General features: G+C 68.8%; 52 protein-coding genes, 5 tRNA genes and 1 pseudogene (2 of these 58 running past the window's edge). 47 read left to right on the forward strand and 11 right to left on the reverse strand.

The window, feature by feature from the left end; all coding sequences use genetic code 11:
* The 3 genes in view from D577_RS0107080 to D577_RS0107090 are tightly spaced (each overlapping or abutting the next) and all read right to left on the reverse strand, a layout consistent with a single transcriptional unit that may run on beyond the window.
* Positions 1-1,151, reverse strand: the 5' end (the start) of a protein-coding gene (locus D577_RS0107080; protein WP_018946824.1) for a TIGR02680 family protein. The gene continues 3,049 nt to the left of window position 1, outside the view; only the first 1,151 of its 4,200 coding nucleotides appear in the window; its start codon is at positions 1,149-1,151; the stop codon falls past the left edge of the window.
* The gene (locus D577_RS0107085; protein ID WP_018946825.1) at positions 1,148-2,401 is read right to left on the reverse strand and encodes a TIGR02678 family protein; all 1,254 of its coding nucleotides are present in this window, start codon (positions 2,399-2,401) and stop codon (positions 1,148-1,150) included. The genes D577_RS0107080 and D577_RS0107085 overlap by 4 nt, the downstream gene beginning before the upstream one ends.
* The gene (locus D577_RS0107090) at positions 2,401-3,954 is read right to left on the reverse strand and encodes a TIGR02677 family protein (protein ID WP_018946826.1); all 1,554 of its coding nucleotides are present in this window, start codon (positions 3,952-3,954) and stop codon (positions 2,401-2,403) included. The genes D577_RS0107085 and D577_RS0107090 overlap by 1 nt, the downstream gene beginning before the upstream one ends.
* A gap of 164 nt (positions 3,955-4,118) precedes the next feature.
* On the opposite strand from D577_RS0107090, the gene sucC reads away from it, so the two are divergent.
* From sucC to D577_RS0107110, 4 genes are all read left to right on the forward strand, one after another.
* The gene (sucC, locus tag D577_RS0107095; protein ID WP_018946827.1) at positions 4,119-5,279 is read left to right on the forward strand and encodes an ADP-forming succinate--CoA ligase subunit beta; all 1,161 of its coding nucleotides are present in this window, start codon (positions 4,119-4,121) and stop codon (positions 5,277-5,279) included.
* Positions 5,276-6,160, forward strand: coding sequence for a succinate--CoA ligase subunit alpha (gene sucD, locus D577_RS0107100; protein ID WP_018946828.1), 885 nt, complete (start codon positions 5,276-5,278; stop codon positions 6,158-6,160). The genes sucC and sucD overlap by 4 nt, the downstream gene beginning before the upstream one ends.
* A gap of 16 nt (positions 6,161-6,176) precedes the next feature.
* The gene (locus D577_RS0107105; RefSeq protein WP_018946829.1) at positions 6,177-7,880 is read left to right on the forward strand and encodes an NAD+ synthase; all 1,704 of its coding nucleotides are present in this window, start codon (positions 6,177-6,179) and stop codon (positions 7,878-7,880) included.
* Positions 7,881-7,950: 70 nt separating this feature from the next.
* On the forward strand, positions 7,951-8,289 hold the full coding sequence (locus D577_RS0107110; protein WP_018870362.1) for a P-II family nitrogen regulator: 339 nt from the start codon (positions 7,951-7,953) through the stop codon (positions 8,287-8,289).
* 28 nt (positions 8,290-8,317) lie between these two features.
* On the opposite strand, the gene D577_RS0107115 is transcribed toward D577_RS0107110, so the two are convergent.
* Positions 8,318-9,220: an outer membrane protein assembly factor BamD gene (locus D577_RS0107115; protein ID WP_018946830.1), complete on the reverse strand. Its 903-nt coding sequence runs from the start codon at positions 9,218-9,220 to the stop codon at positions 8,318-8,320.
* Between the two features lie 30 nt (positions 9,221-9,250).
* On the opposite strand from D577_RS0107115, the gene rluD reads away from it, so the two are divergent.
* Together rluD and pgeF are read left to right on the forward strand one after the other, a co-directional pair.
* Entirely contained in the window at positions 9,251-10,213 is a 963-nt protein-coding gene (gene rluD, locus D577_RS0107120) for a 23S rRNA pseudouridine(1911/1915/1917) synthase RluD (protein WP_018946831.1), read from the forward strand.
* On the forward strand, positions 10,210-11,007 hold the full coding sequence (pgeF, locus tag D577_RS0107125; RefSeq protein ID WP_018946832.1) for a peptidoglycan editing factor PgeF: 798 nt from the start codon (positions 10,210-10,212) through the stop codon (positions 11,005-11,007). Before rluD ends, pgeF begins: the two co-directional genes overlap by 4 nt.
* Here the strand turns inward: pgeF and queG are convergent.
* Positions 11,004-12,254 (reverse strand): tRNA epoxyqueuosine(34) reductase QueG, encoded by a 1,251-nt coding sequence (gene queG / locus D577_RS0107130; RefSeq protein WP_018946833.1) that lies wholly within the window; start codon positions 12,252-12,254, stop codon positions 11,004-11,006. The genes pgeF and queG overlap by 4 nt on opposite strands.
* Here queG and D577_RS0107135 point away from each other — a divergent pair.
* From D577_RS0107135 to D577_RS0107185, 12 genes and pseudogenes are all read left to right on the forward strand, one after another.
* Positions 12,253-13,785, forward strand: coding sequence for a bifunctional ADP-dependent NAD(P)H-hydrate dehydratase/NAD(P)H-hydrate epimerase (locus D577_RS0107135; protein WP_018946834.1), 1,533 nt, complete (start codon positions 12,253-12,255; stop codon positions 13,783-13,785). The genes queG and D577_RS0107135 overlap by 2 nt on opposite strands.
* A complete protein-coding gene (gene tsaE, locus D577_RS0107140) occupies positions 13,775-14,275 on the forward strand; it encodes a tRNA (adenosine(37)-N6)-threonylcarbamoyltransferase complex ATPase subunit type 1 TsaE (RefSeq protein ID WP_051073628.1) in 501 nt (166 codons plus the stop codon). Before D577_RS0107135 ends, tsaE begins: the two co-directional genes overlap by 11 nt.
* Before the next feature lie 194 nt (positions 14,276-14,469).
* Positions 14,470-15,843, forward strand: coding sequence for an N-acetylmuramoyl-L-alanine amidase (locus D577_RS0107145; RefSeq protein WP_051073631.1), 1,374 nt, complete (start codon positions 14,470-14,472; stop codon positions 15,841-15,843).
* A gap of 93 nt (positions 15,844-15,936) precedes the next feature.
* Complete coding sequence (mutL, locus tag D577_RS0107150) at positions 15,937-17,853, forward strand: DNA mismatch repair endonuclease MutL (RefSeq protein WP_018946837.1); 1,917 nt, start codon at positions 15,937-15,939, stop codon at positions 17,851-17,853.
* A complete protein-coding gene (gene miaA, locus D577_RS0107155) occupies positions 17,853-18,788 on the forward strand; it encodes a tRNA (adenosine(37)-N6)-dimethylallyltransferase MiaA (protein ID WP_018946838.1) in 936 nt (311 codons plus the stop codon). Before mutL ends, miaA begins: the two co-directional genes overlap by 1 nt.
* Positions 18,789-18,860: 72 nt before the next feature.
* Complete coding sequence (gene hfq, locus D577_RS0107160; RefSeq protein WP_018870352.1) at positions 18,861-19,124, forward strand: RNA chaperone Hfq; 264 nt, start codon at positions 18,861-18,863, stop codon at positions 19,122-19,124.
* A gap of 53 nt (positions 19,125-19,177) precedes the next feature.
* Complete coding sequence (gene hflX / locus D577_RS0107165; RefSeq protein WP_018946840.1) at positions 19,178-20,551, forward strand: ribosome rescue GTPase HflX; 1,374 nt, start codon at positions 19,178-19,180, stop codon at positions 20,549-20,551.
* Positions 20,552-20,594: 43 nt separating this feature from the next.
* Positions 20,595-20,882, forward strand: a pseudogene (locus D577_RS14030) (rhodanese-like domain-containing protein); the annotation flags it as partial.
* Positions 20,883-20,919: 37 nt separating this feature from the next.
* Positions 20,920-22,116: an FtsH protease activity modulator HflK gene (gene hflK / locus D577_RS0107170; RefSeq protein WP_018946841.1), complete on the forward strand. Its 1,197-nt coding sequence runs from the start codon at positions 20,920-20,922 to the stop codon at positions 22,114-22,116.
* On the forward strand, positions 22,116-23,015 hold the full coding sequence (hflC, locus tag D577_RS0107175) for a protease modulator HflC (protein WP_018946842.1): 900 nt from the start codon (positions 22,116-22,118) through the stop codon (positions 23,013-23,015). The genes hflK and hflC overlap by 1 nt, the downstream gene beginning before the upstream one ends.
* A gap of 129 nt (positions 23,016-23,144) precedes the next feature.
* Positions 23,145-24,335: an ATP phosphoribosyltransferase regulatory subunit gene (locus D577_RS0107180; protein ID WP_018946843.1), complete on the forward strand. Its 1,191-nt coding sequence runs from the start codon at positions 23,145-23,147 to the stop codon at positions 24,333-24,335.
* Positions 24,335-25,630, forward strand: a complete 1,296-nt coding sequence (locus D577_RS0107185) for an adenylosuccinate synthase (protein WP_018946844.1) — start codon at positions 24,335-24,337, stop codon at positions 25,628-25,630. Before D577_RS0107180 ends, D577_RS0107185 begins: the two co-directional genes overlap by 1 nt.
* Before the next feature lie 174 nt (positions 25,631-25,804).
* On the opposite strand, the gene D577_RS0107190 is transcribed toward D577_RS0107185, so the two are convergent.
* Positions 25,805-25,891: transfer RNA gene (locus D577_RS0107190), tRNA-Leu, on the reverse strand.
* 211 nt (positions 25,892-26,102) lie between these two features.
* Between D577_RS0107190 and rnr the strand changes: the two genes are divergently transcribed.
* The 16 genes from rnr to D577_RS0107270 all read left to right on the forward strand — a co-directional run bounded on the left by rnr (position 26,103) and on the right by D577_RS0107270 (position 43,134).
* Positions 26,103-28,859 carry a ribonuclease R gene (gene rnr / locus D577_RS0107195; protein ID WP_018946845.1) on the forward strand — a complete coding sequence of 919 codons (2,757 nt, stop codon included), beginning with the start codon at positions 26,103-26,105 and terminating at the stop codon, positions 28,857-28,859.
* An 82-nt stretch (positions 28,860-28,941) separates the two neighbouring features.
* Positions 28,942-29,724: a 23S rRNA (guanosine(2251)-2'-O)-methyltransferase RlmB gene (rlmB, locus tag D577_RS0107200; RefSeq protein ID WP_018946846.1), complete on the forward strand. Its 783-nt coding sequence runs from the start codon at positions 28,942-28,944 to the stop codon at positions 29,722-29,724.
* An 84-nt stretch (positions 29,725-29,808) separates the two neighbouring features.
* Positions 29,809-30,207 (forward strand): 30S ribosomal protein S6, encoded by a 399-nt coding sequence (gene rpsF, locus D577_RS0107205; RefSeq protein ID WP_018870343.1) that lies wholly within the window; start codon positions 29,809-29,811, stop codon positions 30,205-30,207.
* A 38-nt stretch (positions 30,208-30,245) separates the two neighbouring features.
* Positions 30,246-30,470 (forward strand): 30S ribosomal protein S18, encoded by a 225-nt coding sequence (gene rpsR / locus D577_RS0107210; protein ID WP_018870342.1) that lies wholly within the window; start codon positions 30,246-30,248, stop codon positions 30,468-30,470.
* Between the two features lie 52 nt (positions 30,471-30,522).
* Positions 30,523-31,461, forward strand: a complete 939-nt coding sequence (locus D577_RS0107215) for a hypothetical protein (protein WP_018946847.1) — start codon at positions 30,523-30,525, stop codon at positions 31,459-31,461.
* A 94-nt stretch (positions 31,462-31,555) separates the two neighbouring features.
* Entirely contained in the window at positions 31,556-32,005 is a 450-nt protein-coding gene (rplI, locus tag D577_RS0107220) for a 50S ribosomal protein L9 (protein ID WP_018946848.1), read from the forward strand.
* An 85-nt stretch (positions 32,006-32,090) separates the two neighbouring features.
* Entirely contained in the window at positions 32,091-33,455 is a 1,365-nt protein-coding gene (gene dnaB, locus D577_RS0107225) for a replicative DNA helicase (RefSeq protein WP_024328719.1), read from the forward strand.
* Positions 33,456-33,462: 7 nt separating this feature from the next.
* Positions 33,463-34,569 (forward strand): alanine racemase, encoded by a 1,107-nt coding sequence (gene alr / locus D577_RS0107230; RefSeq protein ID WP_018946850.1) that lies wholly within the window; start codon positions 33,463-33,465, stop codon positions 34,567-34,569.
* Positions 34,570-34,624: 55 nt separating this feature from the next.
* A complete protein-coding gene (locus D577_RS0107235; protein ID WP_018946851.1) occupies positions 34,625-35,818 on the forward strand; it encodes an O-succinylhomoserine sulfhydrylase in 1,194 nt (397 codons plus the stop codon).
* A gap of 27 nt (positions 35,819-35,845) precedes the next feature.
* The gene (gene cls / locus D577_RS0107240) at positions 35,846-37,318 is read left to right on the forward strand and encodes a cardiolipin synthase (RefSeq protein WP_018946852.1); all 1,473 of its coding nucleotides are present in this window, start codon (positions 35,846-35,848) and stop codon (positions 37,316-37,318) included.
* Positions 37,319-37,362: 44 nt separating this feature from the next.
* On the forward strand, positions 37,363-37,728 hold the full coding sequence (locus D577_RS14240) for a hypothetical protein (RefSeq protein ID WP_371180227.1): 366 nt from the start codon (positions 37,363-37,365) through the stop codon (positions 37,726-37,728).
* Positions 37,729-37,838: 110 nt separating this feature from the next.
* Positions 37,839-37,988 (forward strand): hypothetical protein, encoded by a 150-nt coding sequence (locus tag D577_RS14245; protein ID WP_018946854.1) that lies wholly within the window; start codon positions 37,839-37,841, stop codon positions 37,986-37,988.
* Between the two features lie 80 nt (positions 37,989-38,068).
* On the forward strand, positions 38,069-38,200 hold the full coding sequence (locus D577_RS14495) for a hypothetical protein (RefSeq protein ID WP_018946855.1): 132 nt from the start codon (positions 38,069-38,071) through the stop codon (positions 38,198-38,200).
* Between the two features lie 11 nt (positions 38,201-38,211).
* A complete protein-coding gene (locus D577_RS0107260) occupies positions 38,212-40,731 on the forward strand; it encodes a heavy metal translocating P-type ATPase (protein WP_018946856.1) in 2,520 nt (839 codons plus the stop codon).
* Positions 40,728-42,284: a multicopper oxidase family protein gene (locus D577_RS0107265; protein WP_018946857.1), complete on the forward strand. Its 1,557-nt coding sequence runs from the start codon at positions 40,728-40,730 to the stop codon at positions 42,282-42,284. The genes D577_RS0107260 and D577_RS0107265 overlap by 4 nt, the downstream gene beginning before the upstream one ends.
* A 25-nt stretch (positions 42,285-42,309) precedes the next feature.
* Positions 42,310-43,134 (forward strand): ferritin-like domain-containing protein, encoded by an 825-nt coding sequence (locus D577_RS0107270; RefSeq protein WP_018946858.1) that lies wholly within the window; start codon positions 42,310-42,312, stop codon positions 43,132-43,134.
* 29 nt (positions 43,135-43,163) lie between these two features.
* Here the strand turns inward: D577_RS0107270 and D577_RS0107275 are convergent, their stop codons facing one another.
* Positions 43,164-43,919, reverse strand: coding sequence for a UDP-2,3-diacylglucosamine diphosphatase (locus D577_RS0107275; RefSeq protein ID WP_018946859.1), 756 nt, complete (start codon positions 43,917-43,919; stop codon positions 43,164-43,166).
* 4 nt (positions 43,920-43,923) lie between these two features.
* Complete coding sequence (locus D577_RS0107280) at positions 43,924-44,436, reverse strand: peptidylprolyl isomerase (RefSeq protein WP_026288965.1); 513 nt, start codon at positions 44,434-44,436, stop codon at positions 43,924-43,926.
* A gap of 153 nt (positions 44,437-44,589) precedes the next feature.
* Between D577_RS0107280 and gltX the strand changes: the two genes are divergently transcribed.
* Positions 44,590-46,032 (forward strand): glutamate--tRNA ligase, encoded by a 1,443-nt coding sequence (gene gltX / locus D577_RS0107285; RefSeq protein WP_018946861.1) that lies wholly within the window; start codon positions 44,590-44,592, stop codon positions 46,030-46,032.
* A gap of 25 nt (positions 46,033-46,057) precedes the next feature.
* On the opposite strand, the gene folD is transcribed toward gltX, so the two are convergent.
* Positions 46,058-46,921 (reverse strand): bifunctional methylenetetrahydrofolate dehydrogenase/methenyltetrahydrofolate cyclohydrolase FolD, encoded by an 864-nt coding sequence (gene folD / locus D577_RS0107290; RefSeq protein ID WP_018946862.1) that lies wholly within the window; start codon positions 46,919-46,921, stop codon positions 46,058-46,060.
* 174 nt (positions 46,922-47,095) lie between these two features.
* On the opposite strand from folD, the gene D577_RS0107295 reads away from it, so the two are divergent.
* The 6 genes from D577_RS0107295 to D577_RS0107320 all read left to right on the forward strand — a co-directional run bounded on the left by D577_RS0107295 (position 47,096) and on the right by D577_RS0107320 (position 48,511).
* Positions 47,096-47,172: transfer RNA gene (locus D577_RS0107295), tRNA-Pro, on the forward strand.
* A 46-nt stretch (positions 47,173-47,218) separates the two neighbouring features.
* Positions 47,219-47,295, forward strand: a tRNA-Arg gene (locus tag D577_RS0107300).
* A 43-nt stretch (positions 47,296-47,338) separates the two neighbouring features.
* Positions 47,339-47,414: transfer RNA gene (locus tag D577_RS0107305), tRNA-His, on the forward strand.
* A 27-nt stretch (positions 47,415-47,441) separates the two neighbouring features.
* A tRNA-Lys gene (locus D577_RS0107310) sits at positions 47,442-47,517 on the forward strand.
* Positions 47,518-47,691: 174 nt separating this feature from the next.
* Positions 47,692-48,111 (forward strand): nucleotidyltransferase domain-containing protein, encoded by a 420-nt coding sequence (locus D577_RS0107315; protein ID WP_018946863.1) that lies wholly within the window; start codon positions 47,692-47,694, stop codon positions 48,109-48,111.
* Positions 48,098-48,511, forward strand: a complete 414-nt coding sequence (locus D577_RS0107320; protein WP_018946864.1) for a DUF86 domain-containing protein — start codon at positions 48,098-48,100, stop codon at positions 48,509-48,511. Before D577_RS0107315 ends, D577_RS0107320 begins: the two co-directional genes overlap by 14 nt.
* Positions 48,512-48,547: 36 nt before the next feature.
* On the opposite strand, the gene D577_RS0107325 is transcribed toward D577_RS0107320, so the two are convergent.
* Positions 48,548-49,975 (reverse strand): M48 family metalloprotease, encoded by a 1,428-nt coding sequence (locus tag D577_RS0107325; protein ID WP_018946865.1) that lies wholly within the window; start codon positions 49,973-49,975, stop codon positions 48,548-48,550.
* A 55-nt stretch (positions 49,976-50,030) separates the two neighbouring features.
* Positions 50,031-50,342: a hypothetical protein gene (locus D577_RS0107330; RefSeq protein WP_018946866.1), complete on the reverse strand. Its 312-nt coding sequence runs from the start codon at positions 50,340-50,342 to the stop codon at positions 50,031-50,033.
* A 235-nt stretch (positions 50,343-50,577) separates the two neighbouring features.
* On the opposite strand from D577_RS0107330, the gene D577_RS0107335 reads away from it, so the two are divergent.
* From D577_RS0107335 to D577_RS0107360, 6 genes are all read left to right on the forward strand, one after another.
* The gene (locus tag D577_RS0107335) at positions 50,578-50,907 is read left to right on the forward strand and encodes a rhodanese-like domain-containing protein (RefSeq protein ID WP_024328731.1); all 330 of its coding nucleotides are present in this window, start codon (positions 50,578-50,580) and stop codon (positions 50,905-50,907) included.
* A 104-nt stretch (positions 50,908-51,011) separates the two neighbouring features.
* On the forward strand, positions 51,012-51,242 hold the full coding sequence (locus D577_RS0107340) for a sulfurtransferase TusA family protein (protein WP_018870325.1): 231 nt from the start codon (positions 51,012-51,014) through the stop codon (positions 51,240-51,242).
* 182 nt (positions 51,243-51,424) lie between these two features.
* A complete protein-coding gene (locus D577_RS0107345; RefSeq protein WP_018870324.1) occupies positions 51,425-52,099 on the forward strand; it encodes a 4Fe-4S dicluster domain-containing protein in 675 nt (224 codons plus the stop codon).
* Positions 52,100-52,141: 42 nt separating this feature from the next.
* Positions 52,142-53,548, forward strand: a complete 1,407-nt coding sequence (locus D577_RS0107350) for a heterodisulfide reductase-related iron-sulfur binding cluster (protein WP_018946868.1) — start codon at positions 52,142-52,144, stop codon at positions 53,546-53,548.
* Complete coding sequence (locus D577_RS0107355) at positions 53,548-54,597, forward strand: CoB--CoM heterodisulfide reductase iron-sulfur subunit A family protein (RefSeq protein ID WP_018870322.1); 1,050 nt, start codon at positions 53,548-53,550, stop codon at positions 54,595-54,597. The genes D577_RS0107350 and D577_RS0107355 overlap by 1 nt, the downstream gene beginning before the upstream one ends.
* Positions 54,536-55,405, forward strand: partial view of a hypothetical protein gene (locus tag D577_RS0107360; protein WP_018946870.1) — the 5' portion only. The gene runs 3 nt beyond the window's last position; the window shows 870 of its 873 coding nt (coding positions 1-870); it begins with the start codon at positions 54,536-54,538; its stop codon lies off the right edge, out of view. The genes D577_RS0107355 and D577_RS0107360 overlap by 62 nt, the downstream gene beginning before the upstream one ends.

Here is a 55,405-nt window from a genome sequence, read left to right on the forward strand (position 1 = left end):
TCGTCGCGCCGCTGTTCAGTTTCCCGGAGCCGGCTCTCGCTCTCCCGGTGGCGTTCGGCCTGTTGATCGGCGTAGCGCCGCTGCTGCTCGGCGGCCTGCTCGGCGTTGTGCAAGGACTCCGCCGAGCGCATGGCGGGGCTGTCCCGCAGGGTGCGCAGGCGCTGCTCGGCCGCATCCACTTCGGTGCGCAGGGCGCGCTCGCGCTCGCCGGCTTCGACCTCGCGTTCCCGGGTCTGCTCCAGCTCCTCGCGGGCATGGCCCAGCTGCGCCCGGACGTCCTCGTACTCGCTGTGCGCGGTCCGGATCCCGGCGCCCCGACGGCGGGCGGCCACGGCGGCGTAGCGGCGGTAGTGCTGCAGAAACTCGAAGACGGCGTCCCGCGCCTGCTCCAGCGCTTTCGCCTCTTCGACCATGGCGTCGAGGCTGCGGTAGGCGTCGGCCACGTCGTTGATCACCCCCTGATCCAGGGGCGGCAGCGCCTCGGTGAGTGCACGGGAGAGCCGGGACTCATCGGGTGTCTTGGACAGTTGCGGCTGACGGAGCTGCAGCAGCAGGTCGAGGAGGGCCTCGTAGCGCTCGGCCCCGAGCTGGAAGAACTGCTCGTCCACGGCCCGGCGGTAGGCCTGGGCCTGATCGTAGAGGGCGCCGGCATCGTCCAGTGCCTGGGCGAGCCGGTCACGCCCCAGGGTGCGGCCGTCCTCCACCAGGAAGAGCGACTCTCCGGGGCGTTGCGGCGTGATGAAGAACCAGGAGCGTACCCCGCGCTGCGCCACCGCCTTGAGGCCGCAGCCGATGGTCCGGTACTCCGGCCCCGCCTCGCCCATCCGGCCGAACTCGAGCCAGGTGTACCCCTGGCGCTCGCCGGCCTGGCCGAGCAGCAGGTTCCACTCCATGCGCTTGCTCGGATCGCCGTCGGGCTCCACGCGCGCCGGATTCATCTGGCCATCCAGCAGGAAGGGCAGCGTCAGGGCCATGACCTTGGACTTGCCGGTGCCGTTATTGCCACGCAGCAGCAGGCGACCGTCGTGGAAACGGAACTCCTCGTGGTCGTAGTGGAACAGGTCGACCAGGCCCAGGCGCAGAGGCTGCCAGCGCTCCCCGGTGGGCTCCGGCAGGTCGCCGGCGGGTGCGATCGCGGGCGTCGCGCTCATGCGTCGGCCTCCCCGGGCACCAGTTCCACCTGGGCGCCCTCCGGCGTACGCGGCTCGTCCACCGCGAAGCGCGCCAGGGCCGGCCTGGCCGATACCCGCCCCTGGTCGTCGATCCGGATCAGGCGCAGACCGCGCAGCTGCTCCACCGCCTGCCGGGCCAGGGGGCGCTCGGCACCGGGCTCCAGGGCGTTGCGCCGCCAGTAGCCACGATACGACTCGCGCCATTCGGCGATACGCTCGGCCAGGTGTTCCAGGGTCACCGGGACCTCCCCCAGGCCGGCCAGATAGGCGGCGATCAGCAGGGTGGCGTGCCCCTCGGTACCCTCGCTGGGGATCTGCCGGTCGGTGAGCGACTGCTGCGGATCGACCATGGCGATCCCCTCGGCGCGGACCTCCGCCACCAGGCCGGTGGCCTCCTGGATCCGCCGGGTGATGGCGCCACGCTGGCCGGCCAGGTACTGGCGCGCCGCATCGTCGAGATCGTCCCAGTAGACCACCGGATCGTCCAGCAGCCGTGCCGTCAGATCCTGACGCAGGGCGCGGTTGCGCGCCTCGTGGTTGTCCGGGACGAAGGGCTCGACGATGGCGCGCAGGCGCGCCTCGAAGTCATCGGGGTCACCGTCGAGCACCACCAGGGACGGCCCCCGCAGGGTCACGAGCAGGGCGGCCAGGACGCGGCGATGGATGTCGTAGAGGACGTCGCCGTCCCGCCCCCGGCGGACGAAATCGTCCTCGTTGCCGGCCACCCGGGACAGCACCCCCAGCTCCAGCAGCAGCCGCACCGTCGCCACCAGGTCGCGGCGCTCGTCGCGACCCTCCAGGCCGAAGTCCAGACCGGCCGCCTCCAGCGCCGGGTCGGCGGCCTCCTGGATCAGTGCCTCGCCCAGCCGCCCGAGGGTCACCTGATTGTCTCCCCGCTCCAGGTTGGCCAGCGCCAGGCAGAGCAACGCATAGCGCCGCCGGTGGAAGGGCGCGCGCTGGGCGCCGCTGCCGGTGGTAGCCGGCCGGGTGGGGTCGCCGAAATCCGCCGGGCGCTTGTGGAGCCGGGCAAACTCCGACTCCACCTGGAGCTGCCAGCCGGTGTTGGCGGCGAGCCAGTCGCGGAGCTCGGTCTGATGGCGGCGGACCAGCACGAAGGCCGGATGCCGGGCGTCCATCAGCGGATTCAGCAGCAGTGCCCGCAGGGCGCGCTGGCGCTCGTCGGCGCGGTTGCGCTCCAGAACATCGGTGAGTGTGGCGTCGTCGGCCATCAGGGCGCGGACTCCAGCTCGGTGATGCGGATGCGGTAGTCGGGGCCGCTGAGGGTGCCGCCCGGCGTGTGCAACACCGCCTGCGTCTCCGCGCCCAGGGGCTCCATCTCGATGCCCAGGGTGCCGTCGCCGCTGACTGCGGCAATGGGTTGGTCAGGGGCATCGGCGGCCGCCAGCGCATCTCCCAGGAGCTGCAGAAAGAGGCCGAAGGCATCGTGGTCCAGATGGCCCATCTCCGACAGACGCAGCATCTCTCCGGTGGCGAGCCTGGCGCGGGCCGCCCGTGCCTCGGCGGACTCGGCGGAGAGCTGGCGCGCCAGCCAGGCCTTCTCCTGGTCACGGCGGCGCATGCGGGGCGGGGCGCCCCGTTTCTGGTACTGCCCGGTAGCACGCAGACGGGCGCTGATGCGCAGCGGCGGCGCCTCGGACCACGACACGCTGGCCGCAACCCGGCGTTCCTGCCAGTGGGCCAGGGTATCGGCATCGACGCCCAGATGGCGGGCTGGCGTCAGCCCGAAGGCCGCCCGCCACAGGCGGTGGGCGTGATCGTCGTCGGGGCACTCCAGGAACCAGCGGGCCAGGGTGCGGAAATCGGCGGAGCGGTCGCTGCGGCCCAGTCGGCGCTCGTTGAGCCGCTGGATGGCCTCCAGCATCTGCGAGATGGAGCGCCGAGCCTGCGCCCGCAGCAGGCTGGCCTGGGCGCGGCGCTCGGGCTGGTCCAGGAACCACGCCTTCAGCCCTTCCCAGTGGCCTTCCCAGTGCGCCAGGGCACGATCGCGCTCGCTGCGCCGGGCGATCTCGGGGTCGCCACCGCCCGCCAGCTCCGGGGCAATGTCCTCACTGTCGCGCTCGGCGGCCAGGCGCAGCAGCGCCGCGATGGGCCGCTCGCCGCCGGCGTTGTCGTCGAGCCGGCGGATGGCGCCGGCGATCTCCGCCGAGGCGGTGACCAGGTCACCGATGAAGCGCTCGATGTAGTCGATCAGCCGCTCCTTGTAGGCGACCAGGCCCTGCTGATCGTCGCCGCGCAGCTCCAGCGTGCGCGACAGCCCGTTCATGAAGGCGCGGGCGTTCTCCGCCAGATCGCTGAAGACGGCGGTGAGGTCGCGCAGCAACAGATGGGCCTCGTTGGCGTCGGGCACATCCTGGTCGGCCAGCTCCTCCAGCGAGCGCAGCCGCAGGCGCACATCGTCCAGGGCCACCGTCTGCAGCGCGCCGCGCCGGCCCAGTTCGCGGTCGAAGAGCCGCAGCGCGGCCTCGGCGGCCTCGCCGGCGCGGGTGAGCTGGTAGAGATAGCGGGCCCGGTAGAACTCCTCGACACTGGTCACCCGTGAGGTATCGGGATCGGCCTCCAGGTTGCCCCACTGGACCAGCTGGCCCAGGGCACTCTGGACCTCCTCCAGGGCGTCCAGTCCGGCGCGTTGCTGAACGTCCTCCGGGCGGAGATGGACTGTGAAGTGCTCCTTGGCCTCGACGAAGGCGGCCATGATCGCTCGGTAGAGCGGAGCCTTTTCGGCAACGAGGTAGTTGAAGGCGGAGTAGGCTCGTTCGGACATGGGTCGGGGCGCCTTGCTTCGCTTTCGGTGAATGCCCCCTAGGTTACCGCAACCCCGATGATGGTGTCGGGCGGGTCCGCCATCCGCACGAGGACACGCCCGGAGGTCTCGCGCGGCGGGAGCGGCAGTTGTCGCCACGGTGGCGCGCCGCTATCCTCGCCGCCATGAATCTGCACGAATTTCAGGCCAAGGCGGCGTTTCGCGACGCCGGGATCCCGGTGCCCGAGGGCCGGGTCGTCGATCATGCGGACGCCGCGCCGGAGGCCTGGCGCGAGCTGGGCGTCGAACGGGCGCTGGTGAAGGCGCAGGTGCACAGCGGCGGTCGCGGCAAGGCCGGCGGGGTGACCCTTGTCGACAGTGCCGAGGCCGCGCGGGATGCGGCGGCCGGCATGCTCGGCACGCGTCTGGTGACTGACCAGAACGCGCCCGAGGGGCAGCCGGTGGAGCGGGTGCTGCTGGAACCGGCGGCCGACATCGCGCGCGAGTTCTACTTCGCCCTGCTGGTCGACCGTTCTCGCGAGTGCCTGACCTTCGTGGTCTCCGCCGAGGGCGGCATGGACATCGAGACCCTGGCCGCCGAGCGCCCGGAGGCGATCCTGACCCTGCCGGTGCACCCGGCGACCGGGATCATGCCGTTCCACGGCCGGCGCATCGCCGCGGCCCTGGGGCTGGAGGGCGCGGCAGCGAAGGCGGTGGCCCAGCTGGCGACCAACACCCATGCACTGTTCTCCCGCACGGATGCCCAGCTGCTGGAGATCAACCCGCTGGTGCAGACCGGGGACGGCGAGCTGCTGGCGCTGGATGCCAAGCTGAGCCTGGACGACTCCGCCGCCTACCGGCAGGCGGCGCTGGTCGAGCTGCGCGATCCGAACCAGCGCGACCCCTCCGAGGAGCGCGCCCGCGAGCACGACCTCAACTACATCCCGCTGGACGGCTCCATCGGCTGCATGGTCAACGGCGCCGGTCTGGCGATGGCGACCATGGACCTGATCCAGCACCACGGCGGCGAACCGGCGAACTTCCTCGACGTGGGCGGCGGAACCACCGTGGAGCGGGTGACCGCCGCCTTCAAGCTGATCCTGTCCGACGACTCGGTGCAGGCGGTGCTGGTGAACATCTTCGGCGGCATCGTGCGCTGCGACCTGATCGCCGAGGGCATCATCGCCGCGATCCGCGAGGTGCAGGTGGACGTGCCGGTAGTGGTGCGTCTGGAGGGCACCAACGCCGAGCAGGGCCGGGAGGCCCTGGCGAATTCCGGCCTGGACGTGATCCCGGCCGCCGATCTGGACGCGGCCGCGCGCGCCGTGGTGGAGGCCGCCGCATGAGTATCCTCGTTGACCGCGACACCCGGGTGGTCTGCCAGGGCTTCACCGGCAAGCAGGGCAGCTTCCATTCCGAGCAGGCCATCGCCTACGGCACCCGCCTGGTGGGCGGGGTGACCCCGGGCAAGGGCGGGCAGAGCCATCTCGATCGCCCGGTGTTCGACACCGTGGCCGATGCGGTGGCGGCCACCGGCGCCACGGTCAGCATGATCTACGTGCCGGCACCGTTCGCCGCCGATGCCATCTGCGAGGCGGCCGATGCCGGGATCGAACTGGCGGTGTGCATCACCGAGGGCATCCCGGTGCAGGACATGGTGCGGGTCAAGCAGATGCTGGCCGACACCGGCACCCGCCTGATCGGCCCCAACTGCCCGGGGATCATCACCCCGGAGGCCTGCAAGGTGGGGATCATGCCCGGCTACATCCACAGCCGCGGACGCATCGGCATCATCTCGCGCTCGGGCACGCTGACCTACGAGGCCGTGCACCAGACCACCGCGCTGGGGCTGGGGCAGAGTACCTGCGTTGGCATCGGCGGCGATCCCATCCAGGGGCTGGATTTCGTCGACTGCCTGCGGATGTTCCGCGAGGACCCCGAGACCGACGGCGTGCTGATGGTCGGCGAGATCGGAGGCGACGCCGAGGAACGCGCGGCGCGCTACATCCGTGAGGAATTCGACAAGCCGGTGGCCGCCTACATCGCCGGGGCCACGGCCCCGCCGGGACGGCGCATGGGCCACGCCGGGGCGATCATCGCCGGCGGGCAGGGGACCGCCGCGCAGAAGATGGACGCCCTGCGCGGTGCCGGTGCCGTGGTGGCGGAGAGCCCGGCCGAGCTGGGTCAGGCCATGCAGCAGGCCCTGGGCACCGCTTCCGCACGCTGATCCGGCGCCCCCGTTGATGACCGCACAAGCGCCACGCATCGCCCTGGCCCAGTTCAACCCCGTGGTCGGGGCGCTGGAGACGAATGCCCGGCGCATGCGCGAATTCGTCGAGCAGGCACGCGCCGAAGGCGCCCACCTGGTGATGTTCCCCGAGCTGGCACTGACCGGCTATCCGCCCGAGGACCTGCTGCTGCGGCCCGCGTTCCTGGATGCGGTGGACGCGGCGCTGGAGCGCCTGGCGGAGGCCAGTATCGGCATTGACCTGCTGGTGGGCGCGCCACGGCGCGACGGAGAAGGGCTGGCCAACGCCGCAGTGTGGCTGCGCAACGGCGTGATCCACGCGACGTACGCCAAGCACATCCTGCCCAACTACTCGGTGTTCGACGAGGTGCGCTATTTCCACGCCGGCCACGAGCCCTGCGTGGTTCAGCTGGGCGACTGGCGCCTGGGTGTCACGGTCTGCGAGGACATCTGGCAGCCGGCCCCGGCGGCGCATGCCCGCATCGCCGGGGCCGACGTGCTGCTCAACCTCAATGCCTCGCCGTTCCATCGCGGCAAGCCGGCGGAGCGTTCCGCGGTGGTGGCCGCGCGGGTCGCCGAGACCGGGTGCCCGGTGCTCTACGTGAATCAGGTGGGCGGCCAGGACGAACTGGTGTTCGACGGCCGCAGTCTTCTGCATCCCGGCCCCGGGGGCACGCCGCAGGCCCTGCTGGATCCCTGGGAGGAGGGACTGGCGCTGGTCGAGCTGGAGGCCGGTGACGCCGGACGGCCCCGGCCCGTAGTCGTGGCCCCCGAGGCGGCCGCGCCGCTGCCGCCCGCGCCGGCGGCGGTATCCGAGGCCGACAGCTCCGCGCACGCCGCGGATGCGGAAGTCGCGGATCTCTACGCCGCGCTGGTCACCGGCATCCGCGACTACGTCGACAAGAACGGTTTTCCCGGCGTGATCCTGGGTCTGTCCGGCGGCATCGACTCCGGGCTGACGGCGGCCCTGGCCACCGATGCCCTGGGCCCGGAGCGGGTCACCGCGGTGATGATGCCCTATCGCTATACCGCCTCGATGTCGGTCGAGGATGCCCGCGCCCAGGCCGAACACCTGGGGCTGGATTACCACGAGGTGGCGATCGAGCCGATGGTCCAGGCGTTTCTCGGGGGGCTGGAAACCGCGCTGTCGTCGGTTCCGCCGACGCCCGGCGATGTCACCGAGGAAAACCTGCAGTCCCGCTCGCGCGGGGTAGTCCTGATGGGGCTTTCCAACCGCACCGGCCGCATGCTGCTGGCCACCGGCAACAAGAGCGAGCTGGCGGTCGGCTATGCCACGCTGTACGGCGACATGAACGGCGGCTTCGCTCCGCTGAAGGATGTCTCCAAGCAGTGGGTCTGGCGCCTGGCGCGCTGGCGCAATACCTGCGGCGAGGTGATCCCGCCACGGGTGATCGAGCGTCCGCCCAGCGCCGAGCTGGCGCCGGGGCAGGCCGATTCCGATTCCCTGCCGCCGTACCCGGTGCTGGATGCGATCCTGGAGGCCTTCGTGGAAGAGGAGGCCTCGGTGGCGGACATCGTGGCGCGCGGTTTCGAGCGCGAGACCGTGGAGCGGGTCGCGCGCATGGTGCTGCGGGCCGAGTACAAGCGCCGTCAGGGCGCCCCCGGGGTGCGGGTCAGTCCGCGCGCCTTCGGCCGCGATCGCCGCTATCCCATCACCTCCGGCTACCGCCCGGAATGAGGCCGGTGGTCTGGTACACTCAACCGCACACGATTCGCCCGCGGACGCGGGCGCAGACCGGGGGATTCGCATGAAGAAGATCGAGGCGATCATCAAGCCGTTCAAGCTGGAAGACGTCCGCGAGGCCCTGACCGAGATGGGCATCGCCGGGATGACCGCCACCGAGGTCCAGGGCTTCGGCCGGCAGAAGGGCCACACCGAGCTCTATCGCGGGGCCGAGTACGTGGTCGACTTCCTGCCCAAGGTGAAGCTGGAGCTGGTGGTGGACGATGACCGCGTGGATGCCTGCATCGACGCGATCGTGAAGGCGTCGCGCACCGGGAAGATCGGGGACGGCAAGATCTTTGTCTCCGACATGGATCGCGTGGTGCGCATCCGCACCGGCGAGGAGGGCAGCGAAGCCCTCTGACGGGCCGTCTGTCGCGGGGCGCCGCCGTTCAGTTGAAGAACGGCAGGCGCTCGAAGGCGCGCCACAGGCCGCCACGTTCCACTTCCACCGACAGGTGCTCGCCGCCACGCACCGCCACCGCGGCCTCGGCATCGTTCAGTTCCAGCACGCTGAGGGTCGCGTCGGCGTGGTCATCCAGACCCAGCTCGCGATAGGAGTGGTACAGCACCGACAGCGCCTGCGGCATCACGTCGGCGTTGGGGTAGGTCGCCAGCACGTGGCGCGCGCGCTCGGCGGCGGCCACCCAGGCGGTACGCTCCATGTAGAATTCGGCAATGCGCAGCTCGTTCGCGGCCAGGGTGTTGATGATGAACACCATGCGTGGATGCGCATCGGCACTGTACGGGCTGTCCGGGAAGGTGCGGATCAGCCGGTCGAAGTCCTCGTAGGCGTCCATCAGCGGGCCCTGGTCCATCTCGGTGGGATCCATCGGGAACACGTTGCTGAGGAAGCCCTGGTCGCGGTTGAAGTTGATCAGGCCGCGCAGGTAGTAGGCGTAATCGAGGTTCGGATGACGCGGGTTGAGCTGCTCGAAGCGGTCCACCGCGGCGAGCGCCGGTTCCGGTTCGCCGGCCTTGTAATACGCGTAGGGGATCTCGATCTGCGCCTGCTGGGCAAAGCGTCCGAACGGATAGCGGGCCTCCAGCAGCTCGTAGTATTCCACGGCCTGGCTGTAGTTGCCGCTGTCCAGGGCGGATTTGGCCTCGCTGTAGAGCTGGCTGGCCGACCAGCCGGCCGTGGGATCGGCGCGCCAGCTTTCGCAGCCGGCCAGGAGCAGGGCCACAATCAGGATGACGAACAGGCGTGGCAGGGTGGAAGCTGGGAGCACGGAAACCTCGTTGCGAACCGTTGTGCGCGGATGAAATCCGGATTCTACACCATTGACGAACATTGACGCGGCCTGCCTCCGGAGGGTGAGGGCATGAGCGAACCACGCCGGGCAACCCTGCCCGAAGAAGAGGCCGGGCAGCGCCTGGATGCGGCCCTGGCGCGCGCGTTTCCCGAGTATTCGCGCAGCCAGCTGGTGCAGTGGCTGAAGGCCGGTGACCTGCGCGTGGACGGAGCGCAGCCGCGGCCGCGCACGCCGGTGCGCGGTGGCGAGGCGGTGGAACTGATTCCGCCGGAGACCCCGTCGCTGGAGGATGCCCCGGAAGCCATCGAGCTGGACATCCTGTACGAGGATGCCGACGTGCTGGTGATCGACAAGCCCGCGGGACTGGTGGTGCACCCGGCCGCCGGTCACCGTCAGGGAACCCTGGTCAACGCGCTGCTGCACCACGCGCCCGAGGTCGGCGTACTGCCGCGCGCCGGGGTCGTGCACCGGCTGGACAAGGACACCACCGGCCTGATGGTGGTCGCGCGCAACGCGCAGGCGCAGACCGCCCTGGTGCGTCAGCTGCAGGAACGCAGCGTGCACCGCGAATACCGTGCGCTGGTCCACGGCCGGGTGATCGCCGGCGGCACGGTGGACGCGCCCGTGGGCCGCCATCCGGTGGACCGCAAGCGCATGGCGGTGAACCCTGCGGGCAAGCTCGCGACCACGCATTATCGGGTCGCCGAGCGTTTCCGCGGCCACACCCTGTTGAACGCGCGCCTGGAGACCGGGCGTACCCACCAGATCCGCGTGCACATGGCGCATCTGCGTCACCCGCTGGTGGGGGACCCGGTGTACGGCGGCCGGCCACGACCGGTGCGCGGGATGGACGAGTCGGCGCGCGAGGCGGTGAACGGATTCCGGCGTCAGGCGCTGCACGCGGCGCGCCTGGAATTCCGTCATCCCGCCACGGGCGAGCCGCAGGCCTTCGAGGCGCCGCTGCCCGCGGACTTCGCCTCGCTGCTGGAGGTATTGCGCGCGGATGCCGCCCACGCGGAGGCGCAGGCATGAACGCCACTGGCACGCTGCCGGACACGGCCCTGATCACGCCCGACTGGCCCGCTGCCCCCGCAGTCGGGGCTCTGCAGACCACCCGCGTCGGCGGGATCAGCGAGGGCGTATGGGCCAGTCTGAATCTCGCGCTGCATACCGGGGACGATCCGCAGCGAGTGGCCGGGAACCGGCGCCGTCTGGCGCAGGCGGTGGCCGCGCGGGGCGTGCCGGGCGCCGAGCTGCACTGGCCGGCACAGGTGCATGGCACGCGAGTGGTGCGCGCGGAAGAACTGGCCGCCGCCGACGCGCCGGTGGAGGCCGATGCGGTGATGACCACCCGGCCGGGCCGGGTCTGCGCGGTGCAGACGGCGGATTGTCTGCCGGTGCTGTTCGCCGGTACCGGCGGGGAGGCGGTGGCGGCGGCGCATGCCGGCTGGCGCGGGCTGGTGGACGGGGTCCTGGAGGCCACGCTGGCGGCGCTGCGCGAGGCCCGTCCGCAGGCGGACTGGCACGCCTGGCTGGGGCCGGCGATCGGCCCCGACGCCTTCGAGGTGGGCGCGGAGGTGCGCGAGCGGTTCCTGGCGGTGCAGCCGGAGATGGCCGCGGCCTTTCGCCCGGCCGCGCGGGACGGTCACTGGCTGGCGGACCTGGAGGCGCTGGCGCGCGATCGTCTGGCGCAGGCCGGCGTGGTCGTGCATGGCGGTGGCCAATGCACCTTCAGCGCCCCCGACCGGTTCTTCTCGTATCGTCGCGACGGCACCACCGGGCGCCTCGCGAGCCTGGTCTGGATCCGCCCGGAGGCCGGAGCCTAGGAACCGGTCGTCGGGTCCTTGGGCTCCCCGGCGGTTCCGTCTTTCGAGGCGGGGGTGCCCGCGGGCCGTGCGGCCGGATCAACCGGCGCGCGAGTGAGCGCCTTCACCGGGACGGCCGGCGGTTCGGCGAGCCGGCCGGCGGCCCGTTCGTCCAGGCGTGCCCGCGCCCAGGCCACGTGTTCGCGCACCAGCGCCGACGGGTGTCCGGCGCGTGCGGCCAGGGCCTCGCGCGCCGCGTCGGTGGCCGGACCGTTGCCGAGCCCCACGGCGAGGTTGCGCAGCCACTGTTCGTGGCCGATGCGGCGGATCGCCATGCCGGTGGTGTGTTCGAGGAAGCTCGCCTCGTCCCAGCCGAACAGCTCGACCAGCGAGGCGCTGTCGAGGCCATGGCGGGCGATGAAGTCCGGTTCGGCCGCGACCTCGGCGAAGCGGTTCCAGGGGCAGACCAGCTGGCAGTCGTCACAGCCGTAGATGCGGTTGCCGATCAGCGGCCGCAGGTCTTCCGGGATCGAGCCTTTCAGCTCGATGGTGAGATAGGAGATGCAGCGCCGGGCGTCGAGGTCGTGCGGGCCGCGGAAGGCCTGCGTGGGGCACACGTCCAGGCAGGCGCGGCAGCTCCCGCAGTGGTCCTCGGCCGGGCCGGGATCGAGCGGCAGCGGCAGATCGGTGAACAGTTCGCCGAGGAAGAACCACGAGCCGGTACCGCGGGCCAGCAGGTTGGTGTGCTTGCCGATCCAGCCGAGCCCCGCCTGCTGCGCCAGGGCCTTCTCCAGCACCGGCGCGCTGTCGGTGAAGGCGCGGTAGCCGTGCGGTGCCTCGGCCTCGATCCGGCGGCCGAGTTCGGTCAGTCGCTTGCGCAGCAGCTTGTGGTAGTCGCGGCCCAGGGCGTAGCGCGAGACATAGGCGCCCTCGGGATCCGCCAGCTGGGCGGCCGGACGCCGGGTGCGTGGCGGGAAGTAATCCATGCGCACGCTGATGATGCGCTGCACCCCGGGAACCAGGGCGTCGGGGTCGCGGCGCAGCGGCGCGCGCTCGGCCATCCATTGCATGTCGCCGTGGGAGTCGCGCTCCAGCCAGGCGTCCAGGTGCCGGCGATCGGCCTCGGGGACCCGGGGGGGGCCGATACGCAGGTCGGCGAAGCCGAGTTCGCGTCCCCATTGGCGGATGCGATCGGCGAGTTCGGCGCATTGGCGCGGGTCGGGATGCTCAGGCACGATCGACAGGCCAGCAAGGAGAGAAACGGACATGAATGATGCCCCTGCACACCCGTCCCCGGCCAGCCCCGCGCCCGGCGAGCGGTTGTTCGACACCGCGCGCATGCGCGAGCTGGATGCCACCGCCATGGCCCTGCCCGGGATGGCGCCGGGCGAGTTGATGGACCGGGCCGGTGCGGCGCTGCTCGAGCATCTGCAGGAATGCTGGCCGGGGGTGTCCCGGGTCGGGGTGCTCTGCGGGCCCGGCAACAACGGCGGCGACGGTTTCGTGCTGGCCCGCCGCGCGCGGGCGGCCGGGCTGGAGGTGGTGCTGCATGCGGGGTCTTCGCGGGCGCGGGAGGAGTCGGACGGGAAGCGGGCCCGGCGTCTGTGGGAGGAGAGCGGGGGCGAAATCCACCCGCTGGAAACGTTCGATCCCGCCACTGCGGATGTGTGGGTGGACGCGCTGTTCGGTATCGGTCTGCAGCGTCCGCTGACCGATGTCTACGGCGAGGTGATCGAGCGGCTGAACCGTGCGGACCGGGCGGTGCTGGCGGCCGATGCGCCCTCGGGGGTCGATACGGACAATGGCGCGTTGCGCGGGCAGGCGGCGCGGGCGACACGCACCCTGACGTTCATTGCCGACAAGCCCGGACTGCATACCGGGGCTGCGGTGGACTGCGCGGGCACGGTCAGCGTGGCCACACTCGATCTCCCGCATTCGTTGGCGCAGAGCTTCGCACCGGCGGCGTGGCGCATTGGTCCCGGGCACTGGCGGGCGGGTCTGCCGCGGCGGCGGCCCGGGGCCCACAAGGGGGATGCGGGCCACGTGATGATCGTCGGCGGGGCTCCCGGGTTCGCCGGGGCGGGGCGGCTGGCGGCAACCGCGGCGCTGCGTGCCGGGGCCGGGCGCGTGACCCTGCTGACGCATCCCGAACATGCCGCCTTCGTCTGCAGTGACCGCCCCGAGATCATGGTGCGCGGGGTGAGCGAAGGCCCGGAGCTGCTGCGCTGGCTGGAGCGGGCGGACGCGGTGGCCATCGGGCCCGGTCTGGATCAGGGTCCGTGGGGGCGGGATCTGTGGCTGGCGGCGGCCGATTCCGGCCGCCCGCTGGTGGTGGATGCCGATGCCCTCAACCTGCTGGCGCAGACCCCGCGGCGCAGCGACGACTGGGTCCTGACGCCGCATCCCGGCGAGGCCGGGCGTCTGCTGAACCTGGATGCCGCGGCGGTGGAGGCCGACCGACCGGGGCGACTGCGGGAGCTGGTCGTACGGTTTGGTGGAACCGTGCTGCTCAAGGGGGCGGGGACGCTGATCGCCGACACCGATGACGGACCGTACGACTGTGTCACCGACGGCCATCCGGGGATGGCCACCCCCGGTTGTGGCGATGCGCTCACCGGCGTGATCGCGGCGTTGCGCGGACAGGGCCTGGACGCGCGGGGCGCCGCGCGTATCGGGGCGGGCTGGCATGCGGCGGCCGGGCGCGTCGCGGCGCGGCGCCTGGGGGGCACCGTCGGCATGCTGGCGGGGGATCTGATCGCGGCCCTGCCGGCCGCCGCGGGGGGCGACGATGGTTTCTGACCGGCCGGCCTTCGACGGAGCCCCGGTGGAACTGCCGGATGCGGCCGCCACCGAGGCGGCCGGTGCCGCGCTGGCGGCGGTGCCGGGGCTGCGCACGGTCTATCTGGAGGGCGACCTGGGCGCCGGGAAGACCACCTGGGTGCGCGGTCTGCTGCGGGCCCTGGGGCATGCGGGGACGGTGCGCAGCCCGACCTATACCCTGGTCGAGCCGTACGAGCTGGATTCCCGGCGCGTACTGCATTTCGACCTCTACCGCCTGGGGGATCCGGAGGAGCTGGAGTACCTCGGCGTGCGCGAGGCGCACGGGCCCGGGGTGCTGTGGCTGGTCGAGTGGCCGGAGCGCGGTTGCGGCTGGCTGCCGGAGCCGGATCTGCGCATGCACCTCGAGGAACATCCGGACGGGCCGGAGTTCGGGCGCCGGCTGTGGCTGGAAGGGTCGGCCGCCGAGGCCGCTCGCGCCGCGCTGGCAGCAGCGCCGGGACAGGAATAGATCTGGGAGTGGCCGGTTTTGCCGAATACCACATGTAGTGGGTAATGGTTCGCGGGGTCGCGCGGGGAATGACGCGGAAGGTTGTGAGGGCACACGCAGAAACCTTGGTATCTTCCTAAAAATTCGCGACATTCCGGGTTGCTTTTTTAGAGGATCTGTCCACAATAAGAGTGGAGTCCCTGACCAGCCGGGGTGTGTGCGTGGGCCATCACCGTTCCGACATCGATCCGAATCGCCGCCAGATCCTGCGCGCCCTGGGTGCACTGGGTCTGGCGACGCTGCCCCTGCCGGCGGCGGCCGGGGCGCGCGTCGAGCGCCTGCGCATGTCCGTGGACGGAGAAACCACGCGTCTGGTCTTCGACATGGAGGGCGAGGCCGAGTACGAGGTGTTTCGCCTGCAGTCGCCGGAACGGCTGGTGGTGGATCTGACGAACGCCAGCACCGATGCCAGCCTGGAGGTCAATGATCACCCGCGTTCGGTGATCGACGGCGTGCGCCACGCGCCGCGCAACGGTTCCGATCTGCGCGTGGTCCTGGATCTGCGCGAGGCCGTGAGCCCGCGCAGCTTCCAGCTGATGCCGGCTCAGGGCGCCCCGCACCGGCTGGTGCTGGACCTGACGCGCAGCGGCTCGGCGGGCACGCGGGTGGAAGCGGGCGAGGAGCGCGAACCGCGTCGCGGTCGCTCGCAGGAGGATCTGCGTGACGTGATCGTGGCCATCGATGCCGGCCACGGCGGGCATGATCCCGGCGCCATCGGGCCCAACGGCACGCGCGAGAAGGACGTGGCGCTGGAAGTGTCGCAGCGGCTGGCGGACCTGGTCGAGGATGAATGGGGCATGGAGGCGGTGATGATCCGCACCGGCGACTATTTCCTGCCCCTGCGCGAGCGCGTCAAGCGCGCCCGGGAGGCGGAGGCCGACGTGTTCATGTCGATCCACGCGGATGCCTTCCCGGACCCCAGCGTGAACGGGTCCTCGGTGTACATGCTGTCGGAGGGCGGGGCATCCAGCGAGGCCGCACGCTTCCTTGCCGAGCGCGAGAATCAGGCCGACATGCGCCTGGGCGGGGTGCCGATGAACGGCCGTGATGATTCCCTGAGCAACGTGCTGCTGGATCTGGCCCAGAGCGGCAGCCTCGAGGCCAGTTCCACCCTGGCCGAGCGGATGATCGACGAGCTGGACCGGGTGGGCAAGGTGCGTCGGCCGAAGGTCGAGCGGGCCAATTTCGCCGTGCTGCGTTCGCCGGATGTGCCGTCCATCCTGGTCGAGTCCGGCTTCATTTCCAATCCGCAGGACGAACGTCGCCTGCGCAGCTCCAGCTACCAGCAGTCGCTGGCCGAGGCCCTGCTGACCGGCCTGCGGGCGTACTTCTCCACCCATGCGCGTCCGGGTACGCTGATCGCGGATGGCGGGGGCATGGAGCAGCACATCATCCGCCCCGGCGAGACCCTGTCAGGGATCGCGGATCGATACAGCGTTTCCCTGTCCGATCTGCGCGCGGTCAATGGCGTCAACGGCGACACCATCTATACCGGTCAGGTCCTGGAAGTCCCCTCCCGCGGCAGCTGATTTCCGGTCCGAATCCGGGATTCGGCGAGCACGCACGTGCACATTCGCCGGTGTTTCCTTACCCTGCGCTCCAGTGCTTTCCCGGGACGTGACGTGGGCATCCAGAAACTCTCCAATCAGCTGATCAGCCAGATCGCCGCCGGCGAGGTCATCGAGCGCCCGGCCTCGGTGGTCAAGGAGCTGGTCGAAAACGCGCTGGATGCCGGGGCCTCGCGCATCGAGGTGCGTCTGGAGCAGGGCGGGACTCGCCTGATCCGGGTGACCGACGACGGCTGTGGCATCGCGCGGGAAGAACTGCCGCTGGCGCTGTCGCGCCATGCCACCAGCAAGATCCGCAGCATGGATGACCTGGAGGCCCTGCACAGCCTGGGTTTCCGCGGCGAGGCGCTGCCGTCGGTGTCCTCGGTGGCGCGCCTGACCCTGACCTCGGCGGTGCCCGGCGAGCGCAACGCCTGGCAGCTTTCCGGGGACGGTTCCGATGTCTTCGGCGAGGTGATGCCGGCGTCGCATCCGCCGGGCACGACGGTCGAGGTGCGCGATCTGTTCTTCAACGTGCCGGCGCGGCGGCGCTTCGTGCGCACCGAGCGCACCGAGTACGGACACTGCGAATCGGTGTTGCGTACCCTGGCGGCGGCGCACCCCGAGGTGGGCTTCGTGCTGCGCCACAACGACCGCGTGACCCTGGACCTGCCGGCGGCCCCCGGGGATCCGGAGGCGCGCGTGCGGGCCCTGCTGGGCGAGGCGTTTCTGGCGGATGCGCTCCCGGTGGACGAGCAGCGTTCCGGGCTGGTGCTGTCCGGCTGGCTGGGCTCCCCGGCGCGTTCCCGGGCCCAGGCCGATCAGCAGTATTTCTTCGTCAACGGCCGTGCGATCCGCGACCGGGTACTGACCGCGGCCGTGCGCAAGGCCTATCAGGACGTGCTCTACCATGGGCGCCATCCGATGTTCGTGCTCGAGCTGGAGCTGGATCCGGCGCAGGTGGACGTGAACGCGCATCCGACCAAGCAGGAGGTGCGCTTCCGCGAGTCGCGGATGGTCCACGATTTCATCTTCCACGCCCTGCACGCGGCGCTGGGGCGGGCGAAGGCCGGTCACGCCGGTGACGTGGCGGGGGGCGGGGCCGGGCCGGCCGTGCCCGACTCCGGTCCTGCCGCCGGCAAGGGTCCCGGGCCGCATCCGGATGCCGGCCCGCGGTCGGGCCTGCTGGACGGTTCGCCCGGCGGTGCACCGGGCCGTGTCGGGGGCGGGTCCGGGGGTGCGGGTGGCGGACGCGCGGATCCCGGGCGGGGTGACGGGTTTGCCGCGGCCTGGGCCGCATTCCGGCCGCCGGAATCGTCGTCCGCTGCCGGTGTCGGTGAACGTGCCGCGCCGGGTTATGCTGCCGAGGGCGCGGGGCGCACGGACAGCACGGAAAACAACGCTGAGATGCCCCCGCTGGGATTCGCCATCGGCCAGGTCGCGGATACCTTCGTGCTCGCGGAGAACGCCCGCGGGCTGGTGCTGGTGGACATGCATGCCGCACACGAGCGCATCACCTATGAGCGGCTCAAGCGCGAATGGGAGCGTGAACGCGTGACCGCCCAGCCGCTGCTGGTGCCGGAGGAGGTGGAAGTTACCCCGACGGAGGCCGACCGTGCCGAGGAGCAGGCGGATACGCTGGCCGGGCTGGGCTTCGAAGTGGACCGTTGCGGGCGCGAACGGCTGCGGTTGCGTGCGGCGCCGGCGCTGCTGCGGGGCCGCGATGCACCGGCGCTGCTGCGCGACGTGCTGGGGGATCTGGCCGAAAGCGGTCACAGCCAGCGCACCGAGGCGGCGGCCAACGAGGTGCTGAGCACCATGGCCTGTCACGGTTCGGTGCGGTCGGGGCGCCGGCTGACCGTGCCCGAGATGAACCAGCTGCTGCGCGACATGGAGGCCACCGAGCGCAGCGGCCAGTGCAACCATGGCCGGCCGACCTGGGTGGAGCTGGATCACGCTGCCCTCGACGGGCTGTTCATGCGCGGGCGCTGATGGACGTCCCGCAACCGCCGGTGGTGCTGCTCGCCGGGCCCACTGCCACCGGCAAGACCGGGCTGGCGCTGGAACTCGCGCAGCGGCTGGACGCCGAGATCGTGACCGCGGATTCGGCGCAGGTGTACCGCGGCATGGACATCGGTACCGCCAAACCGGATGCGGACGAGCGGGCGCGGGTGCCGCATCATCTGCTGGACATCCGGGATCCGGAGGAGACCTATAACGCGGCGGCCTTCGCCGCGGATGCCCGTGCCTGCATCCGCGCGATCCATGCGCGCGGGCGCGTGGCGCTGCTGGCGGGCGGGACCCTGCTGTACCTGCGGGCGCTGCTGGAGGGGATCGACCCCATGCCGCCGGTGCCGGAAGCGGTGCGCGCCGCGGTGCGCGCCCGGCTGGAGACGGAAGGCGCCCGGGCCCTGCATGAGGCCCTGGAGGCGGTGGACCCGGCGGCCGCCGGGCGTATCCATCCCAACGATCCGCAGCGCATCCTGCGGGCGCTGGAGGTGTTCGAGGCCACGGGGCGCCCGTTGTCGAGTTTCCAGCAGGGGGGCGAGGCGCGGCTGCCGGCGGGCTGGTGCGCACTGGCGTTGTGGCCGGAAGATCGGGAACGTCTGCGCGCGCGGATTGCCGAACGCTTCGATGCCATGCTGGAGGCGGGGTTCGTGGAGGAGTTGCGGGCCCTGCGCGCGCGCCCCGGACTGACCGCGGAACACCCTTCGCAGCGGGCGGTGGGCTACCGCCAGGGCTGGGAATGGCTGGCCGGCGAGGTCGATTTCGCCACGTTCCGCAGCCGGGCGATCGCCGCGACGCGGCAGCTGGCCAAGCGCCAGCTGACCGGCCTGCGGCGCTTCCCGCTGCACGCGCGGCTGCCGGCGGAAACCGTCGACCCGGAGCAGGCCCTGGCAGCCCTGCGCGAGACGGCATCACGCTGACGATATGCTACTCTTTTTACAGGTTTCGGCCCGCGGCGCGGGCCCCGACGAATGCAACCAGGGAATGTACCGATGGCCAAAGGGCAAATGCTGCAGGAACCCTTTCTCAACGCGCTGCGCCGCGACCGGATCCCGGTGTCGATCTACCTCGTGAACGGCATCAAGCTGCAGGGGCAGATCGAGTCGTTCGATCAGTTCGTGGTCCTGCTGCGCTCGACGGTTTCGCAGATGGTCTACAAGCACGCGATCTCCACCATCGTGCCCGCGCGGCAGGTGCGCATGCCGCTGGATGAAGACAGCGCCGCGGCCAGTGGCGGAGAGGCCGCGGATGAATAGGGGCGTCGTACACCTCCGGGATGGTCCGGTCCCGAATCGGGGGTGGTCGCGCGTTGTTTGAGCGTCCGCAGACCGGTGGCGACCGGGCGGTGCTGGTGGCCATGGCCATCGGCGGTGCGACCGATCTCGAGGTCCAGCTGCAGGAATTCGAGGAGCTGGTACGTTCGGCCGGGGCCGAGGTGGTGGCCGTGGAATCCGGTTCGCGCCATCGTCCCGACTCGCGTTTGTTCGTGGGGTCCGGCAAGGCGGACGCCATTCGCGATCAGGTGGCGGCGCACGGGGCCGACCTCGTCATCTTCAACCACGAGCTGTCGCCGAGCCAGGAGCGCAACCTGGAACAGCACCTGCAGTGCCGGGTGCTGGACCGCGCCGGGCTGATCCTCGACATCTTTGCCCAGCGCGCGCGTTCTCACGAGGGCAAGCTGCAGGTGGAGCTGGCGCAGCTGCGTCACATGTCCACCCGGCTGGTGCGTGGCTGGACCCACCTGGAACGGCAGAAGGGCGGGATCGGCCTGCGCGGTCCCGGCGAGACCCAGCTGGAGACCGACCGCCGGCTGCTGGCGGCGCGCATCAAGCATATCGAGCGGCGACTGGAAAAGGTCGAGCGCACGCGCGAGCAGGGGCGCCAGGCGCGCCTGCGCAACGAGGTGCCGACCGTCTCGCTGGTGGGCTACACCAATGCCGGCAAGTCGACCCTGTTCAACCGCCTCACCGATTCCGACGTTTACCAGGCCGACCAGCTGTTCGCGACCCTGGATCCGACCCTGCGCCGGCTGGATCTGGCGCCGCACCAGTCGGTGATCCTCGCGGACACTGTCGGGTTCGTGCGCGACCTGCCGCACGAACTGGTGGCGGCCTTCAAGGCGACCCTGACCGAGACCCGCGAGGCGGCGCTGCTTTTGCACGTGATCGACGCCGCCGACCCGGAGCGCGAGCGGCACATCGCCCAGGTGGAGGACGTGCTCGCGGAGATCGGCGCCGAGGACGTGCCCTGCTGGCGGATCTACAACAAGATCGACACCCTGCCGGAGCGCGACGACGAGGCGGCGGAGCGCTTTGCCGGTGGCGAGGGCGAGGAGGCCTTCTGGCTGTCGGCGCAAACCGGCGAAGGGGTAGAGCGGCTGTACCAGCGCCTGGCCGAGTCCTTCACCGAATCCATGCGCCGTGGCTGGGTCGAGGTGCCGCCGTCCGCCGGGCGGCTGCGCGGTCGGCTGTACGACGAGAACGCCGTGGAGGCCGAGCAGACCGGTGATGAGGGTGCGATCCGCCTGCGGGTGCAGCTGCCGGAGCGGCGCTTTCAGGACCTGTTCCGCGAGGCCGGGCTGGATCCGGAAACGGCCTTCGTGGGGCCGGGCGAGGAACCCGGGGACGCCGAGGACGCGCAAGCCGCCGGTGCGCGCGCCCCGGCACCGGGCTCCGGTGCCTGATCGCACCCCCTGACGGGGTCCCGGGCAGCCACGCGGCACGGGATACGCCGCTGGTCACGACGAGGCGGCGCTGCATCGGCCGGTCGCGGAAACCCGCGACGGTGTCCCGGGTGTGGCGCCCGAAGAACCGGTGGCCGTGGTCTGCGGCAGCGGATACCGTTCCACGGTCGCGGCCTCCATCCTGCAGCGGCTGGGTTATGGCCACGTAATGAACGTCGCCGGTGGCATGGCCGCATGGGAGGCCGCGGGCGCCGGTCACAACCCGACTCCCGCAGGGGTGCGCTTGCCCGCCCCCGGGTGCCCCCCTAGAATGTCCGCTCCCTGTGCCTGATCGGCACATCCCGAGCGATCGACGGAGTCCCTGATTCATGCCCTGGAACGAACCGGGAAACAACAACCGCGACCCCTGGAGCGGGGGAGGCGGTAACCGCGGCGGTGGCGGCGGTGGTGGAGGTGGCCAGCAGCCGCCCGATCTCGAGGAGATGCTGCGCAAACTGTCGCGGCAGCTCAGCGGCATCTTTGGTGGCGGCAACCAGGGCGGAAGCGGCCTGGGCGGCGGCGGCATGGGGCGCGGTTCCCAGGCCCTGATCAGCCTCGGCCTGATCATCGCCCTGGTGGTCTGGATCGCCTCCGGCTTTCATATCATCTCCGAAGGCGAGCGCGGCGTCGTGCTGCGCTTCGGTGCGTTCCAGGAGGTCAAGAGCCCGGGGCCGGGCTGGCACCTGCCGTATCCCATCGAGCGGATCGAGATCGAGAATGTCGACAACGTGCGGACCATCGAGAGCCGCGCGCTGATGCTCACCGGCGACGAGAACATCATCGATGTCGACATCGCGGTGCAGTACCGCATCCTCGATCTGGTCGACTTCCTGTTCAATGTCCGCAATCCGGATGCCACCGTGCATCAGGTCATGGAGTCGGCCATCCGTGAACGGGTCGGCAAGGGCAATCTCGAATTCATCCTCGGCGAGGGCCGTGGCGAGATCGCCCAGTCCACCCGCACGGTGATGCAGGAAAACCTCGATGCCTACGGCGCCGGGATCGTGGTGACCGCGGTCTCCATGCAGCAGGCGCAGCCGCCGGAAGCAGTGCAGGAGGCCTTTGCCGATGCCATCCGTGCACGCGAGGACGAGGTCCGCTTCCGCAACGAGGCCGAGGCTTATGCCAACGGCGTGATCCCGCGGGCGCGTGGTCAGGCGGCCCGCATCATCGAGGAAGCCGAGGGTTATCGCGATCAGGTGGTGGCCCGCGCCGAGGGTGATGCCTCGCGCTTCGACCAGCTGCTGACCGAATACCGGCAGGCCCCCGAAGTCACGCGTGACCGTCTCTACCTCGAGGCGGTGGAAGCCGTGCTCCAGGATTCGCGCAAGCTGATGCTGGACGTGGGCGCCAGCGGCAATCTGATGATGCTGCCGCTGGGCGAGATGTTCTCCGGCCAGTCGGGCACCCGCAATTCGGGTGGCGCGCCGACGCCGCGTCCACTGGACACTGACCGGCGTGCGATTGAGAGGGACACCGGGATGACCCGTGATACCGAGAGCCTGCGCTCGCGGGAGGTTCGCTGATGCTGCGTATTGCCGGAATTGCCGTGGTGGTCATCGGGATCGTCGTGGCCCTGTCGACCTACACCGTTGACGAGCGCGAGCGCGTGATCAAGTTCGCCCTGGGGGAACTGCGCGAGGTGGACCAGGAGCCGGGGCTGCATTTCAAGTTCCCGCTGATCCAGAACGTCGAGAAGTTCGATGCCCGGATCATGACCCTGAACATCCCGCCGGACCGGTTCCTGACCAGCGAGGCGAAGAACATCATCGTGGATTTCTACGCCAAGTGGCGGATCAACGATGTCGGTCAGTTCTACCGCGCCACCCGCGGTGACGAACGACTGGCCGAGGAGCGCCTGTCGCAGATCCTGCGGGACGGCATGCGTAACGAATTCGCCCGCTACGAGCTGCAGGACGTGGTCGCCGGCGAGCGCCTGACCATCATGGGCGCGGTGCGCCAGGCCGCCCTGGAGACGGCGCTGGAGCTGGGGGTCGATCTGGTGGATGTGCGCATCCGTCGCATGGATCTGCCGGACGAGGTCTCCGAGTCGGTGTTCGACCGGATGCGGGCCGAGCGCGAGCGTGTGGCGCAGGACTTCCGCGCCCGGGGGCAGGAGGAGGCCGAGCGGATTCGTTCGCGTGCCGACCGCGATCGCACGGTGATCCTGGCGAACGCGTACCGTGACTCCGAGGTGATCCGCGGGGAGGGTGATGCCCGGGCTACCGAGATCCTGGGTACCTCCTTCGGCGAAGATGAAGAGTTCTTCCGCTTCTATCGCAGCCTGATCGCCTACCGCAACAGCCTGCAGGGCGAGAACAGCACGTTCGTGCTGGAACCGAACTCGGAGTTCTTCCAGTTCTTCAACGCTCCGGGCGGCGAGCGTCCGTCCCGGACTCCGCAGCTGCCGCAGCCCGCCGAGTGATCGTGCGGCCGGCCCTGCTTCGGGGCCGGTGCGGGCAGGTTCTGCCAATCACAAGCCGGGCCCGCACCGCGGGCCCTTCTTCTGGCCAGCCCGCCTGTGGACGGGTCAGGCCGTGCAGGCAAGGATGACATGACGGAAATCAATCGCTGGCTGCTGCCGGACGGACTCGAAGAGGCGCTGCCGGATTCGGCACGGCGCCTGGAGGGCCTGCGGCGGCGTGTGCTCGACCATTTCGATGTCTGGGGCTACGATCATGTGATGCCGCCGCTGGCGGAATACCTGGAGTCGTTGCTGACCGGTGCCGGCCACGAGCTGGATCTGCAGACGTTCAAACTGACCGATCAGCTGACTGGCCGGCTGATGGGAGTGCGAGCGGACCTGACGCCTCAGGTCGCCCGCATCGACGCGCACCGTCAGCATGTGGCGGGTGCCAACCGGCTGTGCTATGTCGGTACGACTTTGCGTGCCCGTGCCGATGAGTGGTCGGGGTCCCGCAGTCCGCTGCAGGCGGGCGCGGAGCTTTTCGGACACGACGGTCTGGATTCCGACGTCGAGGTCATCCGTCTGATGCTGGCTACGCTGGAGGTCTGCGGTGTGCGCCGGCCCAGCATGGATCTGGGGCACGTCGGGATCTTTCGCAGTCTTGCCCGGGCCGCGGGTCTGGAGCCGGAGCAGGAGCGCGCCTTCTTCGATCAGCTGCAGCGCAAGAGCATCCCCGAGATCGAACAGACCCTGGCGCAATGGCGTGCGGCGGGGCTCGACCCCGATCTGGCCGATGCCCTGCGTGCCCTGCCGGACCTGAATGGCGGGCCCGAAGTCCTGGCGAGCGCGCGCGCCGCGCTGGGCAGGGCACCCGCCGAGGTGCACGCGGCCCTGGACCACCTGGAGGCGATCGTGGGGGCCCTGCAGTCGCTGGGGACCGAGGTGGATCTGCACGTGGATGTCGCGGAGCTGCGCGGGTATGCCTATCACACCGGTCTGGTGTTTGCGGCGTTCATCCCGGGGTCGGGACAGGCGGTCGCCCGCGGCGGGCGCTATAACGAGATCGGCCGCGTGTTCGGGCGGGCGCGTTCGGCCACCGGGTTCAGTACCGACCTGCGCGAGCTGGCCCGGCACGGCGACGCCCGTGGCGATCCGGAGCGCCCACGCCAATGCGTGCTCGCCCCCGCCGGAACCGATCCGGAGCTGGAGGCGGCGGTGTGCGAGCTGCGCGGGCGCGGCGTACGCGTGGTTCGCGAGCTGCGGGGCGAGACGCCGGTGACGGATGCGGACGCACGCCTGGAGTACCGCAATGAACAATGGATGGTGGTGGAACACTGATGGGACGTTTCGTAGTCGTACTGGGCAGTCAGTGGGGTGACGAAGGCAAGGGCAAGATCGTCGACCGACTGACCGAGGATGCCGCGGCGGTGGTGCGCTTCCAGGGCGGGCACAACGCCGGACACACGCTGGTGATCGATGGCGAGAAGACAGTGCTGCACCTGATCCCCTCGGGCATCCTGCGCGAAGGGGTGGAGTGCATGATCGGCAACGGCGTGGTGCTGTCGCCGGAGGCCCTGCTCAAGGAGATGGACGAGCTCGAGGCCCGCGGCGTGCCGGTGACCGATCGCCTGCGGCTGTCGGATTCCTGTCAGCTGATCCTGCCGTACCACGTGGCGCTGGATCACGCGCGCGAGAAAGCGCGCGGCAAGGCGGCCATCGGTACCACCGGGCGCGGCATCGGTCCGGCCTACGAGGACAAGGTCGCACGTCGCGGGCTGCGCCTGGACGACCTGTTCCATCGCGAGCGGCTGGCGGCCAAGCTCGGCGAGGTGATGGATTATCACAATTTTGCCCTGAAACATTACTTCGGGGCGGCGACGGTGGACCATCAGCAGGTGCTGGAGCAGTGCCTCGAGCATGCCGAGCGCCTCAAGCCGATGGTGACGGATGTCGCCGGTCGTCTGCACGAGCTGCGTGCCGCGGATCGTGACGTGATGTTCGAAGGGGCGCAGGGCACGCTGCTGGACATCGACCACGGGACCTATCCGTTCGTGACCTCCTCCAGCACGACCGCCGGCGGGGCGTCCACCGGCTCCGGGGTGGGGCCGCGCAATCTGGATTACGTGCTGGGGATCACCAAGGCATACACCACGCGGGTCGGGGCCGGCCCCTTTCCCACCGAGCTGTTCGACAATATGGGCGAACACCTCGCGCGCCGGGGCAACGAATTCGGTTCCACCACCGGGCGTGCACGCCGCTGCGGGTGGTTCGATGCGGTGGCACTGCGTCGCGCGGTCGCCGTGAACAGCATTAGTGGCCTGTGCATGACCAAACTGGACGTGCTGGACGGGCTGGAGACGGTGCAGATCTGCACCGGTTACGATGTCGACGGCCGGCGAGTGGCGGTGCCACCGGCGGGTGCCGAGGCCTACGGGTCCTGTACGCCGGTCTACGAAGAGATGCCGGGCTGGCAGGAATCCACCGTCGGGGTGCGCGAGTACGCGAAGCTTCCCGCCAATGCGCGTGCGTATCTGGAGCGCCTGTCCGAGGTGGTGGGTGTGCCCGTCGATATGATCTCCACCGGTCCGGATCGCGACGAGACGCTGGTGATGCGGGATCCTTTCCGGGGCTGACGGATATCCCTTCCGGTCCGGATGCGGGCCGGAAGGGGGGTTCCCGCTCACGGATCCGTCGGCCGACGGACGACCGCGCGCGCGAAAATTCCCCGCAGGCCGTTGCCATGCGAGCTATTGCGGACGTGGGGGCTGCGGATTGCTTCGGGAAGGAAGCGGGAAGCGAATAAAGAATGGTGCCGAGGAGAGGACTTGAACCTCCACGGGGTTACCCCCACTAGCACCTGAAGCTAGCGCGTCTACCATTTCCGCCACCTCGGCACTTGAGGTCGGCCCTGTAAGGGGGCCTGCGCTTCAGGAACGCGTAAGGTAATCCGCGCTGGCGGATCTGTCAAACCCTGCGGCATCCGCAGGTGAAAGAAATGCGCCCGCGCCGCATCGGGGCCATAATGGGCACCGGGCCGGCTCCGGCCTGTCACTGCCGCAGGCACCTCGGGTGCGCGGCACAACACCAGAAGAAAGAGTTCACTGAATGCCAGGAAAACGCAGCAAGCCGCAGATCGACCCCAACCTCGAACGCGAGGCGCAGAAGTACGACAACCCCATCCCCAGCCGCGAGTACATCCTCGACCTGCTGCAGCTCGAGGGGAATCCGCTGTCCTTTGAGGAAATCGCCGGGCGTCTCGGTATCGAGGACGAGGAACGTCTGGAGGCCCTGCGCCGGCGGCTCAAGGCAATGGAGCGTGACGGTCAGGCTCTGTGCAACCGTCGGGGTGCCTACCTCCCGGTCAATCAGGAAGACCTGATCCGCGGGCGCGTGATCGGCCATCCCGACGGCTTTGGTTTCCTGGTGCCGGACGAGCAGGATGACGACCTGTTCCTGTCGCCGAAGCAGATGCGCGGGGTGTTCCACGGGGACCGCGCGGTGGCGCGCGTCATGGGCGTGGACCGGCGCGGGCGTCGTGAGGGCGGCATCGTCGAGGTGCTGGAGCGCAACACCACCCAGGTGGTCGGGCGTCTGCGCATCGAGGACGGCGTGGGCCTGCTGACCCCGGACAACAAGCGCATCACCCACGAGATCCTGGTACCGCCGGACGGTCTGGGCGAGGCGCAGGACGACCAGATCGTGGTCGTGCGCATCCGCGAGATGGCTTCGCGCAAGTCGCGTCTGCGCGGTGACGTGGTGGAGGTCCTGGGCGAGCACATGGCACCGGGGATGGAGATCGACATCGCGATCCGTGCCCAGGGTCTGCCGTTCGAATGGCCGGACGAGGTCACCGAAGCGGCGGACAAGCTGGGTGATTCGGTACCGGAAAAGGCGAAGAAGGGGCGGCTGGATCTGCGCGACAAGCCGTTCGTGACCATCGACGGCAGCGATGCGCGGGACTTTGACGATGCCCTGTATTGCGAGCCCGAAGGCAAGGGCTGGCGGCTGTGGGTCGCGATCGCCGATGTGTCGCACTACGTCGAGCCGGATTCCGCGCTGGACCGCGAGGCGGTCAATCGCGCGACCTCGGCGTATTTCCCCGAGCAGGTGATCCCGATGCTGCCCGAGGCGCTGTCCAACGGGCTGTGCTCGCTGAATCCGGACGTCGACCGCCTGAGCATGGTCTGCGAGATGGAGATCGGTGCCCGCGGGGCGCTGAAGAGCTACCGTTTCCACGAGGGCGTGATTCGCTCGCATGCCCGGCTGATCTATGATGATGTGGCCGCAATGCTCGCGGGCGATGAGGGCCTGCGCGAGCAGAACGCGCAGGTGCTGCCGCACGTGGAGGAACTGCACCGGGTGTTCAAGGCGCTGCACGCGGCGCGCAACCGCCGTGGTGCGATCGATTTCGATTCCACCGAGACACAGATCGTGTTCGGCGAGGACCGCAAGATCGAGCGCATCGTGCCGGTGGAGCGCACCGATGCCCACCGCCTGGTCGAGGAATGCATGATCATGGCCAACGTGGCCGCGGCGCGCTTCCTCAAGAAGCACAAGGTCCCGGCGCTCTACCGCAACCACGATCAGCCGCCCGCAGAGAAGGTCGAGGAGCTGCGTGAATTCCTCAATGGCGCGGGTCTGTCCCTGGGCGGAGGCGACGAGCCGACCCCGCGGGACTACACCGAGGTCCTCAAGGCGGCGAAGCAGCGCACGGACCAGAAGCTGATCCAGACCGTGCTGCTGCGTTCGCTGTCGCAGGCCGTGTATTCACCCGACCTCGGCGGTCACTTTGGTCTGGCGCTGGATGACTACGCGCACTTCACCTCGCCGATCCGGCGTTATCCGGACCTGCTGGTCCATCGGGGCATCCGGCACGTACTGCGCAATGGCAGCAACAAGGGCTTCCCCTATACCCACCAGCGCATGGAGGGCCTCGGCGAGCACTGCTCGATGGCCGAGCGCCGTGCCGAGGACGCCACGCGCGATGTGGAGGCCTGGCTGAAGGCCGAGTACATGCAGGACAAGGTCGGGGATGTGTTTACCGGCATCGTCTCGGGCGTGACCGGCTTCGGCCTGTTCGTGGAGATTCAGGGGGTGTACATCGAAGGCCTGGTGCATGTCTCCAGCCTCGATAACGATTTCTACCACTTCGATCCCAAGCGCCATACCCTCACGGGCGAGCGCGCCGGTCGCGTGTTCCGCATCGGTGACGAGCTCCAGGTCCAGCTGGTGCGGGTAAGTCTGGATGACCGCAAGATCGACCTGGCGCTGGCCGGCGAGTCGAAGCCGGCGGAGAAGGCTGCACCCGCCGCGCGCCCGGCCGGTCGCAAGGGCCCGGGCGGAGGTCCCGGTGCCGGCGGGAAGAAGCGTGGCAGCGCCCGCGACAACGCCCGTCGCAAGCGTCGCGCCAGAGGAGGCGATGCGGAGGCGGGCGGGGGGCCGGCTGCTGGCCCGGATGCGGGCCCGGCGTCCGACGATTCGGCACCCGCCGACAGCGAAGGCGAACACGCAGCCGCGGAATCGGCCCCTGAATCGGTCCCTGAATTGGCGCCGGAGCCCGCCGGTGACGACGCACCGAAGAAGAAGGGCCGGCGGCGCGGCCGTCGGCGCAGCAAGCCTTCCGCGGAGGAGGGTGACGCCGCCGCGCAGGGTGCCGGCGGGGGTGCCTCCGACGAGGACTCCGCAGATGCCCCGGAGCCGGGCAACGAGCGGCTTCCGGAGGTCGAGGCCGTTCCGGACAAGGATGGCAACACCATCCCTGACGAGGATGCCACCGGCCAGGGCGGCTCCGGAGACGGCGAAACCGGGGGCAAGCCGGGGCGGCGCCGGAGCCGTCGCCGTCGCCCGGCCTCCTCCTCCTGAGTGATGCACGGATGCCTGGCGTTTCCGGCGCCGTTCCGGGCGCCATGTCCGTACCGCGACCGAAAGTGCGGGGACGTGCGGGATGAGCCGTAGCGGCGGAAAGGGGCGCTCCCGGGGCGAGGCCTTCGGCGGGATCCATGCGGTGGCGTCGCTGCTCGAGCGTGCTCCGGAGCGGATCAAGAGTCTCCAGCTCGCGCGCGGCGAGGTGGATGCATCCCTGCAGCGCATCCTGGAGCGCGCCGGTACGCGGGGAGTGGCGGTGGAGCGGGTGGCCCGCGAGCGCCTGGACCAGCAGCACCCCGGATTTCAGCACCAGGGCGTGATCGTGCACTGTACGCCCCGCCCGGTGGTGGACGAGCGCGAGCTGCGCCAACGCGTGGAGGCCGGCCTGGATCTGGTGCTGGTGCTGGATGGCGTCACCGATCCGCACAACCTCGGCGCCTGCCTGCGCACGGCGGACGCCGCAGGCGCCGGGGCCCTGGTCGTCCCGCGCCACCACAGTGCTCCATTGACACCGGCGGCGATCAAGGTGGCTTCCGGCGCGGCGGAGACCGTGCCGGTGGTGAGCGTGGGCAATCTCGCCCGCACCCTCGCCGCGCTGAAGGAAGCCGGCATGTGGGCCACAGGGCTGGACGGCGAGGCGCAGCAGGCGTTGTACGACGTCGATCTGCGCATCCCTGCCGCGATCGTCATGGGCGCCGAGGGCGAGGGCCTGCGGCGCCTGACCCGCGAGGCCTGCGATCATCTGGCGCACATTCCCATGGTCGGCACCGTGGAGAGCCTGAACGTTTCGGTCGCCACCGGCGTGTCCCTGTTCGAAGTCCGGCGCCAGCGCCGTGTTGTGACCGCGGGCAACATCGGTTAACGTATTGCGCCTTTCCGCCCGTCGTTAGGGCGGTTCCTTGCCTCACCGGCGCACCGGGAGGCTGTTACCCGCAAGGAGTTGGATATGCGTCACTATGAAGTCGTGTTTCTGGTCCATCCCGACCAGAGCGAGCAGGTCCCGGCGATGATCGAGCGCTACAAGGGTCTGGTGGAAGGCCACAGCGGCACGGTCCACCGTCTGGAGGACTGGGGCCGCAGGCAGCTCGCCTACCCCATCCAGAAGCTGGTCAAGGCCCACTACGTGCTGATGAACATCGAGGCCGACGAGGCCGCGATGGAAGAGCTCGACAGCGCCTTCCGCTTCAACGATGCGGTGCTGCGTCACCTGTCCATCCGCATGGATCGTGCGATCACCGAAGCGTCCCCGCTGGCCAAGGGCCGCGAGGAAGAAGAAGGCAAGGGCAGCCGCCGCCGCGAGGACGCCTCCGCGGACGAGTCGGCCGAAGCCCCCGCCGACGAGTGATCCCGAACCCCACCCCCGTTTACTGAAGGAGATCGGACATGGCCCGTTTCCCGCGTCGTCGCAAGTTCTGCCGGTTCACCGCCGAAGGTATCGAGTACATCGATTACAAGGACCTGAACCTGCTGAAGAATTACATCACCGAGACCGGCAAGATCGTGCCCAGCCGCGTCACCGGCACCAGCGCCAAGTACCAGCGTCAGCTGTCCACGGCGGTCAAGCGCGCGCGTTTTCTCGCGCTGCTTCCGTACAGCGATACGCATTGATCAGCGCCTGAACGCTGCCTGATCGCCGCCCGGGGGGCGGAGTGCAACGGTCATGCAGATCCTCGCCGAATTCGCGATGAAGAGCCGGGGCCGCGCCGTGGGTGCGGTCGCCGGCTTTGGTATTGCCGGGCTGTTCCTGCCGCCGGTATCCATCGTCAGCAGTGCCCTGGTGGCGCTGGTCGGGCTGCGTCTGGGGCTCGGTCAGGCCCTGATCGTCCTCGCGATCGCCTCCGGCCTGCTGGGCGCCGCCCTGTGGGGTGCGAGCCCCGGAACACCGGGACCGGCGGTGCTGCTGGCCGGTGTCATCCAGTGGTTGCCGGTGGCCCTGCTGGCGGAACTGTTGCGGCGCACGGTGTCCTGGCGCATCACCCTCAAGGCCGGGGCGCTGGTCGCCGGCGCCGGGGTGCTGCTGATGCACGCCCTGGTGCCGGATGCCGAGGCCTTCTGGGTGCGGGCCGGCATGGAGTTGCTGGCGCCGCTGGTGGAGTCCGGCGAGGCGGCGGCGCGCGAAGAGCTCGAGGCGGTGCTTGCCGACCTCGCGCCCTACCTGGCCGGGCTGCTGGCGGGCATCGTGCTGCTGAGCGTGACCCTGGCGATGCTGATCGCCCGCTACTGGCAGTCGGCGCTGTACAACCCGGGGGCCTTCGGCGCGGAATTCCGCGCCCTGCAGCTGGGGCCGGGCGTCAGCGCCGCCGCGGTCGTGCTGCTCGCGGTGGGGCAGCTGGTGCCGTCGCCGCTGGCGATGGAGCTGGCGTTCATCCTGGGGGTGCTCTTCTTCCTCCAGGGGATCGCCCTGATGCATGCGCTGACGCATGGCCAGGGCATGAGCGTGTTCTGGCTGGTGGGCATGTACGTTTTGATGGCCCTGGCGTTGCCGCAGATGTTCCTGCTGCTGGCCACCATCGGGGTCATCGACGCGTGGGCGGATATCCGCCGGCGCATGGGGATCGGTCGCGAGCGCGATGCCGGCGACGATCCCCCGGAATCCTGAGCGTGTGACGCGCGCGGTTCGGCCGGCGCGGCACACGGTGTAGAATACGGCCCGACCTCGGGTCGCTGGTTCAATCGTTGACGGGAAGACCAAGATGGAAGTCATTCTGCTGGAAAAGATCGACAACCTGGGCGGGCTGGGCGATCGCGTCCGCGTGCGCCCCGGTTTTGCGCGCAACTACCTCCTGCCGCAGGGCAAGGCGGCCTTCGCCACCGCGGAGAACATCGCCGAATTCGAGGCGCGTCGTGCCGAGCTGGAAAAGGCCGCGGCCGAGGCCGTGGCGGCCGCCGAAGCCCGTCGCGAAAAGCTCGACGGCATGGATCTGGAGATCCGGGCCAAGGTCGGTGCCGAAGGCAAGCTGTTCGGCTCGGTGAGCCCGGCCGACATCGCCGATGCGCTGACCGCGAAGGGCGTGGAAGTGGAGAAAAAGGAAGTGCGCATGCCCGAGGGCCCGCTGCGGGCGACCGGCGAGTTCGAGGTGGGTGTTCACCTGTACTCGGGCGTCGACGCGGAAATCCGCGTCATCGTCACCCCCGAGGAGTGAGGCTCCCGATGGCGGACGGGCGGACCGCCGGGCGGGCCGCTGCCGCCGCGGGCCCGCATGATGGCGGCGGGGACACGGCATGGCGATGACCGACATGCCGCGCGTCCCGCCGCATTCCCAGGAGGCGGAGCAGTCCGTCCTCGGCGGTCTGATGCTCGACAACGGGGCATGGGACCGGGTCGCCGACCGCATTACTGCGGACGACTTCTATCGGCATGACCACCGCGTGCTGTTCCGGGCGATCGGGCAGCTGGCGGAGCGCAATGCTCCGTTCGACGTGGTGACGGTTTCCGAACAGTTGGAACGCACCGCCGAGCTGGAAGCCGCCGGCGGCATGGCATATCTCGGCCAGCTTGCTAGTGATACCCCTTCGGCCGCGAACATCGTGGCCTATGCGGACATCGTCCGCGAACGCTCCATACTGCGCTCTCTGATCACGGTCGGCACCGAGATCGCCGATTCGGCGTTCGTGCCCGAGGGCCGCGATTCCAAGCAGCTGCTGGACGAGGCGGAACAGAAGGTGTTCCGCATCGCCGAGCTGGGCGCGCGCGGGGCCCAGGGCTTTCGCGGCATGAAGCCGCTGCTGGCGTCCGCCGTCGAGCAGATCGAGTTCCTCTACGAGAGCACCAGCCCGATCACCGGCATCGCGACCGGTTACCAGGATCTGGACGAGCTCACCTCCGGGCTCAACCCCTCGGACCTGGTGATCGTGGCCGGGCGCCCGTCGATGGGCAAGACCAGTTTCGCGATGAACATCGCCGAATACGTGGCGATGAAGAATCAGGAACCGGTGGCGATCTTCTCCATGGAGATGCCGGGCGAGCAGATCGCGATGCGCCTGTTGTCCTCCATGGGCCGGATCAACCAGCAGAAGCTGCGTTCCGGGCGCCTGGACGACGGCGACTGGCCGCGCCTCACCAGTGCGGTGCAGATGCTCTCCGGGGCGCCGTTGTTCGTCGACGACACCCCGGCCCTGACGCCCACCGAGCTGCGTGCCCGTGCGCGGCGCCTGATGCGCGAGCACCAGGGCCTCAAGCTGATCGTGGTCGACTACCTGCAGCTGATGCAGCACCCCGGCTCCGGCGAGAATCGCGCGCACGAGATCTCCGAGATCTCGCGCTCGCTGAAGGGTCTGGCCAAGGAGCTGGAGGTGCCGGTGATCGCCCTGTCCCAGCTCAACCGTTCGCTGGAGCAGCGCCCCAACAAACGCCCGGTGATGTCCGACCTGCGCGAATCGGGAGCGATTGAACAGGACGCAGACATCATCGCGTTCGTTTATCGCGACGAGGTCTATAACGAGGAATCGCCGGACAAGGGGACCGCCGAGATCATCATCGGCAAGCAGCGTAACGGGCCGATCGGCACCGTGCGGCTGACCTTCCGCGGCCAGTTTACCCGTTTCGAGAACTACGCCCCGGACGTGTACGGCGAGGTGGGCCCGGAGGGCTAGTCACGACATGCAACGGGCGGCCAGCATCCAGCTCGATTCCGGAGCCCTGCGCCACAACCTGGAGGTGGCCCGCGGGCTCGCCCCGGAGGTCGCGATGTGGCCCGTGATCAAGGCCGAGGGCTATGGCCATGGTCTCGATTGGGCGGCGCAATCACTGGGGGAAGTGGCCGACGGGCTGGCCGTGTCCGCGGTGGAGGAAGCCGAGGTCCTGCGGCGGAGCGGATTCGATGGCCCGCTGCTGGTGCTGCAGGGCGGGCGGGACTCCGCCGGGCTTCGCCGTTGTGCGGAGCTCGCGCTGCAGCCGGCGGTGCATGCTCCGGCGCAGCTGGAAGCGCTGGACGCCGCCAGCGTCGCCCTGCCCGAGGTCTGGATCAAGCTCAACACCGGGATGAATCGACTGGGATTCGCCCCGGCCCAAGCCGATGCCGTGGAACGTGCCCTGCGGGCGGCCGGTCACGGCGGGCGCGGCCTGCACTGGATGACCCACATGGCCTGTGCCGACGACCCGGCGGATGACCACAACGCGGCGCAACTGTCGGCCTTCGCCACGGCCGTGGCGGGACGCTCCGGCGCGCGCTCCCTGGCCAATTCGGCGTCGCTGTTCGCCGGCTGGGGGCGCGGGGTCGGCCACGGCGCGGACGAGGCCTTCCGCGCCCGTCCCGGCATCATGCTCTACGGCTGTCACCCGGCCTCGGTACCGGCCGAGACGCCGCCGGAGGGTCCGCACGCCGACCTGCGCCCGGTGATGACCGTGCAGGCCCCGATCATCGGGATCCAGCATCCGGCGCCCGGCGACGGGGTGGGCTACGGCGCCACCTGGACCGCGCATGGCGGCGAGCGCATCGGCATCGTGGCCATGGGCTATGCGGACGGTTACCCGCGCCACGCCCCCACCGGCACGCCGGTGCGGGTACGCGGTCAGCTCTGCCCGCTGGTCGGGCGGGTCTCGATGGACATGCTCGCGGTGGATCTCTCCGACGTGCCCGAGGCCGCGGTGGGGGATCTCGCGACACTGTGGGGCGAGGGCCTGCCGGTGGAGCGCGTGGCGCGTGCTGCCGGCACGATCGGCTACGAGCTGCTCACGCGGGTGGCCGGGCGTCTGCGGCCAGCGTAGCGAGTGCCGGCGGGCATCCGTAAACTGGCCCGTTCACGCGAGCCAGGAAGCCCCGATGCACGAAGAATTCGATCCCGCCGACTACGCCCCCGATACCGTCGCCATACGCCATGGCTACCGTCGGACCCCCGAGCAGGAACACTCCGAGGCCATCTTCCCGACCTCCAGCTTCGTGTTCGACAGCGCGGCGGAGGCCGCCGCGCGGTTCTCGGGCGAGGTCCCCGGCAACATCTATTCGCGCTTCACCAACCCCACCGTGAGGACCTTCCAGGAGCGGCTCGCGGCGCTGGAAGGCGGAGAGGCCTGTGTGGCCACCGCCTCCGGCATGTCCGCGATCCTCGCGACCATGATGGGGCTGCTGAAGGCCGGCGATCACGTGGTCTGCTCGCGTTCGGTGTTCGGCACCACCACGGTGCTGTTCAACAACTACCTCGGGCGCTTCGGCGTGGAGGTGACCTACGTCGAGCTCTCGAACCTCGAGGCCTGGGAGGCCGCGACCCAACCGAACACCCGGCTGTACTTCTGCGAGACGCCCTCCAACCCGCTGGGCGAGGTGGTGGACATCGCCGCGCTGGCGGAGATCGCGCATCGTCATGACGCGCTGCTGGCGGTGGACAACTGCTTCTGCACCCCCATTCTGCAGCGCCCGCTGGATCTGGGTGCCGACATTATCATCCACTCGGCGACCAAGTTCCTCGACGGCCAGGGCCGCTGTCTGGGCGGCGCGGTGGTGGGCGACGCCGAGCGTGTGGGCAAGGATGTCTACGGCTTCCTGCGCACGGCCGGTCCGACGCTGTCGCCATTCAACGCCTGGGTGTTCCTGAAGGGGCTGGAAACCCTGTCCCTGCGCATGCGTGCCCACAGCGATAATGCGCTGGCCCTGGCGCAGTGGCTGCAGGCCCATCCAAAGGTGACGGCGGTGCATTACCCGGGCCTGCCGGATCACCCGCAGCACGCGATCGCGAAGCAGCAGCAAAGCGGTTTCGGTGGCGTGCTGAGTTTCGAGGTCGCCGGAGGACGTGAGGCCGCCTGGTCGGTGATCGACGCCACCCGGTTCCTGTCGATCACCGCCAACCTGGGTGATGCCAAGACTACGATCACCCACCCGGCGACTACCACCCACGGCCGCGTGGACCCGGACAAGCGCGAGGCCCAGGGCATCACCGAAGCCATGGTGCGCGTGGCCGTCGGGCTGGAGGCGGTCGCCGACATCCAGCGTGATCTGGCCCGCGGCCTCGACGCGCTCTGAACCGCTGGCCTGACGGGTCCCGCGGGCATGTCGAGCGACTCGGACAACCGGTGCGTCAAGTCTGCGCGCCGCCGGCCGCGCTGGCGCATTCTGCTGACGGTCGTGATCGGGTTTCACCTGCTGGGGTTCCTGTCTTCGCTGGATGCGCTGATGTCCACCCGGACGCCGCAAGGGGCGGTTGCCTGGATCGTCTCGCTCAACACCGTGCCCTATGTGGCGGTGCCGGCCTACTGGGTCTTCGGCGCCAGCGAGTTTCGCGGCTATGTCGTGGCGCGGCGCGACGAGGACTCGAGTCTCGCCCGCGCGCTGCAGCCGAAGACCGAGGAGCTGTGGTCACACCAGTACGTCGCGCAGGAACCGAGCAAGCACCTGGACGGCGTACAGCAGCTCGCCCGCTGGCCGTTTCTCCACGGTAACGAGGTCGAGCTGCTGGTGGACGGCGAGGCGACCTTCGACAGCATCTTCCGCGGCATCGAGCAGGCCGAGCGCTACCTGCTGGTGCAGTTCTATATCGTGCGTGACGACGATCTCGGGCGCGAACTCCAGCGGCGGCTGGTGGAGCGTGCCGAGGCCGGTGTCGACGTCTATTTCCTGTATGACGAGATCGGGAGCTACCGCCTGCCCGGGAGCTACCTGGACACCCTGCGGGAGGCGGGCGTCCATGTGCAGCACTTTCACTCGACCCGCGGGCGCGGCAATCGCTTTCAGCTGAATTTCCGCAATCATCGCAAGATCGTGGTCGCCGATGGCGAGCAGGCCTGGGTCGGCGGGCTGAACGTGGGCGACGAGTACCTGGGCCGCGATCCGGAAATCGGTGCCTGGCGCGACACCCACCTGCGGATTGCGGGGCCGTCCGCCCTCGCGTTGCAGTCGGTGTTCCTGGAGGACTGGCACTGGGCCATCGAGGCGGTCCCGGAGCTGGAATGGAAGCCGGCGACCATGGCGGAGGACGGGGTCCCGGTGCTGATCCTGCCCTCAGGACCGGCCGACGAGTTCGAGACCGCCAGCCTGATGATGCAGCAGGCGATACATTCCGCCGAGCGGCGCATCTGGATCGCCAGCCCGTATTTTGTGCCCGACGAGGGCGTGCAGGGTATGCTCAAGCTGGCCGCACTCAGCGGCGTCGACGTGCGCGTGCTGATCCCCGAGGTGACCGACAACCCCCTGACCACGCATGCGGCCTATGCCTTCCTGGGCCCGCTGCTGGATGCCGGTGTGCGCGTCTACCGCTATCAGGAGGGCTTCCTGCACGGCAAGGCGTTCGTGGTGGACGACATGGGCGCGGCGGTGGGGACCGTGAACCTGGACAACCGCTCGTTCCGGCTCAATTTCGAGGTCACGGCACTGGTGCTGGATCCGGCCTTTGCCAGCGAGACCGCCCGCATGTTCGAGGCCGACTTCGCCCGCTCGCGCGAGATGACCCGGCAGGACGTGGACGACCTGCCGTTATGGCGCCGGGTGGCCGCGCGCGCCGCCTATCTGCTGGCGCCGGTGCTGTAGTTCGTGGGCGTCCTGCCCGCGCCGGTGCTATACTTTCATTTGTAATGCTTCTTTCAGGCCCGCCCGTGTTACGAGCCCTGCACTACTTGCTGACTCTGTTGATCGCCGCCGCGCTGTTCGCGGCGCCGGTGGCCAGTGGACAGATGCTGCACGGCGAACCTGGAGCGGCAATGGCCGCGCAAGCCCACTGTGCCGACCCGGGCGCCGTTTTACATGCGGATGCCTCTCTGATCCCGATCGAAGGCCCGACCTGCGAGGTGCCGTGCGCGGTCTGTGGCATCTGCGGGGTTTCGGCCCTGCCTTCCAGCGTTACTCTGTCGGTCACTGCCGATCTCTCCGGCCCCGTTCCGGGTGTCGTGGCCATGGCCCTCGATGCCCGCGCGGGTCCGGACCTGCGCCCCCCTCTCTGAGTCCTCCCCGGCCGGGCCCTGGCCCGGCATCGGTGATCGCTGATCGCTGCCGCGGTGCGCCGTTTCGCGCATCGTCGTTTGTTTCTACGCCCCGGGAGGGCTACACCTTGATGAATGACCAATACACGATGATGCATGACCAGGGTTTTGCCTGGACGACAGCCCTCGGCTTCGGCCACGGCTGGATCGGACCCCTGATTCTTGTGCTGCTGATCCTCGGGGTCGCGTTCTTGATCAAGTACCTGATCAGCAGCCGCTAAAGGAGGTTCGCGATGAAAACGGAAACGAAGCCGGGGGATGCCCGCGCGACGGTGGTGATCGTCCCTGGGAGGACTCCATCATGATGAATGAACAAGGTTTTGGCTGGATGGGCGGTATGGGCCTGGGCGGAGGCCTGATCGGGCTTCTGGTCCTGGTACTGCTGATCCTCGCGATCGCCGCGTTGATCAAGTATCTGTTCGGTGGCCGGTAAGGAGTCACGCGATGACGACGTCAGAAACGAAGCCGGCGAACGCCCGCGAGGCGGTGGTCATCGTCCCCGGCATGGGGTCGGACCACTGCGGGGGCATCGTGCGCTCGGCGCTGGAAAAGACCCCGGGGGTGACCTCGGTGGGGACCAATATCGCCCGGCACCGGGTGACGGTGGGGTATGACCCCGACCAGGTCGACCCGCAGGGGCTGCGCGCCGCGGTGGAGGGCGCCGGTTACGACGTCGCGCAGGTCGAGGGCGAGGCCGGGGGCTCCGGTTCGGTGCGGCTGGTGGTGCCGGGCATGGGCTCGGATCACTGCGCGGGCATCGTGCGCGCGGCGATCGAGAAGCTCGACGGGATCGAATCCATACGCACCAACATCTCGGATCACCGGGTGACGGTGGAGGTGACGCCGGCCGGGCCCGATGGCGAGGCTTTGCGCGCGGCTGTGGAGGGGGCCGGCTACGATGTGGCGGCGGTGGAGACCGACGATGCCGCCAGCGAGGCGGACGACGCGGCGATCGACGCCGCTTACGTGAAGCAGGCCTGGAACCGTCTGTGGTTCGCGATGGTGCCGACCATCGCGATCATGGTCCTGATGATGCCGCACATGTTCTGGCAGCCGATCCCCGGCTATCTGCTGATCATTGCGTTGCTGGCCTTCCCGGTGGTGTTCCTCGCGGGAGGCGCGGCCACCCATCGTTCCGCCTGGCGTTCGCTGAAAAGTGGCAATCTGAACATGGACGTGCTGATCTCCATGGGCAGCCTGCCGCCCTACCTGATTGGACTGGTCGGTTTCGTCTATCCGATGACCTCGTTCATCGAGATGGCCGCGACCATCATGGCCTTCCACATGCTCGGTCGCTATCTGGAGTACCGCGCGAAGGGCGAGGCGTCTTCGGCGATCCGCAAGCTGCTGGATCTGGGTGCGAAGACCGCCCGGGTCGAGCGTGATGGCGAGGAGGTCGAGGTGTCGGTCAAGTCGCTCCAGGTGGGCGACGTGATGATCGTGCGCCCGGGCGAGAAAGTGCCGACCGATGGCGAGGTGGTGGCGGGCGAAAGCACCGTGGACGAGTCCATTGCCACCGGCGAGTCGGTCCCGGTAGACAAGGGCGAGGGCGACACCGTGCTCGGTGCGACCCTGAATCAGCAGGGGCGGTTGAAGGTGCGTGCGACCCGCGTCGGGGCTGACACCTTCCTGTCGCAGGTGATCCGCCTGGTGAATGAGGCGCAGGGTTCGCGCGTGCCGGTGCAGGAACTGGCGGACCGCATCACCGCACGCTTTGTGCCGGCCGTACTGGTGATCGCGCTGGCGGCGTTCGCGGCCTGGCTGGCGTTCTCCGGGGCGCTGCAGCCGATCCTGATCTGGGGCGAGGGTTTCCTGCCCTGGGTGGATTCCGAGCGTCCCCCGCTGGTGCTGGCGATCCTCGCGGCGATCGCCGTGCTGGTCATTGCCTGCCCCTGTGCGCTGGGGCTGGCCACGCCCACCGCGCTGATGGTCGGCTCCGGCATGGGCGCCGAGCGCGGCGTGCTGATCCGCTCGGGATCCGCGATTCAGACCCTGAAGGACATTGCGGTGATCGTGCTCGACAAGACCGGCACCATCACCCGGGGGAAGCCCGCGCTGACCGACGTCATCCCGGCCGAGGGCTTCGACGAGTCCCGCGTGCTGCGGGCTGCGGCGGCCGTGGAGGCCGGTTCCGCGCACCCGCTGGCCGACGCCATCGTGCAGGGCGCGCGGGACCGGGAGCTGGAGGTCGCCGAGGTCGAGCAGTTCCAGTCGCATACCGCACGTGGAGTGGAGGCGCGGCTGGGTGACGAACGCATCCTGGTCGGCAGCCAGCGGCTGCTGGAGGAGCAGGGCCTGGATCCGTCCGGCCTGCTGGAATCGCTGCGGCGGCTCGAGGATGCCGGCAAGACCGCGATGCTGGTGGCCATCGGCGATCGACCCGCCGGCATCGTCGCGGTCGCCGACACCCTCAAGGAAGAGTCACAGGCCGCCATCGAACAGCTGCACAGCCTCGGCATCCGCTGCGTGATGGTCACCGGCGACAACGAGCGCACCGCCAACGCGGTGGCCGCGCAGGTGGGGATCGACGAGGTCCGGGCCGGCGTGCTGCCGGAGGGCAAGGTCGAGGCGATCCGCGAACTGCAGGCCGAGTACGGCGACCACGTGGCGATGGTCGGCGACGGCATCAACGACGCCCCGGCCCTGCAGCAGGCCAATGTCGGGATTGCGATCGGGGCCGGCGCGGATGTCGCGATCGAGGCGGCCGACGTGACCCTGGTGCGCGGGGAGCTGACCAAGGTGGTCGAGGCGGTCCAGCTGTCGCGGCTGACCTTCCGCAAGATCGTGCAGAACCTGTTCTGGGCCTGGGGCTACAACTCCGCCGCGATCCCGATCGCCGCGGCCGGCCTGCTGCACCCGATGATCGGTGTGGTCGCGATGACCGCCAGCTCGCTGTCGGTGATCGGCAATTCCATTCTGCTGCGCCGGAGCATGCCGGCATCCCGTACTGGAGAAAAGCAATGATGAGACGACGTCAGTTTCTGGGGCTGGCCGCGGCGCTGCCCGTGATCACCACATTCGGCGGCTGGAGCCTGTTCAACCATGCAGTGTCCGCCCCCCGTTTCGACAATGCCCTGTTTCTGCCCGGCGCGGACGGCCCGTTTGCCGTGCTCGCACCCAACAAACCGTTCACCCTGGTCGCGGAGCAGGGGTGGCTGCCGGTGCCGGGGCGCGAGGAGACCCCGTTCCTCTGGTACCGGACGCAGATGAACGGCCATGACTACCAGAATCCGATCCTCTTGTTGCGCACCGGCGATGAACTGGACGTCACCCTGGACAACCAGCTCGACGAGGGCACGATCATCCACTGGCATGGCCTGCATGTTCCGGGCCGGGTGGACGGGCATCCGATCCATACGGTCGACCCCGGTGAGCAGTACGAATACCGCTTTCAAGTGACCAATCGTGGCGGTACTTACTGGTATCACACCCATGCCCATCATCGGACGGCGCGCCAGGCCCACCAGGGGCTGGCGAGCTTCCTGCTGGTGAGCGACGACGACAACGAGGCGCTGAACGAGGCGCTGGGGCTGGAACTCGGCAAGACCGACCTGCCGCTGGTACTGCAGGACAAGCGCTTCGACCGGCTCGGCCATCTGGTGTACCGGCCGAACCCGATGCAGCGGATGATGGGCTATCTCGGCGACGAGGTGCTGGTGAATATGACGCCGGCCGCGACGCACGAGGTGGAGCGGCGTATCCATCGCCTGCGCCTGCTGAACGGCTCCACCGCCCGGATCTACCGCCTGGCCCTGCGAGTGGACGGCGAGGCGGTCCCGTTCCGGGTGATTGGCACGGACGCGGGCCTGCTGGACTCGCCCCGGGAGGCCCACGAGGCCTTCCTGTCGCCGGGAGAGCGTCTGGAGGTCCTGGTCGACTTCGCCGCGTTTGCCGGAGGCGACCGGGTCGAGCTGCACAGCCTGGAATTCGACCCAATGGCCGGTGGCGGCATGGGCGGCGGAATGGGTCGCATGATGGGTGGCGGCATGCACGACGGCGATCCGCTCGCATTGCTCGAGTTCGTGGTCCAGGAGGGCGAGGCGGTCACCGCCGAGGTGCCCGAGCGCTTGTCGCGGATCGAGCCCATCGACGTGACGGATGCCGGCCAGCGGGATATCCGTCTGGACATGGCGCCGATGCAGTGGCGCATCAACGGAGAGACGTACGATCCTGACCGGGTGCCGATCGAGGTGGATGCCAACACGCGGGAGGTGTGGACCATCCGCAATGCGGACCGCAGCATGCCGCATCCGATGCATATCCATGGCTTCTCGTTCCAGGTGCTGTCGCGCTCGGGCGGTCCGGACTTCGTGCACCAGCAGGCCGTGAACGATGAAGGCCTGGCCGTCACGGACCTGGGCTGGAAGGACACGGTCCTGCTGTGGCCGGGCGAGACCGTGCGCATCGCGATCGACTTCACCCATCACTACGCTGGTGATCAGCTCTACGTGTTCCACTGTCATAATCTGGAGCACGAGGACAACGACATGATGGTGAACGTGCGCGTCCGCGCCTGACCGTGCGTAGCGACAGAGGGATGCCATGAGCGAAAGACCGCGGCCGCACCCGGCCGTCTACCGCGCGGCCGAGGCCGCATTGCGCGAACGGGACCCGGAGACCAAGTGCGAGCGGGCGCTGGAGCTCATGCGCGGGTGGTGGGCGGACGAGCTGGAGGCCGGGAGTGCCCCGGCACCGGAACGCATGGAGGTGCCGGGGCGGCCCGAGCACCCCGTGCTGGTGCACCCGAAGGAACTGCCGCGGCGCGGGCTGCACACGACGGCCGGGCGGGTGGCGCTGGTGCACGCGGTCGCGCATATCGAGTTCAACGCGATCAACCTGGCGCTGGATGCCGTGTATCGCTTTCGCGACATGCCGGCGCCGTTCGTCAGCGACTGGCTGCAGGTCGCGGCGGAGGAGGCGCGGCACTTCCGGCTGCTGCGGGCGCGCCTGCACGAGCTGGGTGCGGACTACGGCGACCTGCCGGCCCATAACGGCCTGTGGGAGGCGGCGCTGGCGACCGATCACGACGTGATGGTGCGCATGGCGCTGGTTCCGCGCGTGCTGGAGGCGCGCGGGCTGGATGTGACGCCCGGCATGATCGAGCGTCTGACGGCGGCGGGCGATCACGCGACCGTGGCGCTGCTGGAGATCATCCAGCGCGAGGAGGTCGCGCACGTGGCGATCGGCACCCGCTGGTTCCGCGAGCTGGCGCATGCGCGAGGGTTCGATCCCGAGCCGCTGTTCCTGGCGCTGCTGGCCGAACATATGCCGGGGCGGGTCCGGCCGCCGTTCGCGCACGAGGCCCGCCTGGCGGCGGGGTTTACCGAGTCGGAGATGGGGGCGCTGGAGCAGCAGGGTCGGCGCTGAAGCAGCCCCGGGGTAACCCCGCGACAGTCTCAGGCGTGGAGCAGGTGTGCGGGGTAGGGCGTTTCGTCCAGCTGGCGCAGGACCGGGCCTTCCGGGCCGAGCTCCAGGAAGCCGGGGTGCTCGTCCCAGGCCGGCAGCACGCAGCGCTGACGCGGCTGGCCGGCGATCTCCAGGTCGTGGATCGCGGGGCGGTGGGTGTGTCCGTGGATCAGCAGCGGCACGTCGCCGTCGCGAAAGGTCGCGGCCACGGCTTCGCCATTCACGTCGGTGATCGCGGCGGCCTTCATCTGCCCGTTGTGACGGCTGGCCTCGCGCATGGTTTCGGCCCGCGCGATGCGCTGTTCCAGTGGCTGGCCGAGGAAATCCCGTTGCCAGGCCTCGCTGCGCACCATCTGGCGAAAGGCCATGTGTTCGCTGTCGTCGGTGCACAGGGAGTCGCCGTGCATCAGGAGGGCCGGGCCGCAGGGCAGCGTGGCGTGCAGCGGCTCGGGGGCGAGTGTCATGCCGGCGCGGGCGGCGTAGTCCGGGCCCACGAGGAAGTCGCGGTTGCCATGGATGAACATGACCGGCGCCTCCAGCGCGGAGAGCGCCGCCGCCAGTTGCTCTGCCGCGGGATGCGGGGCGTCGTCGCCGACCCAGTACTCGAACAGATCGCCCAGGATGTACAGGGCCGAGGCGGTCCGCGCCGGGCCGTCGAGGAACGCCAGCGCGGCGTTCAGCGTCGGGCCGGGTTCGCGCTCCAGGTGCAGGTCGGAGATGACCAGGGCGGGCGCGGTCTCGCTCACGGGATCAGTCGGCGCGGCGGGCGCTTTCCAGGACCACGGGTTCCTGCGGCACGTCCTGATGCATGCCGGAACGGCCGGTGGGCACGCCCTCGATGGTGCGCACGACGTCCATGCCCTCGACCACTTCGCCGAACACCGTGTAGCCCCAGCCCTGCGGGTTGGGTGCGGTGTGGTTGAGGAAGTCGTTGTCGTTGACGTTGACGAAGAACTGGGCGGTGGCCGAATGCGGGTCCTGGGTGCGGGCCATGGAGACCGCGCCGACCTTGTTCTTCAGGCCGTTGTCCGCTTCGTTGCGGATCGGGTCGCGCGTGGGCTTCTGGCGCATGTCCTTGTCCATGCCGCCGCCCTGGACCATGAAGCCGGGGATCACGCGATGGAACAGCGTGCCGTCGTAAAAGCCGTCGTCGACGTACTGCAGGAAGTTGGCGACGGTCTCCGGCGCGGCTTCGGCGTCGAGTTGCAGGACGATGCGGCCGTGCGTGGTTTCAAGCGCGACCTTGGGGCTGGATTCGGCCATGAGGGCTCCCGGAAAGCTGAGGACGAGGATCAGGAGGGCCGCGGCGATGCCGGCCGGCGGAACAGGACGGGGCATGACGACACTCCGGAATCAGGAGCCGGCATGGTAACCGTGGGCCCCCGCCGGTTCCAGTCACCCGGATGCTCGGCTACCATGCGCGCCATGACGACAACCGTGACCCGCACCCGTTTCGCGCCCAGTCCCACCGGGCTGCTGCACCTTGGCAATCTGCGTACCGCGCTGTTCAGCGCCATGCTGGCTCGGGCGCGCGGCGGGCATTTCCTGCTGCGTATCGAGGATACCGACGCCGAGCGCTCGCGCGCCGAGTTCGTCGAGGCGCTGCAGCAGGATCTGCAGTGGCTGGGGCTGAACTGGGACGAAGGATACGGCGCGGCCGCCGGCGACGCCGGCCCCTATGCCCAGTCACAGCGTACGGGACTCTACCAGGCCTACTACGACCGGCTGATCGAGGCCGGCCTGGCGTATCCCTGTTTCTGCACGCCGGAAGAACTGGAGCGCGGGCGCAAGCGCATGCGTGCCCAGGGCAAGCCGCCGCGTTATCCCGGCACCTGTGCCGGACTGGACCCGGAGGAGGCGCGACGCCGCGAGGCCGAAGGGCAGCGTCCGACCCTGCGTTTCCGCGTGCCGCTGGGGCGCACGGTGCGCTTCGAAGACGGAGTGCGCGGCGCGGTGAAGTTCCGCACCGACGAGATCGGTGACTTCGTGATCCGGCGCTCGGACGGTACGCCGGCGTTCTTCTTCTCCAACGCGGTGGACGATGCCCTGATGGGGGTCACCGACGTGGTGCGCGGCGAGGATCACATCGCCAACACCCCGCGCCAGCTGCTGTTGCTGGAGGCGCTGGAACTGCCGGCGCCCGGGTATCACCACCTGCCGCTGGTCAACGGCGATGACGGGGCCCCGCTGTCCAAGCGCAACGGTTCGGCCAGCATCCGCGAGCTGCGCGAAGCCGGGGTGCTGCCGCTGGCGATCCTCAACCACCTCGCGCGGCTGGGTCATCGCTACGAGGAGGAGGGGCTGCTGTCGCTGGAGGGGCTGGCGCAGGGGTTTGACCAGGGGCGCATCGGCCATTCCGCCGCGCGCCACGACCCGCGCCAGCTGGAGCACTGGCAGGCCGAGGCCCTGCGCGCGCTGTCGGACACGGATCTGCAGGCGCATCTCGCGGGGCTGGGCGTGCTGGACCCGCTGCCGGAAGCGACGCGTTCGGCCTGGATCGCGCTGGCGCGCGACAACATCGCATCGGTGGAAGATGCGCGGTGCTGGGTAGCGGCCTTTGCGGAGGATCCGGCGCCGCTGAGCGACGCGGCCCGCGACGAGATCGCGGGCGCCGGGCCGGCCCTGTTCGAGGCCGCCCTGGAGGCGCTGGATACCAGTACGGACTTCCCCGAGGTGGCGAAGGCGGCAGGGGCGGCCACGGGTCGCAAGGGGCGCGGCCTGTTCATGCCGCTGCGCGCGGCGCTGTCCGGGCAGACCTTCGGGCCGGAGCTGCCGCGCATCCGCGAATATCTGGGCCCGGAGCGCACCCGCGTTCGACTGCAGGCCGCACGCGACGTGGCGGCCGCGGCCGCCGACTGATCCGCCGGGTCAGCGGGGTGGCCGTTCAGGCCGCCTCGTGGGTGCCGAACGCGCGCGCCCGCAGGGTGTTGTCCAGCAGCATGGCGACCGTCATCGGGCCCACGCCGCCGGGGACCGGGGTGATCCAGTCCGCGCGCTCCGCCGCGCCGTCGAATTCCACGTCGCCGCACAGCGTGCCGTCATCGCGCCGGTTGATGCCGATGTCGATGACCGTGGCCCCCGGTTTGACCCAGTCGGCCTTGACCAGCCCGGGCTTGCCAACTGCCGCCACCAGGATGTCGGACTGGCGGGCGATGGCCGCGGTATCCGGGGTGAACCGGTGACAGATGGTCGGCGTGGCGCCGGCCAGCAGCAGTTCCAGCGCCATTGGCCGGCCAACGATGTTGGAGGCGCCGATGATGCAGGCCGTGCGCCCCTTGAACGGCTCCTCGATATGGCGCAGCAGCTGGATGACGCCCCAGGGCGTGCAGGGCCGCAGGCGCGGGATGCGCGCCACCAGCCGTCCGACGTTGTAGGGATGGAAGCCGTCCACGTCCTTGGCCGGGGAGATGCGCTCGATGATGGTCTCCGGGTCGATGTGCTCCGGCAGCGGCAGCTGGACCAGGATCCCGTCGATGGTGCGGTCGGCGTTGAGCTGGTCGATCAGCGCCAGCAGATCGGTCTGCGGCGTGCCCGACGGCAGGTCATAGGAGTGCGAGACCACGCCCACCTGTTCACAGGCCTTGCGCTTGTTGCGCACGTACACCTGCGACGCCGGATCGGCCCCCACCAGGACCACAGCGAGACCCGGCGGGCGCAGATCGCGCGAGGTCATGGATTCGATCTCGGTGGCGATGCGGGCGCGGTGGGTCTGCGCGATGGCGCGTCCGTCGATGGTCTGGGCTGTCATTCGGTCTCGTCCGGCAGGAGGGCTGAACGCGATGATCCCATGGCACAGCCGGGTCCTCAAGGAAGGTCGGAGACGATTCACGGGGCTGCGACGCGGGCCATGGCTTGACCCGGGGGCCTCCCGGCGCTACGATTTCGCACTCGCTGTGCAGGACCCATTGCGGGAACGGCTCGACGGGGTATAGCGCAGTCTGGTAGCGCGCCTGCTTTGGGAGCAGGATGTCGGGGGTTCAAATCCCTCTACCCCGACCATGGCGGACGCAACCGGCTGGAACAACCCGGATGCCCGGCGGCAAACGCGCTCGTAGCTCAACCGGATAGAGCACCGGCCTTCTAAGCCGGCGGTTGCAGGTTCGAGTCCTGCCGGGCGCGCCAGAGCCCGGATCGGCAATGGCCGAAGCAGTGAAACAATACGGTGGTGACCGTAGCTCAGTTGGTAGAGTCCCGGATTGTGACTCCGGTTGTCGTGGGTTCGAGTCCCATCGGTCACCCCATCCCTCGCTTGTGCTCGTCCGTACCGGGGGCCGTTAGCTCAATTGGTAGAGCAGTGGACTCTTAATCCATTGGTTGAAGGTTCGATTCCTTCACGGCCCACCATCTTTACGTGTCTTTCCGCATGGCGACCCGAGCGGTCCGGCGGCCACCGGCCTCGCAGCCGCGCCATGAGTTCCCTCTCCCTCCCGCATGCTTCCCCCACCGGCGGTTCTGCCCGAAGCCGGATTGCGCCATGCTACATTGATGGCCTCTGCGGCGCGGTGCGGAGCACGATCAATGACGGATGCCCTGACAATCGAGACGATCACCGAGCGGGTCCAGAGGGTGTTCGCGCGTTACCGCGAAGTGGATGCGGTCTTTCTGTTCGGCTCTCGCGCGGAGGGTCGGGCGCGGGAGGGCAGTGACATCGATCTCGCGCTGGTCGGCCCCGCCGGGGCGATCGAGCCGCGCCGCCTGGACATCCTGACGGATCTGGCGCGGGAAGGGCTGGATGCGGTGGATCTGGTGCTGCTCGATGGCGCGGATCCGGCATTGCGTTTCGAGGCCGTACGGCCGAACTGCCTGCTGCATGCCGGGCCCGACTTCGATCGGGGCAGTTACTACTCGCTTGCGCTGCGGGAATACTTCGATTTCGAACCCTACCTCCGTGTCCAGCGCGAGGCCCTGAAGGAAAGGCTGCTCGATGGTCAGGCCTGAAGTCATCCGCAGACGCATCGAGGCCGTCTCTGAGAACCTCGAGGTCCTCGAACGGCTTGCGCGGTACGACGAGGACGAGTTCCTCGCTGACCCGGAGCATTACGGTAGCGCCGAACGCTTCCTCCAGCTTGCGCTGGAAGCGCTGCTGGACATGGGCAGCCACGTGATCGCGGACAATGGTCTGGGCTCGGTGAACCAGGGGCGGGACATCCCCCGTCTGTTCCGCGAACACGGGTACATTGACAGCGCGCTGGAAGAAAAATGGCTGCGGATGATCGGTTTCCGAAACATCCTGGTCCATGCCTACCTGCAGCTGGATCGCAGGCAGGTGTACCAGGTCCTGTGCAATGACCTCGCTGACATTCGTGCCCTGCAGCGGACATTCGCGAGTTTCCTCTGACCGAGTGGGTGCCGTCCGCGTGCGCGCGCAGGGCCGTTACCGCTCCTCGCGGAATTCGCGCGCCGTGCGGCTGGCCGTCTCGCGCTTGTCCTCGATGCGCTGGCGGTCGCGCTCGCTGGCGTCCCCGGCCTCCAGGGCCACCTCGAACTGCCGCACCGCTTCTTCGTACTGGCCGCGATGGAAGAAATACTCGGCCATGGTCTCGTGGCGCAGGGCCTCGCGGCCGGCCTCGCTGGCGATGTTCGCCTGCAGGCGCAGCAGGGCCGGTTCCGGTGCTTCGGTCTCGCGGATCATGCGCGAGGTGATCCGCAGCGCCCGGTCGTAGTTTCCGATATCGCGCTGGACGCGGGCCATGCGCTCGCGCACCACCGGGTGGCCGGGGTAGACGGTGTCCAGGTCCTCGAGGCTGTTGAGGGCTGCTTCGTGTTCCCCGGTTGCGCGTTCCACGGCGATCCGCGCCAGTTCCAGGGTGAGTGTGGGGGCGTCGGGCGCGTCGATACGGTCCAGGAGCTGGCGGGCCTCGCGCGGATTGTCGCGTTCAAGCTGTGCGATCGCGCCCCCGTACAGCTCCGCGGCGGAGGCATCCTCGCCGATTCGGTCCAGTGCGCGCCGTGGATCGCTCAGCGCCCGGGCGCGGGCCTGCATCCAGGCGAATTCGGGGCCCTGGTTGCGCACGCCTTCGGGCTTGTCGCGCGCACGGTTGCGCGCATCGGTGATGCGGTCGAGCGTGACCGGGTGGGTGCGCAGATATTCGGGTACCGCGTCGCCCGCCCCCCGGGAAAGCTCCTGCATGCGCTCGAAGAAATCGGCCATCGCATCAGCGTCGAAATCGCTGGCGGCCAGGATGCGCATGCCGACCCGGTCGGCTTCCGCCTCGTTGGCGCGCGTGAAGTTGATCCGGGACTGCATGCCGCCGGCGACGCCGCCGGTGATCACCGCCTGTCCGAGCTGCGGGTCGATCCCCGCTGCGAGGACCCCGGCGAGGATCGCCAGGCCGGTGCGGAAGTTGATCTCGCGGCCGCGGGCGAACATGCGTGCGAGGTGGCGCTGGGTTACGTGGGCGATCTCGTGCGCCATGACCGCGGCGAGCTCCGCCTCGTCCCGCGTTTCCAGCATCAGCCCGGTGTGCACCCCGATGATGCCGCCCGGCATCGCAAAGGCGTTGACCTGATCGTTGTCGATCGGGATGAAGTGGAAGGTGATGCGTTCGCCGTCACTGTGGCTGGCAAGCTGGCGGCCCAGCGATTCCACGTAGAAGCGGATTTCCGCATCGTCCACGACCGGCAGGGAGCGGCGTACTTCGCGCAGCAGGGAGCGGCCGAGCTCGCTTTCTTCGGCGGGGGTCAGGACGCCGCCCGAGGCTTCGCCGAGGCGCGGGAGGGAGGTATCCGCAGAGGTGCTCGCCGGTGCCAGAAAGAGCACCAGAAGAAGCGGGATCAGGAACGTGAGGAGGGTCTTTTTCATGATACGGGGGCCGGTGGTGGGCCGACCCCCGCAGCGTGATGCTGCCGCTTGCGTATTACTTGCCCAGCCCGGGGGCCGAGGAGTAGGCCCGCATGCTGTCGCGGTCCTTCCACAGCTTCGGTTGCAGCACCGACTCCGGGACCATGAATTTCTTGCGGTCCAGGACCTTGTGGGTGCGAGCAATCTTCACCACATTGTCGTACTTGAGCTTGAACAGCAGGCCCACGTCGCCGCCGGAGGTGTAGCGAACGATCATGTGATCGTCCTCCATGCGATGGACGTAGATGTTCGCCGGGCGCAGCTTGCCCTGGCCATCCTTCATCGTCACGGCGTAGTGGCCGTCTACCTGGAAATCACTCTTTTCCACCGGAAAATCCTCCGCAGGACTGTTTAGGCGGGCGTGACCTTACCACGTCTGACCGCCGCGGGCGAGACCGGTTCCCTCGGCCGGTGTTGCCGAATGGTAACGTCAGTCGCCCGCAGCCATTTGCAATTGTGCGCGGTTTCGATATGCTCCGCGCCCACCGTGTGCGTGGCCTTTATGCATGGGTAGCGCGCACCTGCTACACCGCCCGGAAATCAACCGGAAACTGGAGCTGGCCGTGTACGGATTCTCGGAAATCACCCCGGATGAACTGGAGCAGTGGCGCACTGAGGGTCGGGATTTCCGGCTGGTGGATGTGCGTCAGCCGGCCGAGACCGGCCGCGGGGTGATCCCGGACGCCGAACTCGTGCCCCTGGCGGCCGTGCCGCCGCGCAAGGACGAGTTCAGCGGAGATGAGACCCCCGTGGTGTTCTATTGCCAGAGCGGGGCGCGTTCGGCCCAGGCCTGCGCCTTCATGTCCCAGCAGGGCGTGGAGGGCGTGTATAACCTGCGGGGCGGCATCATGGGCTGGGCGCAGTCCGGCCGCTCGATTGTTACGCCCGATTAGCATCTGGTTGTATTCCGATTCCGTTTCCCCTATAAGGGGGAGTTCGGCGGATCCACGACCGGTAACGGTCAACCATTACGAAGACTCACAAAGGAGAGAAAGCCATGGCCAACTTCGATCAAGAGCTCGACGCCTCCGGCCTGAACTGCCCGCTGCCCATCCTGCGTGCCAAGAAGGCGCTGGCCTCCATGGATGCCGGTCAGGTGCTGCACATCATCGCCACCGACCCGGGCGCGGTGAAGGACTTCCAGGCGTTCGCCAAGCAGACCGGCAACGAACTGATGGAGCACAAGGAAGAGGGCGGCAAGTTCTACTTCCTGGTCAAGAAGGCCTGAGGTCTCCTGACGCATCGAAGCCCGGGGCCGGTCTCGCGAACGGCCCCGGGCTGCCGGTAGACGCGGTTACCGTGAGGTAACTGGATTGATGCCTGGACCCGATCTAGGCTGGCTGCAAGGTCCGTACAAAAGAGGCCTGCTCGCCCACAGCGAAGAGGTGACATATGGCGACATATGCTGAGATGCAGCAAATCTTCGACGACATCCGCGGAGATTTTCGCTACGACCATGATCTCAACGGCTGCCTGAACTGCGGGATCTGCACGGCGACGTGCCCTTCCGCCCAGTTCTACGACTACTCCCCGCGCGAGATCGTCCAGCTGCTCTGGACGGAGAACGTCGAGCAGATCTACGACGCGATGCAGGAAAAGATCTGGGCCTGCGCCCAGTGCATGACCTGCGCCGCCCGCTGCCCGTTCAAGAACTCCCCCGGCGGTCTCGTCGCGATCATGCGCGAGGTGGCCATCAAGCACGAGATGCAGTCGGCCAAGGACGTTCTTCGTCCGTTCGGGCGCGTGATGCTCAAGCTGATCACGACGGGTAACCAGCTTTCGCCCGACATGATCCAGCCCGATCACTTCCCGGACTGGGGTCCCAATATCCAGAAGGTGGAAGGCGATCTCCAGGTGCTGCGCAAGGCCATCCCGGTGAAGACCCTGCAGACCGTGGAAACGGCCTGGGAGGTCTCGCTCAAGACTTCGGTCGAGATGTACACCATCTGGGAAATGACCGGCGTTCTGAAGTCCCTCGAACTGATGGATGAAAACCTCTTTGACGTGATCGAGGACTTCATCGACGAGAAGCGCGAGGATTACGAAGACTGGCTCGAGGAGCAGGAAGAGGAAGACGACGAGTAATCGTCGGCGTCCCTCCGGTTCCGCGACATCAGGAGAAGCGTTATGAGTGAACAGACCCCAGGCAATCACAACCAGAACGGTGAGGGTGCCGGCGCCGGCGCCATGAAGCCGGGCTATCACAACACCGACGGCCAGGGTGTTGCCGGTCACGGCTCCTTCTTCCAGGCGACCGATCTGTCGCAGGAAGAGGCGGTCAAGGCCACCGACTGGGTGCGCAAGCATGTCGACCGCCGCACCATCGACCTCGGCGACCGCATGGATGACGTCCGCGAGCACATGTACGAGCTCGAGAAGGACGGCCAGATCATCATCCACCGGATCAAGGACGAGCATGATCCCAAGACCGTGCAAACCCTGTTCGGCTGGGACAAGCAGATCCCGACCAAGCAGCTCTGGCACCACAAGTCCTGCGGCCAGTGCGGCAACATCCCGGGCTATCCGACCTCGCTGCTGTGGTTCATGAACCAGTTCGGTTTCGAGCCCGGCAAGGACTACCTCGACGAGACCGACCAGACGTCCTGCACCGCGTGGAACTACCACGGTTCCGGTATCGGCAACGTCGAGTCGCTGGCCGCGGTATTCCTGCGCAACTTCCATCAGGCCTATGTCTCCGGCAAGCAGCACGGCCACGAGCTCGGCCACTTCTACCCGCTGGTCCACTGCGGCACCTCCTTCGGCAACTACAAGGAGATCCGCAAGTTCCTGGTGGAGTCGGCGGAACTGCGCGAAAAGGTCACCAAGATCCTCGGCAAGCTGGGTCGCCTGGTCGACGGCAAGCTCGTGATTCCGGAAGAGATCATCCACTATTCCGAGTGGGTGCACGTGATGCGCAACCGTATCGCCTCCGAGCTGCAGACGATCGACGTGTCCAACATCCGGACCACCGCCCACGTGGCCTGCCATTACTACAAGATGGTCCACGAGGACGCGGTCTATGATCAGTCCGTGCTCGGTGGTAACCGTACCGCCATCATCACCTCCACCGCCCAGGCGCTGGGTGCCCAGGTGATCGACTACTCCACCTGGTACGACTGCTGCGGCTTCGGCTTTCGGCACATCATCTCCGAGCGCGAATTCACCCGCTCGTTCACGATGGACCGCAAGATCCGGGTGGCGCGCGAAGAGGCCAATGCCGACGTGATGCTGGCCAACGACACCGGGTGCGTCACGACCATGGACAAGAACCAGTGGATCGGCAAGGCGCACAATCAGAACTTCCAGATCCCGATCATGGCGGAAGTCCAGTTCGCGGCCCTGGCCTGCGGCGCGGATCCGTTCAAGATCGTCCAGCTGCAGTGGCACGCGTCGCCCTGCGAAGATCTGGTCGAGAAGATGGGCATGTCCTGGTCCGAAGCCAAGAAGACCTTCCAGGAGTACCTCAAGGAGGTCGAGGCCGGGAACATCGAATACCTCTACAATCCTGAACTCGCATACGGGGGCAAGGTGTGATGCAAGATACTGTACTGGTTGTTGGCGGAGGTCCGGCGGGCCTGTCCGCCGCCGCGAACGTGACCTCGGCCGGCTACAAGGCCGTCATGGTCGAAAAGGAAGACGTCCTGGGCGGTGCCCCGATCCTGTCGGGCTATGCCAAGCTGGTCCCCTCCGGCGAGTGGGCTTCCGAGGCGATTGGCCGCATGGTCAAACGCGTCGAGGATGACTCCAGCGTGGCCGTGCACAAGAGTGCCAAGGTCGAGAAGCTGGATGGCGAGGCGGGCAACTTCACCGCCACGCTGACCAACGGCGAGACCGTGCAGGCCGGCTCGGTCGTGCTGGCCACCGGCTTCACCCATTTCGACTCGATCAACAAGCCGGAGTGGGGCTTCGGCACCTACGAGGACGTGCTGACCACCACCCAGGTGGAACAGATGGTTGCCTCGGGCAACATCGCCTGCCCCTCCGACGGCCGTGTGCCCGAACGGGTCTGCATCCTGCTGTGCGTGGGTTCGCGTGACCGCCAGATCGGTCGCGAGTGGTGCTCCAAGATCTGCTGCACCGTGTCCGCGAACATGGCCATGGAGATCAAGGAACTGTCCCCCGAGACCGACGTGTTCATCTACTACATGGACATCCGTACCTTCGGTCTGTACGAGGACAAGTACTACTGGAAGTCCCAGGAAGAGTTCAAGACCAAGTTCGTCAAGGCGCGTATCGCCGAAGTGACGTCCTCCGGTGATGGCCGCCTGCTGGTCAAGGGCGAGGACACCCTGGTCAAGCGCCCGATCGTGATCCCGTTCGACATGGTGGTCCACGCGATCGGCATGGACCCCAACGCCGACAACCCGGAGATCTCCCAGGTGTTCGGCGTTGGTCTCGAGAAGCACGGCTTCCTCGAGAAGGCCGAGCAGTACACCAACACCTGCGGTACCACGCGCAAGGGCATCTATGCCTGCGGCGCGGCATACGGCCCCGAGACGATCGACGACTCGATCGCGCAGGGTGCGGCCGCGGGTGGCCGGGCCGTGGCGGACCTGCATGCGCTGGTTCAGAAAGCCGGCTGAGGTGGTCAAGGACGAGGCGGTGCCGGATCTGACGCCGGTACCGCCTCGTGTCACCTTTGACAGGGACATCCTTGCAACGAAGCTGAACACGCTGCAGGAGAACATCGCCGACGCCGGCGGGGTTCAGGGATTGCAGACCTTCATTGAGGCGCTGCAGTCCAAACACGAGGTGTTCGCCGGGGTCGTCGCCAGAGGTGACGAGATCGACGACACCGACGTGCGGACCCTGGGCGGGCTGGTGTTCTCGGTGCGGCGCAAGCTGGGGCCGCTGCTGGCGGAGCGTCAGGGCGCGGTGGTCGAAGGCGTACGCAGCCTGGTACGGCCGGATTTCCATCCGGATGAACGGCTGCAGTCCTTCGCCGATCTCGCCGGCGATGACCGCAAGCTGCGCCGCGGACTGTGGGACTTCGGTTCGGAGATCCTGCACTTCGCGGATCCGGAAGCGCTGCCACTGGCCAATCGCTGGGTCTGGGACTCCGGTACCACGGCCGGCGCGATGCGGGAATTCATCCGCGGGAACGACACCCTGCGGGAGATTCCGATCGACGATGGCTATGCAGCGTTGCTGGGCATGCGGCAATGGTTCTACGAGGCCCTGCACGATATGGGGTTCTACCGTGATCTCCATTTCGTCACGGATCTGCTCTGGGTGCAGGCGTATTCCGACTACGCCAAGTCGCTGTCGATGAGCCTGGGACTGATCGATGCCCAGTTCGGGGCCCGCGAGGATCCGCTGGAGCTTGTGGTGAAACTGCTGGGGATCGATTCTCCCGAGGGGCGCCTGAAGGGCGAGCAGGCTTCGTTGCAC

The organism is Thioalkalivibrio sp. AKL17 (assembly GCF_000377885.1).
Classification (GTDB): Bacteria; Pseudomonadota; Gammaproteobacteria; order Ectothiorhodospirales; family Ectothiorhodospiraceae; genus Thioalkalivibrio; species Thioalkalivibrio halophilus.

What these genes read in the sequence shown, in the direction of transcription:
- D577_RS0107085 (WP_018946825.1), bottom strand. Translation starts at nt 2,401, where the DNA reads ATGGCCGACGACGCCACACTCACCGATGTTCTGGAGCGCAACCGCGCC.
- D577_RS0107090 (WP_018946826.1), bottom strand. Translation starts at nt 3,954, where the DNA reads ATGTCCGAACGAGCCTACTCCGCCTTCAACTACCTCGTTGCCGAAAAG.
- sucC (WP_018946827.1), top strand. Translation starts at nt 4,119, where the DNA reads ATGAATCTGCACGAATTTCAGGCCAAGGCGGCGTTTCGCGACGCCGGG.
- sucD (WP_018946828.1), top strand. Translation starts at nt 5,276, where the DNA reads ATGAGTATCCTCGTTGACCGCGACACCCGGGTGGTCTGCCAGGGCTTC.
- D577_RS0107105 (WP_018946829.1), top strand. Translation starts at nt 6,177, where the DNA reads ATGACCGCACAAGCGCCACGCATCGCCCTGGCCCAGTTCAACCCCGTG.
- D577_RS0107110 (WP_018870362.1), top strand. Translation starts at nt 7,951, where the DNA reads ATGAAGAAGATCGAGGCGATCATCAAGCCGTTCAAGCTGGAAGACGTC.
- D577_RS0107115 (WP_018946830.1), bottom strand. Translation starts at nt 9,220, where the DNA reads ATGTTCGTCAATGGTGTAGAATCCGGATTTCATCCGCGCACAACGGTT.
- rluD (WP_018946831.1), top strand. Translation starts at nt 9,251, where the DNA reads ATGAGCGAACCACGCCGGGCAACCCTGCCCGAAGAAGAGGCCGGGCAG.
- pgeF (WP_018946832.1), top strand. Translation starts at nt 10,210, where the DNA reads ATGAACGCCACTGGCACGCTGCCGGACACGGCCCTGATCACGCCCGAC.
- D577_RS0107135 (WP_018946834.1), top strand. Translation starts at nt 12,253, where the DNA reads ATGAATGATGCCCCTGCACACCCGTCCCCGGCCAGCCCCGCGCCCGGC.
- queG (WP_018946833.1), bottom strand. Translation starts at nt 12,254, where the DNA reads ATGTCCGTTTCTCTCCTTGCTGGCCTGTCGATCGTGCCTGAGCATCCC.
- tsaE (WP_051073628.1), top strand. Translation starts at nt 13,775, where the DNA reads ATGGTTTCTGACCGGCCGGCCTTCGACGGAGCCCCGGTGGAACTGCCG.
- miaA (WP_018946838.1), top strand. Translation starts at nt 17,853, where the DNA reads ATGGACGTCCCGCAACCGCCGGTGGTGCTGCTCGCCGGGCCCACTGCC.
- hfq (WP_018870352.1), top strand. Translation starts at nt 18,861, where the DNA reads ATGGCCAAAGGGCAAATGCTGCAGGAACCCTTTCTCAACGCGCTGCGC.
- hflK (WP_018946841.1), top strand. Translation starts at nt 20,920, where the DNA reads ATGCCCTGGAACGAACCGGGAAACAACAACCGCGACCCCTGGAGCGGG.
- hflC (WP_018946842.1), top strand. Translation starts at nt 22,116, where the DNA reads ATGCTGCGTATTGCCGGAATTGCCGTGGTGGTCATCGGGATCGTCGTG.
- D577_RS0107180 (WP_018946843.1), top strand. Translation starts at nt 23,145, where the DNA reads ATGACGGAAATCAATCGCTGGCTGCTGCCGGACGGACTCGAAGAGGCG.
- D577_RS0107185 (WP_018946844.1), top strand. Translation starts at nt 24,335, where the DNA reads ATGGGACGTTTCGTAGTCGTACTGGGCAGTCAGTGGGGTGACGAAGGC.
- rnr (WP_018946845.1), top strand. Translation starts at nt 26,103, where the DNA reads ATGCCAGGAAAACGCAGCAAGCCGCAGATCGACCCCAACCTCGAACGC.
- rlmB (WP_018946846.1), top strand. Translation starts at nt 28,942, where the DNA reads ATGAGCCGTAGCGGCGGAAAGGGGCGCTCCCGGGGCGAGGCCTTCGGC.
- rpsF (WP_018870343.1), top strand. Translation starts at nt 29,809, where the DNA reads ATGCGTCACTATGAAGTCGTGTTTCTGGTCCATCCCGACCAGAGCGAG.
- rpsR (WP_018870342.1), top strand. Translation starts at nt 30,246, where the DNA reads ATGGCCCGTTTCCCGCGTCGTCGCAAGTTCTGCCGGTTCACCGCCGAA.
- D577_RS0107215 (WP_018946847.1), top strand. Translation starts at nt 30,523, where the DNA reads ATGCAGATCCTCGCCGAATTCGCGATGAAGAGCCGGGGCCGCGCCGTG.
- rplI (WP_018946848.1), top strand. Translation starts at nt 31,556, where the DNA reads ATGGAAGTCATTCTGCTGGAAAAGATCGACAACCTGGGCGGGCTGGGC.
- dnaB (WP_024328719.1), top strand. Translation starts at nt 32,091, where the DNA reads ATGACCGACATGCCGCGCGTCCCGCCGCATTCCCAGGAGGCGGAGCAG.
- alr (WP_018946850.1), top strand. Translation starts at nt 33,463, where the DNA reads ATGCAACGGGCGGCCAGCATCCAGCTCGATTCCGGAGCCCTGCGCCAC.
- D577_RS0107235 (WP_018946851.1), top strand. Translation starts at nt 34,625, where the DNA reads ATGCACGAAGAATTCGATCCCGCCGACTACGCCCCCGATACCGTCGCC.
- cls (WP_018946852.1), top strand. Translation starts at nt 35,846, where the DNA reads ATGTCGAGCGACTCGGACAACCGGTGCGTCAAGTCTGCGCGCCGCCGG.
- D577_RS14240 (WP_371180227.1), top strand. Translation starts at nt 37,363, where the DNA reads ATGCTTCTTTCAGGCCCGCCCGTGTTACGAGCCCTGCACTACTTGCTG.
- D577_RS14245 (WP_018946854.1), top strand. Translation starts at nt 37,839, where the DNA reads ATGAATGACCAATACACGATGATGCATGACCAGGGTTTTGCCTGGACG.
- D577_RS14495 (WP_018946855.1), top strand. Translation starts at nt 38,069, where the DNA reads ATGATGAATGAACAAGGTTTTGGCTGGATGGGCGGTATGGGCCTGGGC.
- D577_RS0107260 (WP_018946856.1), top strand. Translation starts at nt 38,212, where the DNA reads ATGACGACGTCAGAAACGAAGCCGGCGAACGCCCGCGAGGCGGTGGTC.
- D577_RS0107265 (WP_018946857.1), top strand. Translation starts at nt 40,728, where the DNA reads ATGATGAGACGACGTCAGTTTCTGGGGCTGGCCGCGGCGCTGCCCGTG.
- D577_RS0107270 (WP_018946858.1), top strand. Translation starts at nt 42,310, where the DNA reads ATGAGCGAAAGACCGCGGCCGCACCCGGCCGTCTACCGCGCGGCCGAG.
- D577_RS0107280 (WP_026288965.1), bottom strand. Translation starts at nt 44,436, where the DNA reads ATGGCCGAATCCAGCCCCAAGGTCGCGCTTGAAACCACGCACGGCCGC.
- gltX (WP_018946861.1), top strand. Translation starts at nt 44,590, where the DNA reads ATGCGCGCCATGACGACAACCGTGACCCGCACCCGTTTCGCGCCCAGT.
- folD (WP_018946862.1), bottom strand. Translation starts at nt 46,921, where the DNA reads ATGACAGCCCAGACCATCGACGGACGCGCCATCGCGCAGACCCACCGC.
- D577_RS0107315 (WP_018946863.1), top strand. Translation starts at nt 47,692, where the DNA reads ATGACGGATGCCCTGACAATCGAGACGATCACCGAGCGGGTCCAGAGG.
- D577_RS0107320 (WP_018946864.1), top strand. Translation starts at nt 48,098, where the DNA reads ATGGTCAGGCCTGAAGTCATCCGCAGACGCATCGAGGCCGTCTCTGAG.
- D577_RS0107325 (WP_018946865.1), bottom strand. Translation starts at nt 49,975, where the DNA reads ATGAAAAAGACCCTCCTCACGTTCCTGATCCCGCTTCTTCTGGTGCTC.
- D577_RS0107340 (WP_018870325.1), top strand. Translation starts at nt 51,012, where the DNA reads ATGGCCAACTTCGATCAAGAGCTCGACGCCTCCGGCCTGAACTGCCCG.
- D577_RS0107345 (WP_018870324.1), top strand. Translation starts at nt 51,425, where the DNA reads ATGCAGCAAATCTTCGACGACATCCGCGGAGATTTTCGCTACGACCAT.
- D577_RS0107350 (WP_018946868.1), top strand. Translation starts at nt 52,142, where the DNA reads ATGAGTGAACAGACCCCAGGCAATCACAACCAGAACGGTGAGGGTGCC.
- D577_RS0107355 (WP_018870322.1), top strand. Translation starts at nt 53,548, where the DNA reads ATGCAAGATACTGTACTGGTTGTTGGCGGAGGTCCGGCGGGCCTGTCC.